At 63.8% G+C, this 57,671-nt stretch carries 43 protein-coding genes, 4 pseudogenes and 1 riboswitch (2 of these 48 only partly in view); of the genes and pseudogenes, 22 read left to right on the forward strand and 25 right to left on the reverse strand.

Annotated elements, in window-relative coordinates; translation table 11 throughout:
• Window positions 1-566 carry the 5' portion of an HDOD domain-containing protein gene (locus tag VSR68_RS18270; protein ID WP_342941176.1) on the reverse strand. The gene continues 892 nt to the left of window position 1, outside the view, so only the first 566 of its 1,458 coding nucleotides appear in the window; the start codon lies at window positions 564-566; its stop codon lies off the left edge, out of view.
• A gap of 85 nt (window positions 567-651) precedes the next feature.
• Window positions 652-2,526, reverse strand: a complete 1,875-nt coding sequence (locus tag VSR68_RS18275; protein ID WP_342941177.1) for a sensor domain-containing phosphodiesterase — start codon at window positions 2,524-2,526, stop codon at window positions 652-654.
• A gap of 336 nt (window positions 2,527-2,862) precedes the next feature.
• On the opposite strand from VSR68_RS18275, the gene VSR68_RS18280 reads away from it, so the two are divergent.
• From VSR68_RS18280 to VSR68_RS18290, 3 genes are all read left to right on the forward strand, one after another.
• Complete coding sequence (locus VSR68_RS18280; RefSeq protein ID WP_342941178.1) at window positions 2,863-4,233, forward strand: EAL and HDOD domain-containing protein; 1,371 nt, start codon at window positions 2,863-2,865, stop codon at window positions 4,231-4,233.
• A 239-nt stretch (window positions 4,234-4,472) separates the two neighbouring features.
• Window positions 4,473-5,036, forward strand: coding sequence for a redoxin domain-containing protein (locus tag VSR68_RS18285; RefSeq protein WP_342941179.1), 564 nt, complete (start codon window positions 4,473-4,475; stop codon window positions 5,034-5,036).
• 54 nt (window positions 5,037-5,090) lie between these two features.
• Window positions 5,091-5,555 (forward strand): hypothetical protein, encoded by a 465-nt coding sequence (locus tag VSR68_RS18290; protein ID WP_342941180.1) that lies wholly within the window; start codon window positions 5,091-5,093, stop codon window positions 5,553-5,555.
• A 141-nt stretch (window positions 5,556-5,696) separates the two neighbouring features.
• Here the strand turns inward: VSR68_RS18290 and VSR68_RS18295 are convergent, their stop codons facing one another.
• The 6 genes from VSR68_RS18295 to VSR68_RS18320 all read right to left on the reverse strand — a co-directional run bounded on the left by VSR68_RS18295 (window position 5,697) and on the right by VSR68_RS18320 (window position 16,732).
• On the reverse strand, window positions 5,697-9,011 hold the full coding sequence (locus VSR68_RS18295) for an efflux RND transporter permease subunit (protein WP_342941181.1): 3,315 nt from the start codon (window positions 9,009-9,011) through the stop codon (window positions 5,697-5,699).
• A 17-nt stretch (window positions 9,012-9,028) separates the two neighbouring features.
• A complete protein-coding gene (locus VSR68_RS18300; RefSeq protein ID WP_342941182.1) occupies window positions 9,029-12,154 on the reverse strand; it encodes an MdtB/MuxB family multidrug efflux RND transporter permease subunit in 3,126 nt (1,041 codons plus the stop codon).
• Between the two features lie 15 nt (window positions 12,155-12,169).
• Window positions 12,170-13,591, reverse strand: coding sequence for an MdtA/MuxA family multidrug efflux RND transporter periplasmic adaptor subunit (locus VSR68_RS18305; protein WP_342941183.1), 1,422 nt, complete (start codon window positions 13,589-13,591; stop codon window positions 12,170-12,172).
• Between the two features lie 630 nt (window positions 13,592-14,221).
• Entirely contained in the window at window positions 14,222-15,058 is an 837-nt protein-coding gene (locus tag VSR68_RS18310) for an IclR family transcriptional regulator (protein ID WP_342941184.1), read from the reverse strand.
• Between the two features lie 344 nt (window positions 15,059-15,402).
• Entirely contained in the window at window positions 15,403-16,053 is a 651-nt protein-coding gene (locus VSR68_RS18315; protein ID WP_342941185.1) for a hypothetical protein, read from the reverse strand.
• A gap of 184 nt (window positions 16,054-16,237) precedes the next feature.
• Entirely contained in the window at window positions 16,238-16,732 is a 495-nt protein-coding gene (locus VSR68_RS18320; protein ID WP_342941186.1) for a hypothetical protein, read from the reverse strand.
• 1,018 nt (window positions 16,733-17,750) lie between these two features.
• Here VSR68_RS18320 and VSR68_RS18325 point away from each other — a divergent pair.
• From VSR68_RS18325 to VSR68_RS18335, 3 genes and pseudogenes are all read left to right on the forward strand, one after another.
• Window positions 17,751-18,029 (forward strand): annotated as a pseudogene (locus VSR68_RS18325) (HU family DNA-binding protein).
• Window positions 18,030-18,276: 247 nt separating this feature from the next.
• Complete coding sequence (locus tag VSR68_RS18330; protein WP_428983529.1) at window positions 18,277-18,750, forward strand: MEKHLA domain-containing protein; 474 nt, start codon at window positions 18,277-18,279, stop codon at window positions 18,748-18,750.
• Between the two features lie 70 nt (window positions 18,751-18,820).
• Window positions 18,821-19,368, forward strand: a pseudogene (locus VSR68_RS18335) (IS6 family transposase); the annotation flags it as partial.
• Between the two features lie 93 nt (window positions 19,369-19,461).
• Here the strand turns inward: VSR68_RS18335 and VSR68_RS18340 are convergent.
• The 6 genes from VSR68_RS18340 to VSR68_RS18365 form a co-directional block, all read right to left on the reverse strand.
• On the reverse strand, window positions 19,462-19,806 hold the full coding sequence (locus VSR68_RS18340) for a copper-binding protein (RefSeq protein ID WP_342941187.1): 345 nt from the start codon (window positions 19,804-19,806) through the stop codon (window positions 19,462-19,464).
• Window positions 19,803-23,012, reverse strand: coding sequence for an efflux RND transporter permease subunit (locus VSR68_RS18345; protein WP_342941188.1), 3,210 nt, complete (start codon window positions 23,010-23,012; stop codon window positions 19,803-19,805). Before VSR68_RS18345 ends, VSR68_RS18340 begins: the two co-directional genes overlap by 4 nt.
• Window positions 23,009-24,568: an efflux RND transporter periplasmic adaptor subunit gene (locus tag VSR68_RS18350; protein ID WP_342941189.1), complete on the reverse strand. Its 1,560-nt coding sequence runs from the start codon at window positions 24,566-24,568 to the stop codon at window positions 23,009-23,011. Before VSR68_RS18350 ends, VSR68_RS18345 begins: the two co-directional genes overlap by 4 nt.
• 11 nt (window positions 24,569-24,579) lie before the next feature.
• On the reverse strand, window positions 24,580-25,878 hold the full coding sequence (locus VSR68_RS18355; protein ID WP_342941190.1) for a TolC family protein: 1,299 nt from the start codon (window positions 25,876-25,878) through the stop codon (window positions 24,580-24,582).
• Window positions 25,879-25,970: 92 nt separating this feature from the next.
• The gene (locus VSR68_RS18360) at window positions 25,971-26,324 is read right to left on the reverse strand and encodes a hypothetical protein (protein ID WP_342941191.1); all 354 of its coding nucleotides are present in this window, start codon (window positions 26,322-26,324) and stop codon (window positions 25,971-25,973) included.
• 244 nt (window positions 26,325-26,568) lie between these two features.
• Window positions 26,569-27,420, reverse strand: coding sequence for a class I SAM-dependent methyltransferase (locus VSR68_RS18365; protein WP_342941192.1), 852 nt, complete (start codon window positions 27,418-27,420; stop codon window positions 26,569-26,571).
• 270 nt (window positions 27,421-27,690) lie between these two features.
• Between VSR68_RS18365 and VSR68_RS18370 the strand changes: the two genes are divergently transcribed.
• The 4 genes and pseudogenes from VSR68_RS18370 to VSR68_RS18390 form a co-directional block, all read left to right on the forward strand.
• Window positions 27,691-28,704, forward strand: a complete 1,014-nt coding sequence (locus tag VSR68_RS18370; RefSeq protein WP_342941193.1) for an AraC family transcriptional regulator — start codon at window positions 27,691-27,693, stop codon at window positions 28,702-28,704.
• A 359-nt stretch (window positions 28,705-29,063) separates the two neighbouring features.
• On the forward strand, window positions 29,064-29,864 hold the full coding sequence (locus VSR68_RS18375; protein ID WP_428983530.1) for a PqiC family protein: 801 nt from the start codon (window positions 29,064-29,066) through the stop codon (window positions 29,862-29,864).
• 474 nt (window positions 29,865-30,338) lie between these two features.
• Window positions 30,339-30,623, forward strand: coding sequence for a hypothetical protein (locus VSR68_RS18385; RefSeq protein ID WP_342941194.1), 285 nt, complete (start codon window positions 30,339-30,341; stop codon window positions 30,621-30,623).
• Between the two features lie 177 nt (window positions 30,624-30,800).
• A pseudogene (locus tag VSR68_RS18390) lies at window positions 30,801-31,064 on the forward strand (porin); the annotation flags it as partial.
• A gap of 45 nt (window positions 31,065-31,109) precedes the next feature.
• Here VSR68_RS18390 and VSR68_RS18395 read toward each other — a convergent pair.
• Window positions 31,110-33,140: a Na/Pi symporter gene (locus tag VSR68_RS18395; RefSeq protein ID WP_342941195.1), complete on the reverse strand. Its 2,031-nt coding sequence runs from the start codon at window positions 33,138-33,140 to the stop codon at window positions 31,110-31,112.
• A 556-nt stretch (window positions 33,141-33,696) separates the two neighbouring features.
• Here VSR68_RS18395 and VSR68_RS18400 point away from each other — a divergent pair.
• Window positions 33,697-34,083 carry a hypothetical protein gene (locus VSR68_RS18400; RefSeq protein WP_342941196.1) on the forward strand — a complete coding sequence of 129 codons (387 nt, stop codon included), beginning with the start codon at window positions 33,697-33,699 and terminating at the stop codon, window positions 34,081-34,083.
• A 131-nt stretch (window positions 34,084-34,214) separates the two neighbouring features.
• On the opposite strand, the pseudogene phoU reads toward VSR68_RS18400, so the two are convergent.
• A pseudogene (phoU, locus tag VSR68_RS18405) lies at window positions 34,215-34,921 on the reverse strand (phosphate signaling complex protein PhoU).
• Between the two features lie 189 nt (window positions 34,922-35,110).
• Window positions 35,111-35,578, reverse strand: a complete 468-nt coding sequence (locus VSR68_RS18410; protein ID WP_342941197.1) for a PRC-barrel domain-containing protein — start codon at window positions 35,576-35,578, stop codon at window positions 35,111-35,113.
• Between the two features lie 454 nt (window positions 35,579-36,032).
• Here VSR68_RS18410 and VSR68_RS18415 point away from each other — a divergent pair, with 454 nt between their 5' ends.
• Together VSR68_RS18415 and VSR68_RS18420 are read left to right on the forward strand one after the other, a co-directional pair.
• Entirely contained in the window at window positions 36,033-36,890 is an 858-nt protein-coding gene (locus VSR68_RS18415) for a CHAD domain-containing protein (RefSeq protein WP_342941198.1), read from the forward strand.
• Window positions 36,891-36,981: 91 nt separating this feature from the next.
• Window positions 36,982-37,626 carry a hypothetical protein gene (locus VSR68_RS18420; RefSeq protein ID WP_342941199.1) on the forward strand — a complete coding sequence of 215 codons (645 nt, stop codon included), beginning with the start codon at window positions 36,982-36,984 and terminating at the stop codon, window positions 37,624-37,626.
• Window positions 37,627-37,652: 26 nt separating this feature from the next.
• Here VSR68_RS18420 and VSR68_RS18425 read toward each other — a convergent pair whose 3' ends face one another.
• The 4 genes from VSR68_RS18425 to VSR68_RS18440 all read right to left on the reverse strand — a co-directional run bounded on the left by VSR68_RS18425 (window position 37,653) and on the right by VSR68_RS18440 (window position 40,350).
• Window positions 37,653-37,919 (reverse strand): hypothetical protein, encoded by a 267-nt coding sequence (locus tag VSR68_RS18425; protein ID WP_342934782.1) that lies wholly within the window; start codon window positions 37,917-37,919, stop codon window positions 37,653-37,655.
• Between the two features lie 14 nt (window positions 37,920-37,933).
• Window positions 37,934-38,185 carry a hypothetical protein gene (locus tag VSR68_RS18430; RefSeq protein ID WP_090862466.1) on the reverse strand — a complete coding sequence of 84 codons (252 nt, stop codon included), beginning with the start codon at window positions 38,183-38,185 and terminating at the stop codon, window positions 37,934-37,936.
• A 207-nt stretch (window positions 38,186-38,392) separates the two neighbouring features.
• A complete protein-coding gene (gene crcB, locus VSR68_RS18435; RefSeq protein WP_342941200.1) occupies window positions 38,393-38,773 on the reverse strand; it encodes a fluoride efflux transporter CrcB in 381 nt (126 codons plus the stop codon).
• Window positions 38,774-38,847: 74 nt separating this feature from the next.
• Window positions 38,848-38,908, reverse strand: a riboswitch (Fluoride riboswitch).
• Between the two features lie 239 nt (window positions 38,909-39,147).
• Window positions 39,148-40,350 (reverse strand): ammonium transporter, encoded by a 1,203-nt coding sequence (locus VSR68_RS18440; protein WP_342934779.1) that lies wholly within the window; start codon window positions 40,348-40,350, stop codon window positions 39,148-39,150.
• A gap of 445 nt (window positions 40,351-40,795) precedes the next feature.
• Between VSR68_RS18440 and VSR68_RS18445 the strand changes: the two genes are divergently transcribed.
• Window positions 40,796-42,454 (forward strand): sensor histidine kinase, encoded by a 1,659-nt coding sequence (locus VSR68_RS18445; protein WP_342941201.1) that lies wholly within the window; start codon window positions 40,796-40,798, stop codon window positions 42,452-42,454.
• A gap of 24 nt (window positions 42,455-42,478) precedes the next feature.
• On the opposite strand, the gene VSR68_RS18450 is transcribed toward VSR68_RS18445, so the two are convergent.
• Both VSR68_RS18450 and VSR68_RS18455 read right to left on the reverse strand, forming a co-directional pair.
• On the reverse strand, window positions 42,479-42,802 hold the full coding sequence (locus tag VSR68_RS18450) for a hypothetical protein (RefSeq protein WP_087732708.1): 324 nt from the start codon (window positions 42,800-42,802) through the stop codon (window positions 42,479-42,481).
• A gap of 138 nt (window positions 42,803-42,940) precedes the next feature.
• Window positions 42,941-43,522 carry a DJ-1/PfpI family protein gene (locus VSR68_RS18455; RefSeq protein WP_087732709.1) on the reverse strand — a complete coding sequence of 194 codons (582 nt, stop codon included), beginning with the start codon at window positions 43,520-43,522 and terminating at the stop codon, window positions 42,941-42,943.
• A gap of 180 nt (window positions 43,523-43,702) precedes the next feature.
• On the opposite strand from VSR68_RS18455, the gene VSR68_RS18460 reads away from it, so the two are divergent.
• The 4 genes from VSR68_RS18460 (at window position 43,703) to VSR68_RS18475 (ending at window position 48,290) form a co-directional block, all read left to right on the forward strand.
• A complete protein-coding gene (locus VSR68_RS18460) occupies window positions 43,703-44,176 on the forward strand; it encodes a hypothetical protein (RefSeq protein WP_428983531.1) in 474 nt (157 codons plus the stop codon).
• 107 nt (window positions 44,177-44,283) lie between these two features.
• Window positions 44,284-44,742, forward strand: coding sequence for an Rrf2 family transcriptional regulator (locus VSR68_RS18465; protein WP_342941202.1), 459 nt, complete (start codon window positions 44,284-44,286; stop codon window positions 44,740-44,742).
• A 95-nt stretch (window positions 44,743-44,837) separates the two neighbouring features.
• Window positions 44,838-45,482: an NAD(P)-dependent oxidoreductase gene (locus VSR68_RS18470; protein ID WP_342941203.1), complete on the forward strand. Its 645-nt coding sequence runs from the start codon at window positions 44,838-44,840 to the stop codon at window positions 45,480-45,482.
• 165 nt (window positions 45,483-45,647) lie between these two features.
• Entirely contained in the window at window positions 45,648-48,290 is a 2,643-nt protein-coding gene (locus tag VSR68_RS18475; protein ID WP_342941204.1) for a mechanosensitive ion channel family protein, read from the forward strand.
• Between the two features lie 97 nt (window positions 48,291-48,387).
• Here the strand turns inward: VSR68_RS18475 and VSR68_RS18480 are convergent, their stop codons facing one another.
• Window positions 48,388-49,026 carry a cysteine dioxygenase gene (locus tag VSR68_RS18480; RefSeq protein WP_428983532.1) on the reverse strand — a complete coding sequence of 213 codons (639 nt, stop codon included), beginning with the start codon at window positions 49,024-49,026 and terminating at the stop codon, window positions 48,388-48,390.
• Window positions 49,027-49,158: 132 nt separating this feature from the next.
• On the opposite strand from VSR68_RS18480, the gene VSR68_RS18485 reads away from it, so the two are divergent.
• Together VSR68_RS18485 and VSR68_RS18490 are read left to right on the forward strand one after the other, a co-directional pair.
• Window positions 49,159-49,641 carry an Lrp/AsnC family transcriptional regulator gene (locus VSR68_RS18485; protein ID WP_087732714.1) on the forward strand — a complete coding sequence of 161 codons (483 nt, stop codon included), beginning with the start codon at window positions 49,159-49,161 and terminating at the stop codon, window positions 49,639-49,641.
• 132 nt (window positions 49,642-49,773) lie between these two features.
• Complete coding sequence (locus VSR68_RS18490; protein ID WP_342941205.1) at window positions 49,774-49,977, forward strand: hypothetical protein; 204 nt, start codon at window positions 49,774-49,776, stop codon at window positions 49,975-49,977.
• A 94-nt stretch (window positions 49,978-50,071) separates the two neighbouring features.
• Here the strand turns inward: VSR68_RS18490 and VSR68_RS18495 are convergent, their stop codons facing one another.
• Window positions 50,072-52,600, reverse strand: coding sequence for an FUSC family protein (locus VSR68_RS18495; protein WP_342941206.1), 2,529 nt, complete (start codon window positions 52,598-52,600; stop codon window positions 50,072-50,074).
• Between the two features lie 224 nt (window positions 52,601-52,824).
• Here VSR68_RS18495 and recC point away from each other — a divergent pair, with 224 nt between their 5' ends.
• Window positions 52,825-56,214, forward strand: a complete 3,390-nt coding sequence (gene recC, locus VSR68_RS18500) for an exodeoxyribonuclease V subunit gamma (protein ID WP_342941207.1) — start codon at window positions 52,825-52,827, stop codon at window positions 56,212-56,214.
• Window positions 56,211-57,671 carry the start of an exodeoxyribonuclease V subunit beta gene (gene recB / locus VSR68_RS18505; RefSeq protein ID WP_342941208.1) on the forward strand. It continues 2,268 nt past the right edge of the window, so the window shows 1,461 of its 3,729 coding nt (coding positions 1-1,461); the start codon lies at window positions 56,211-56,213; its stop codon lies beyond the right edge, outside the window. Before recC ends, recB begins: the two co-directional genes overlap by 4 nt.

Raw genomic sequence — 57,671 nt, forward strand, 5'->3', positions numbered from 1 at the left:
TGGAACGTCACGCCGAGCACGCTTTCGCAGGCTTCGTTTTCGCCCATGCCCGTATCGACCTGACGGCGAATCTGGTCCCACTCGGCATCGAGATAGAACACGACGAGCAGCTTGCCGACCTGGCGCATCAGCGTGCACACGACGGCCTCTTCGCCCTCGCGCAGATCGCCGCGTTCGGTGATCTTGCGCGCGACGCAGCCCGAGAGCATCGTGCGGTTCAGTTCGAGCTTCGCGTCGATGCGGCGCGGCACGCTGTGATGAAAGTGATCGACGATCTTCAGGCCGACGACGAGATGGCCGACCGCGTCCATGCCGAGCACCATCAGCGCGCGCGAGACGGTCGTGATGTTGCCGCCGAACGCCATGTACATCGCCGAGTTCGCGAGACGCAGCACTTTCTGCGTCAGCGCGAAGTCGGAGAGCACGATCTGCACGAGCGCGCTGAAGTCGAGGTCGTCGTTGCTCATCGCGGCCATCGTCGTGCGGAGCGACTGCTGCAGCATCGGAAAATCGCCGCGCTCGTTCATGCGAGCCCAGAGCCGGTCAAGCAGCGCAGCCTTTAGCATGAGAATCCCGCGAAAGCCATACAAGTTCCAGTTAGCGGCACGCCGATGCGTGGCCGATGCACAGTGCGAGCACGCGTCGTCTCAGTCACGCTTCACCATGCACGTGTAGCGCCCGCGATTCGAAGCGCTGTGCGAGCTCTTCCGACGGCAGTGCCTTGCAGACGAGCCAGCCCTGAATGTGATCGCAGCCCATCTCGGTGAGCAGATTGCGCTGTTCTTCCGTCTCGACACCTTCGGCGACGAGCTCGAGATCGAGCGTTTGCGCAAGGCCCACGACAGCGCTGACGATGGCCTGATCGTTGCGCGACGTTAGCAGGTTCTCCACAAAGCTCCGGTCGATTTTCAGTTTGGCCAGTGGAAAGCGTTGCAGATACGCAAGGCTCGAATAGCCGGTGCCGAAGTCGTCGACGGCGAAGCGGATGCCGAGTCCCGTCAGTTCTTCGAGCAACGTCGTCGCGTGCTGCGGGTCGTGCATCAGCAGGCTTTCCGTGATCTCGAACACGAGCCGGCTCGGATCGATGCCCGTCAGCGCGATCGCTTCGCGCACGCTCTCCTTGAAGCGCGGATCGCGGAACTGTTGCGGCGACACGTTGACGGCGACGTATTGCAGCCGGATGCCTTGCGCGTCCCAGCGGATCAGCTGCATGCACGCGGCCTTCAGCACCCAGTTGCCGAGGTAGTTGATGAGGCCGACCGATTCGGCTAGCGGAATGAACATCGACGGCGGCACGAGTCCGTGCACGGGATGCTGCCAGCGGATCAGCGCTTCCACGCCGACTACGCCGCGCGTCTGGCTGCTCGTGATCGGCTGGAAGTGCAGCGAGAACTCGCCGTTGCGCACGCCGTCGTACAGGTCCGATTCGAGCTTGAGGCGCTCGGCGTCGGCGGGGCTGTCGTCGGGCACGTAGAAGGCGAGCGTGTTGCCGCCCGCCGCCTTCGCGCGCAACAGCGCGTGATCGGCCCAGCGCAATAGCTGGCTGTCGCGCGGCGAGGCGTCGGGCGAATCGGGCGTGCGCTGCGTCTCAGCCATGTGCTGCGTGTCGGACATGTGCTGCATATCAGACATGTGCTGCGCGTCGGGATACAGCGCGATGCCGACGCTCGCCGACAGATGCACGGGCTGACGATTGAACGTGTACGGCTGTTGGATCGCCGTCAGCAGACGCCGCGCCAGCGCTTCGGCGGCGATCGCGGCATCGGCGCGCGCATGAACGGGCGGCAGCAGGATAGCAAACTCGTCGCTGGAGATGCGCGCGATCACTTCGCCTTGTGTCGCCATGTTGGTCAGGCGGCGCGCGGTGTCGCGCAGCATCTCGTCGCCCGCGTCGTAGCCGAGCGCGCGGTTCACGCGCTGATAGTCGTCGAGATCGAGCAGCAGCAGTGCGGCCGCCTTGCCCGTCGCATCGGCCTTTCGCTGTGCGTTGCGCATGTCCTCGATCAGCGCGGGCAACGTCGCGAGGCCCGTCAGATGATCGTGATGCAATCGATGCTTGAGGTTCGCCTCCGCCGTGCGCCAGCTCGATACGTCGAAGCCCGCGATCGCGTAGCCTTCGATGCCGTCGTGGCAGTTGCGCACGATGCGCAGTTCGACGGGCACGGGGTAGGTCAGCGACTTGATCAGATCGAGCGTGACCTTTTCGATGGCGCCCGTTTCGTCGGCGCGGCGCAATGCGGCGTCGAGCGACGCGACGTCGGCGGGCGCGACGAGCTCGTGCAGCGTGACGGTTTGCAGATATTCGCGGTGGTAGCCGATGAAGCGCAGGCTCGCTTCCGACACATACAGGAACGTGAGGTTGCGCGCCACGTGCGCGAGGAAGTCGACTGCGCCCGCGGCCTGCTCGAGCCCAGCCGCGAGATCTTGCGCGACCGTCGCGCGCGCGGGCTGACGGACCGCGCGGAATCGGTCGATAGCCGTGCGCAGCAAGCCCCGGCGGGCTGGGGTGATCCTGGTCGCTTCCATGTATGTCGGTGACTACCCGGGTTCGTCGTGAGGCGGGACGGCGCGCAATGCCCACGGGACGACGGGTCCGTGCGGGGCGTAAGGCCATCCATCAGAACGGGATAACGACCCTCGCGGCGGAATCTTTAGCGTTCGCACATAAAAAGCGCCGTAACGTGTGGTAGAGGCAGCCGACCCATGCATCCGCCTGTGAATTCCGCTAAAGTCGCGGCGACCGCGCACCGTTAACGCGTCTGATGCGGCGTCTGATGTGCCGCGTTGGCGAAGCACGCGCGTTGCCCGAAGGGCGCACGCCATCCCGTTCAACGGACTATGGAATTCAAACCGCCGAGAAAATTGTCCGATCCTTCCCAAGACAACGATCAAGCCGCGCGGCCCCAAACGTTTGCGCAAGCCCATGGCGAGCACGACGCGCTGTTGTCGTCGCAGTCCGCCTCTCAGTCCGCTTCACAGTCTTCCTCTCAGTTCGTCTACGTCGGACGTCAGCCGATCCTCGACCGCAACGGCGCGTTGCATGCATACGAACTGCTCTTTCGCGGCAGCGCGCGCAACTACGCGGAAGTCTCCGACGATGCGCAAGCGACCGCACAGGTCGTCGTGCGCACGATAGGCGGCATCGGCGTGCGGTCGGTGCTCGGCACGCATCGGGGCTACGTGAATATCAGCAGCAAGCTCCTGTTCGACGACATCGTGCATCTGATGCAGCCCGAGCGCTTCGTGCTCGAAATCCTTGAAACGGTCACGTTCGATGCACGGCTCATTGCGCGCATCGCCGAGTTGCGGCGCGCGGGCTTTCGCATCGCGCTCGACGACGTGTGCGAGCTGTCGCCGAATCTGCTCACCGTGTTGCCGCACGCGGACATCGTCAAGATCGACTTCCTGCAGACGGACCGCTCGCAGTTGCGCACGCTCACGCGGACGCTGCGCATGCACGGCAAGACGCTGATCGCCGAAAAGGTCGAAACGCGCAAGGACTTCGCGCTTGCACGCGAGTTGGGCTTTCATCTGTTCCAGGGTTATTTCTTTGCGCGGCCGCAAGTGCTGTCGACGCGCCATAACCGTTCATCGCGTGCATCGCTGATGCGGCTGCTTGCGCTGCTCGCGGGCGACGCGGGGATCGTCGAGCTCGAAGACGAATTGAAGCGAAATCCGAATGTCGTGATGCAACTGCTGCGCCTCGTCAATTCAAGTGCGTTCGGGCTTGGACGCAATATCTCGTCGCTGCGCGAAGCGATCATCGCAACGGGCACGCGGCAGATCGCGCGCTGGGCGCAACTGTTGCTGTACGCGGGCGGCGGCGACCTGCCGTGGCGCTCCGATCCCCTCGTGCAACTGGCCGGCACGCGCGCGCGCTTCATGGAGCTGGCCGCGCGCTGGATACGCCCGAACGACGAAAGCTTCGCCGATGCGGCGTTTCTGACGGGCGTGTTCTCGCTGGTGCACGTGCTCGTCGATTCGACGCCCGGCGAGACGCTCGATCCGCTGGACCTGTCGCCTATCATTCGCGATGCGATCGTCGCACGCGCGGGGCCGATGGGCGCGCTGCTGCGGATCGCGGAAGCGGCGGGCGAAGCGCAGGATGCGGCCGCGATCGCAGCGATCGCGAGCGCGCAATCGCTCGCGGAATTCGCGGCGCTGACGCCCGTCGTGCTCGCCGAGTTGAACCTGTCGGCGGCAGCGTGGTTTGGCGCGCATCTCGTGGATTAAAGTCTGCATCCCGTTCGTTTCATGCATTGGCGGGTGATGGCGCCGATCGTGCGCGTGGTCAGCGGACTGCACGGTTCGTGGACGGATCGACAGCGTTCATGCCGCGCGCCGACGCGCATTCGCCAAACGTGGTCCAATACCGAAGGGCAGGTTACGTTTGCGACGGCTCGCATGGTGATGCGCGCGGGCATCGCGCGGCATTGCACGGGCATCGTGCGTTCACGATTCGAGGACTCGACATGAAGCAGAAGATTGTGCCGTTCGCGCTGGCGGCTACGCTGTGCGCGAGTTTGTCGCTGTATGCGCTGACGGCTTCCGCCACGCTCAAGCCCGGCGACGACGCGCCGGACTTCACGACGCAGGCGTCGCTGGGAGGCAAGACCTACAAGTACCAACTCGCCGATGCGCTCAAGAAAGGGCCCGTCGTCCTGTACTTCTATCCCGCCGCCTTCACGAAGGGCTGCACGATCGAGGCGCACGAGTTCGCGGAAGCCGTCGACGAGTACAAGAAGTATGGCGCGACCGTGATCGGCGTGTCGCACGACAACATCGACACGCTGACGAAGTTCTCGGTCAGCGAATGCCGCAGCAAATTCCCCGTTGCGGCCGATCCCGATTCGAAGGTCATCGACGCGTATGACGCAGGCCTGCCGATGCACGCGTCGATGGCGAACCGCGTGTCGTATGTGATCGCGCCCGATGGCAAGGTTATCTACGAGTACACGAGCCTGTCGCCCGACAAGCACGTCGAAAACACGATGCAGGCGCTCAAGGCGTGGGCCGCGACCCACAAGCAGCCTTGACGATGCTTCGTTGCGCGCAGTCCGCGCCACTCCGCTACTGATCGTCGATACGCAATGCCCATTGTCGTCGGACTGCTCGTACTGGCCGCGCTGATCTATGGCGCCGTGCAGGCGTTTCATGCGCTGTCGGCGCGATTCGGGCTGGGCGTGGCGGTCGGCGTCGCGGCGCTCGTCGTCGCGCTGCTGCTCGCGGCGCTCGCATGGTGGTGGCGTCGGCGCAAGGAAGTCGCGGCCAATATCCGCGATGGCGACTGGACGCACGAACTCAAAGGCGAATGGGGCGACGTGCGGCTCGCGGCGGGCAAGCGGCTTTGCGACGTGCAGGTGAGCGGCACGCGCGGCTCGTACATTTTCGCGGACCTTCGACACGCGCAGCCGGTGCGCGATGGCGAGCGCTGGCAGGTCAAGCTCGATGTGAAGGATGCGGTGCATCCCGAATGGCGCTTGCCGATGACGTCGGAGCGCGAGGCGCGTCAATGGACGCGCATTTTCCTGCTGGCGATGGCGCAGAAGCTTTGAGGGGCGGGGGCTTGTGGTTAGCTCGAACGATTAGCCGACCGGTTCACTGAACGCTGGCCTCCGCATGATGCCTGGCGGAGGCCAGCGACCCCGCAATGCAAGCCGAAACACAAGCCGCCGCGCACAGCGAGCCGAACGGGCTCAGCTGCCCGACGCAGCCGCCTGCGTCCCCTTGTTCTTCCGCGCCTCCCAGCGCACGCGCAGGCGGTCCATATACAGATAGACGACGGGTGTCGTATAGAGCGTGAGCATCTGGCTCACGATCAGCCCGCCGACGATCGCAAGACCCAGCGGCGCGCGCAGCTCCGCGCCTTCGCCGCGCCCGAACGCGAGCGGCAGCGCGCCGAGCAGGGCCGCGCACGTCGTCATCATGATCGGACGGAAGCGCAACAGGCAGGCCTGCTCGATCGCGTCGCGCGACGACAGCCCTTGCCGCGACGCGTCGATTGCGAAGTCCACCATCATGATCGCGTTCTTCTTCACGATGCCGATCAGCAGGATCACCGCGATCAGCGCGATGATGCTGAACTCCGTGTTGAAGAGCAGCAGTGCGAGCAGCGCGCCGACTCCCGCCGACGGCAGCGTCGACAGAATGGTCAGCGGGTGGATGTAGCTCTCGTACAGGATGCCGAGCACGATGTAGACGGCCGCGAGCGCAGCGAGGATCAGGATCGGCTGGTCGGACATCGATTGCTGGAACGCCTGCGCGGTGCCCTGGAAACTGCCGTGGATCGTCGCCGGCATGCCGATCTCGGCCATCGTCTGGTAGATGATCTGCGTGGCCTGCGAGAGCGACTTGCCGGGCGGCAGGTTGAACGAGATCGTCGACGAGACGAACTGGCTCTGATGGTTCACCGCGAGCGGCGTATTGCCCGGGCCGAAGCGGGCGATCGCGGAAAGCGGAATCATCGTTTCCTTCGAGGTCGACACGGCCGCGCCCGTCGACGCGCTCGACTTGCCGCTCGCCGCAATCGAGTTGTTCGCCAGATTGCGCGCGGAGTCGGCGGCGATGGCGGCCGCGCTCGACGCGGCCGTGCCCGCCGTGCCGCCCGCCGACGAACGCGTCGTCGCCGTCGTGGCCGACGTGACCGTGCCCGCCGTCGCATTGGTGGACTGCGAGCCGCTCGCGCTGCCGCCCGACGTGCTGACCCACACCTGGTTCAGCATGTCGGGGCTCTGCCAATACTTCGGCGCGACTTCCATCACGACGTGATACTGATTCAGCGGGTTGTAGATCGTCGAGACCTGGCGCTGGCCGAATGCGTCGTACAGCGTGTTGTCGATCTGCGCGGGCTTGATGTTGAGGCGCGCCGCCGTCTGGCGGTCGATCGTCACCATCGATTCAAGACCGGCCTGCTGCTGGTCCGAGTTGACGTCGGTGAGCTCGGGACGCTTTTGCAGCGCTTCCGTCAGGCGCGGCGCCCATTTGTACAGGTCGGCCGTCGTATCGGAGAGCAGCGTGAATTGATACTGCGCATTCGACTGCCGGCCGCCGACGCGTATGTCCTGCACCGCCTGCAGGAACGTCCGCGCGCCCGCGACGCCCGACAGCGGCCCGCGCAACTGCTGGATCACCTGATCGGCGGAAATCTTGCGCTCCGTTTTCGGCTTGAGCGACACGAACATGAAGCCCGAGTTGGTCTGCCGTCCGCCCGTGAAGCCGACCACGCTGTCGACGGCGGGGTTCGCCTGCACGATGCGCATCATCTCGGAGAACTTCACCTTCATCGCCTGGAACGATGTCGCCTGATCGGCCTGGATGCCGCCGACCAGACGCCCCGTGTCCTGCTGCGGGAAAAAGCCCTTCGGCACGATGATGTAGAGCGCGATGTTCAGCGCGATCGTGACGAACAGCACCATCAGGATCAGCAGCGGATGACGCAGCGACCAGCCGAGCGTGCGTGCGTAGCCGTGCTGCATCCTGTCGAAGCCGCGTTCGAGCCAGCGCGCGAAACGGCCTTCTTCGCGCTTCTCATGTGGCTCGGAGAGCAGGCGCGAGCACATCATCGGCGTGAGCGTCAGCGATACGATCAGCGACACGCCGATCGCGAGCGACAGCGTGATCGCGAACTCGCGGAACAGCCGCCCGACGATGCCGCCCATCAGCAGGATCGGCAGGAACACGGCGACGAGCGAAATGCTGATCGACATCACCGTGAAGCCGACCTCGCGCGCGCCGACGAACGCCGCCTTCATGCGCGGCATGCCGCTCTCGATATGGCGCGTGATGTTTTCCAGCACGACGATCGCGTCGTCGACGACGAAGCCCGTCGCGATGGTCAGCGCCATCAGCGACAGATTGTCGATTGAAAACCCGAGCAGATACATCGCCGCGAACGTGCCGATGATCGAAATCGGCACGGCCACGCTCGGAATCAGCGTCGCGCGCCAGTTGCGCAGGAACAGGAACACGACCATCACGACGAGCGCGACGGCGACCATCAGCGTGTGCTCGGTGTCCTTCAACGACGCGCGGATCGTCGTCGAGCGGTCGGCCGTCGGCGTGATCTGCGCGGCGGCGGGCAGCGAAGCCTGCAACTGCGGAATCATCGCCTTCACGCGGTCGATCGTTTCAATGATGTTCGCGCCGGGTTGCCGGTACAGAATGACGAGCACCGAGCGCTCGTTGTTCATCAGGCCGAGGTTGCGCAGGTCCTCGACGGAATCGACGACTTCGGCGACATCGGACAGATGCACGGCCGCGCCGTCGCGATACGCGATCACGAGGTCCTTGTACTGCGAAGCCTGCTTCGCCTGGTCGTTCGTGTAGAGCTGCACGCGGTTCGGGCCGAATTCGATCGAGCCCTTCGGGCTGTTCGCATTCGCCGAAGCGAGCGCCGCGCGCACGTCTTCGAGACCGATGCCGTAGTGAAAGAGCGCTTGCGGCTCCAGCTCGACGCGCACGGCCGGGTTCGCCGAGCCGCTCACGTCCACTTCGCCGACGCCGTCCACTTGCGACAGCGACTGTTGCAGCACCGTCGCGGCCGAGTCGTACAGCTGGCCCGCCGTCATCGTCTTCGACGTGAGCGCGAGAATCAGGATGGGCGCGTCGGCGGGATTGACCTTGTGGTAGGTCGGGTTCTGCCTGAGACTCGTGGGCAGGTCGGCGCGCGCCGCGTTGATGGCGGCCTGCACGTCGCGCGCGGCGCCGTCGATGTTGCGGTTCAGGCCGAACTGCATCGTGATGCGCGCCGAGCCGACGGAACTCGTCGACGTCATTTCGGTGACGTCGGCAATCGACCCGAGATGCCGTTCGAGCGGACTCGCCACGCTCGTTGCGACCGTCTCGGGGCTCGCGCCCGGCAGGCTCGCCTGAATCGAGATGGTCGGGAAATCGACTTGCGGCAACGGCGCGACGGGCAGTCTTGCGAACGCGAACAGGCCCGACAGCGCAATGCCGATCGCGAGCAGCGTCGTGGCGACGGGACGCTTGATGAAAGGGCGCGACAGGTTCATCGGTTCGGCCTCTTCATTCAGGCGTCGGCGTCGGTGACGGGCGGCGTGGAATGGCCGTCACGATGAAAGCGCGCGCGCAGACGCCGCGCGATCGAATCGAAGCCGAGATAGATCACGGGCGTCGTGAAGAGCGTCAGCAACTGGCTGACGATCAGGCCGCCCGCAATCGCGATGCCGAGCGGCCGGCGCAGCTCCGAGCCCGCGCCCGTGCCTAGCATCAGCGGCAGCGCGCCGAGCAGCGCCGCCATCGTCGTCATCAGGATCGGGCGGAAGCGCAGCAGGCACGCCTGATAGATCGCCTCGCGCGGCGGCTTGCCGTGCACGCGCTCGGCCTCGAGCGCGAAGTCGATCATCATGATCGCGTTCTTCTTCACGATGCCGATCAGCAGCACGATGCCGATGATGCCGATGATGTCGAGATCGTGACCCGTCAGCAGCAGCGCGAGCAGCGCGCCGACGCCCGCCGACGGCAGCGTCGACAGGATCGTCACGGGATGCACGAAGCTCTCGTACAGCACGCCGAGCACGATGTACATCGTGACGACGGCGGCGAGAATCAGGAACAGCTCGTTCGAAAGCGACGCCTGGAACGCGAGTGCCGCGCCCTGGAAGCGCGTCTGGAACGACGCGGGCAGGCCGATGTCCTTCTCCGCCTGCTCGATCGCCTTGACGGCCGCGCCGAGCGACGCGCCGGGCGCGAGGTTGAACGATACGGTCGTGGCCGGGAACTGGCTCAGATGCGTGACGAGCAGCGGCGAGGGCTTCTCATGAAAGCTCGCAATGGACGCCAACGGCACCTGGCCGCCCGTCGACGTCGACGACGGCAGATAGATCGAGTTCAGCGAGTCCGTGTAGTGCTGCATCTGCGGCTGCGCTTCGAGAATCACGCGGTACTGGTTCGACTGCGTGAAGATCGTCGAGATGATGCGCTGGCCGAACGCGTCATAGAGCGCGTTGTCGACGGTCGCGGGCGTGATGCCGTAACGCGCCGCCGACGCGCGGTCGATTTCCACGTACACCGACTGGCCGTTGTTCTGCAGATCGGTGGCCACGTCGACGAGTTCGGGCGACTGCTGCAGGCGCTCCATCAGCTTCGGCACCCACGTCGAGAATTCCTCGATGTTCGGATCGGTCAGCATGAACTGATACTGCGTCGGGCTCACCGTCGAATCGATGGTCAGATCCTGCACCGGCTGCATGTAGAGCGTCGCGCCCGGAATGTGCGACGTGTCGCGCTGCAACTGACGGATCACTTCGCTCGCCGTCGCGTCGCGGTCGTCGCGCGGCTTCAGGTTGATCAGCATGCGGCCGCTGTTCAGCGTGATGTTGCTGCCGTCCACGCCGATAAACGACGTCAGGCTCTCGACGTTCGGATTTTTCAGGATCTCGGTGGCGAGTTGCTGCTGGCGCTCGGCCATCGACGCGTACGACACCGATTGCGGCGCCTGCGTGATCGCCTGGATCACGCCCGTGTCCTGCACCGGGAAGAAGCCCTTCGGGATGAACACATACAGCACGCCCGTGAGCACCAGCGTCAGCACGGCGACGACGAGCGTCGAGCGATGCCGGTTCAGCACCCATTCCAGCGCGACGGCATAGCGCGCGATGATCCAGTCGATCGCCGCGTGCGCCTTCGCTTCGAAGCGGTGGCTTTCCTTGGGCGGCGTGTGGCGCAGCAGCTTCGCGCACATCATGGGGACGAGCGTGAGCGACACCACGGCGGAAATCACGATCGTGACGGCGAGCGTGATCGCGAACTCGTGGAACAGGCGCCCAACCACGTCGCCCATGAAGAGCAGGGGGATCAGCACGGCGATCAGCGAGACCGTCAGCGAGATGATCGTGAAGCCGATCTGCTTCGAGCCTTTCAGCGCGGCTTCGAGAGGCGTGTCGCCTTCCTCGACGTAGCGCGCGATATTCTCGATCATCACGATCGCGTCGTCGACGACGAAGCCTGTCGCGATGGTCAGCGCCATCAGCGAGAGGTTGTCGAGCGAGAAGCCGCACAGGTACATCACGGCGAGCGTGCCGATCAGCGAAAGCGGCACCGACAGGCTCGGGATGATCGTCGCGTAGATGTTCGCGAGGAACAGGTACATGACCAGCACGACCAGCACGACCGACATCAGCAGCTCGAACTGCACGTCGCGCACGGACGCGCGGATGGTCGTGGTGCGGTCGGTGACGATCTGCACGTCGAGCGCGGCGGGCAGCGATTGCTGGAGCGTGGGCAGCAGCTTCTTGATGCTGTCGACCGTCTGGATCACGTTCGCGCCCGGCTGGCGCTGCACGTTCAGGATGATCGCGGGCGTGTTGTCCACCCATGCGCCGAGCTTCGTGTTCTCCGCGCCGGAGACGATGCTCGCGACGTCCGTCAGCATCACGGGGCGGCCGCTCTTGTACGCGACGACAGCGCTCTTGTACGCGTCGGCGTCCGTCAGCTGGTCGTTTGCGTTGATCGTGTACGCGCGCGTCGGGCCGTCGAAGTTGCCCTTCGGCGTGTTGACGTTGAGGTTCGAGATCGTCGTGCGCAAATCGTCGAGATTGAGGCCATACGACGCGAGTGCGCGCGGGTTCGCCTGGATGCGCACGGCAGGGCGCTGGCCGCCCGACAGGCTCACGAGGCCGACGCCCGCGACCTGCGAGATCTTCTGCGCGAGGCGCGTGTCGGCGATGTCCTGCACCTGCGTGAGGGGCAGCGACTTCGACGTGATCGCGAGCGTGATGATGGGCGCGTCGGCGGGATTGACCTTCGCGTAGATGGGGGGCGCGGGCAGGTCCGACGGCAGCAGATTGCCCGCTGCGTTGATCGCGGCCTGGACCTCCTGCTCGGCGACGTCGAGGGGCAGATCGAGACTGAACTGCAACGTGATGATCGACGAGCCCGCCGAGCTTTGCGACGACATCTGGTTCAGCGACGGCATCTGCCCGAACTGGCGCTCGAGCGGCGCCGTCACCGACGACGTCATCACGTCGGGGCTCGCGCCCGGATAGAACGTCTGCACCTGGATGGTCGGGTAATCGACTTCGGGCAGCGCGGAAAGCGGCAGAAAGCGCAGCGCGACGAGCCCGACCAGCATGATCGCCGCCATCAGAAGGGCGGTGCCGACCGGGCGCAGGATAAAGGCGCGGGATGGATTCATGCGAAAGCCAGTACCTTATTCCGCCGACGTCTGCGACGCGTGCCGGTGACGATGCGCGCCGGATGCGCCGGCCGCACCAGATGCAGGCGATGCAGGCGATGCGCCCGATCCGGCGCGTGCAGCCGACGCGCCCGAAGCACCCGACGCGCCACGGGGACGGTCGGCCGGAATGGTGATCTTCGCGCCTTCCTTCAGGCGATCCGAGCCGTCCGTCACGACGCGCTCGCCGACCTGCAGGCCCGACGCGATGCTGGTGCGCTCGCCGTCGACGGGGCCGACTTTCACGGGGCGCACCGTCACCGTGTTGTCCGGCTTCACGACATACACGAACGCCCCCATCGAGCCGTTGAGCACGGACGACGTCGGCACGATGACGGCGTTCTTCACGACGTTCACGAGCAGGCGCGTATTGACGAACTGATTTGGGAACAGCAGGCTTTCGTTGTTCTGGAACGTCGCACGCAGCTTCACGGTGCCCGTCGTCGTGTCGATCTGGTTGTCGACGGTTTCCAGATAGCCCGCTTCGAGCGACGTCGTATTGCTGCGGTCATACGCCGTCACCGACATCTTCGTGCCCGCGTGCAATTGCTTGAGGATGGCGGGCAGGTTGTCTTCCGAGGTCGTGAAGATCACGCTGATCGGCTGCAATTGCGTGATGACGACAACGCCGTTCGTATCGCCCGGCGTCACGTAGTTGCCAGGGTCGACCTGGCGCAGGCCGACGCGGCCCGACACGGGTGCCGTGATGCGCGCATAGACGAGATCGAGCCTGAAGGTATCGATGTTCGCCTGATCGGACTTGACCTGGCCTTCGTACTGCCTCACGAGCGACGCTTGCGTATCGACCTGCTGGCTCGCGATCGAGTCTTGCGACAACAGCGTCTGATAGCGCTTCAGATCGATGCGGGCGGTTTGCAGGAGCGCCATGTCCTTCGCAAGCGTGCCTTCGGCGTTGGCGAGACTGATCTGATACGGGCGCGGATCGATCTGTGCGAGCAGATCGCCTTTCTTCACCATCTGGCCTTCCTGGAACGCGACCGTCTGCAGCGTGCCCGTCAGTTGCGTGCGCACCGTGACGTTCGCGAGCGGCGTCACCGTGCCGAGCGCGTTCAGCACGACGGGCATTTCGCCTTGCGTGGCCGCGGCCACGTGGACGGGCTGCGGCTGGTTCATGCCGCCCGCGCCGCCGCCGCGCCGTCCGCCGCGCGCCGCCTGCGCGCCGCTTGCACCCGCTGCCGCGCTCGCGCCGGCGTCGCTCCTGTTCCACGGATGCCAGCGCACCAGCACGATCGCCGCGATGATCACGACGGCGACGATCAGCGCGATCGTGCGGCCGCGATGCCGCCTGACGGCGCCGGGTCCGGGCTCATGTCCGGGAGGAGGGCTGGACGGACCGGCGTTGCGTGAAGATTCTGGCTGATTTTTTTGTTCGTCCATCGGTTCGATCAAATGGCTGGCGTGAATTGAAGCAAACGTGCGATGCGCGGCGCGCGAACTGATGCCTGCCGCGCGCGGGTTGTCGTGCTCGCGCTTGTCTGCGCGCCTGTTTGCGCGTTCGTCCGCGCGATGCTACGCGATGCGCGGCTCATCGAGATGACCATGACGTGACGGTGACGGCGGCCGCGCTCGCGGCCTGTCGCGTTGTCGACATGAATGACGGCTCCTCCCTGATGGCCGTGCTTTTGCCCGCTGCGCATCCGACGTCGCGTTGCCGCGGCAGCGCTCGCGCTGCTGCAACGGATGACCGGTCCGAGGGCCGCTTCGACGGGGCTGGCCGTTGCCGATGCGCGTCGCGTTGCATATGACAGGTATGACAGGCATCGTGGCCGGCCGCGCCGAAACCGGTTGCGCCGGGCGTCGGCGCGCGGGAAAGCATGATGCTACGTCCCCGGCCGAGTTACAGTCCAGCGGCGTATTTTTCGGCGGATTACGACCGTTACATACGGGTGAGTAAATTGAAAGCCTGCTGCCTCGCCGAGCGTCCGCGCAAGGTGGCGCGGTGACGGATGTACCGGCGGGGAGAGCGGCGCGAGTCGACGCGCGTCGACACGTCTCGCCGCGCGAAGCTCAATCGTCGAGCCGGCGTCCCGGCGTTCCGCCGATCTCATGGACGATCTTTTCGATCGTTTCGAGCAGCACGGGCGCCGCGCGCGACACGAGCCAGTCGCGCGGGCACTGATGCGCGGAGCCGCCGCAATTGACCGCGTAGCGCTCGCCCGACGGTCCGATGAAGCCCGCCGCGATCGCGTTGAGCCCCTCGTACCATTCGCCCGTCGCGATCGCGAAGCCCTGCGCAGCCGTTTCCCGCAGCGCCGCGTCGAGGCGGCTGCTGATGTGCCCCCACTCGTCGCCTGCCGCGGCCTGCAGGCCCGTCAGCAGACTCTGGCGATCCGTTTCGGAGAGCGCGGCGAGATACGCGCGGCCGACGGCCGTGCGGCTCAGGTCCATCCGCGAGCCGACGTCGAGGCGCGACACCAGCACGGCCGAGCGCGGCTTGATCGCATCGATGACGACCATGTCGAGCCGGTCGCGCACGGCGAGATGCACCGATAGCGACGTGCGCTCGGCGAGTTCGATCAGGAAGGGCCTTGAACGCGCGCGGATGTCGAAGTTGCGCAGGAAACCATTGCTCAGTTCGAGCACCGACGACGTGAGCACGAAGCGCTCGCTGTCGGGCAGGCGAAACAGAAAGCCTGCGCTGACGAGCGTCGCGGTGATCCGCGAGACGGTCGGCTTCGGAATGCCCGTCAGTTCCGTCAGCTCGCGATTGGAGAGCGGCGCGTCGGCGGCGGCAATGCGCCGGAGCACAGTCAGGCCGCGCGCGAGCGCAGTGACCTCGTCGCCGGAGCCGTCTTTTTCCTTCAGCGGATCGGTGGCAGACGGACGCGTCGATGACTGGTTCATGTGGTTTTTATGAAACGTTATTTCACTATAGTTGAACGCGCGTCGAGAGGCAGACGCCTCCAGGCCGCGCTCGGCCTTCTCTCAGCAAGGCCTAAGTCCTTTTTTCGTACGACCATTCATTGTATCGGATTGTGAGATGGAGGCCCGTCGAACCGCTCAAATTTTGCTTGACTTAGTCAGCATTACCATAAAAAATGGAACTATATTTCGAAACCGGAAAAGGTGTGCCCGCGCGCACATCGCCCGCATATCATTGCGCGTGCAACCAGTCCGCGCGTCGGTGTTAGTCCGGTTCGGCTCGCTTCGAGTGAGCTTCGAAGGCAGGATTTCTTCAGTACCGTCTCTCAGGTTCTAGCACGGCCCTCGGAATGGCTAGAACTTTTTGAAGGCGCCACGGCAACGTGGCGCCTTTTTTTTGTCCGTATCGGCGCACAACAAAGTCTGCTGCAACGTAAGGGGAGCGTACAGAGCTTGCGCGTACTAACCATGCGGCGAACCGGGTCCGCATCGGCCGTACGTGGCCGTGGCGTCTCGCCGTCGGCCATCAATCGTTCCAGCTGTTCGAGCGGGCTGCGATAGCCCAGTCCTGAATGGGGCGTCGCATTGTAGTTCGCGATCAGCGCGTCAAGCAGCTCCTGCGCATACTCGAATTGAAACCGGGTAACGAACGCTGCAGCTTCAGGATCAGTGCCGCGTCTGGATGCTGGCGAACTACCTGTCGTCGTAGCCAGTCGATGAAATCCGCCGGTCGTCAGGTGCCCGAAGAACGACTCGACGAACGGCCTGTCGTCCTTGCTGCGCCGGCGGCTGTAGCTTGCTGGATCCTGTGGTTTGATGATCCTTGCGCCTACAACATCGCGCAATACGCTTTCGACACGTGCGCAGGTATTGGCGAGCGCTCCATCAACGCTGAATTCGTCCCAGCACGCCCCCAAAAGTTGTGAGAGACGATATGAAGGTAAGCCCGCGCCCGGCACGTACGCTTCATTGCTCAAATGGAGCTCGCGCGGTCCACGGTATGAGCGCGCATCGCACGGCGCGCAGTACGTCCTCGGCTTTACATTCGCGCCGTAAGCTGAGGTGGTAGCCGAGCACTGCGCACGAGGCGACTTCGATCAGGACCACAACCCACAGACGATGAATTATCCGCGGCTCGGCGCCGCCGTGCGGAGACGGGACTCACACCATCATCCGGGAATCGAGCTTGTGTGCGTCGCATTCGACGCGCTCGAAGGGGGCTATCAGTGGTCGGCGCGTACCGTCGCCAGTGCGTGCCTTGCGCACTGCTTCTTCGCCACCACTCAATTGACGCGCTCGAACGGGGTGCTCTGCGAGTACCCGATCGATGTAGCGGGTGAGGGTCACGTAACCGCGCTTTTCGACGTTGAACGGCCATTCTCCACGGCGCTCGAAGCCCCAGCGACGCAACTCGGCCAGAAACCACCGGAAGACCGACATACGTGGTCGCCGCGGAGCTTCGAGCTCACCGCGTTTGCCGAGGATCCGCTCGCGCAAGCTGGCTTCAAAACCGCGTCCTGTCGGCGATTCGAATACCCATTGCAGCGCACCGACGGCCCCTCCACTCCATGCATTGAGCTTGAGTGGCGATGTCCGCTCGTAAGATTTCACGCGCGCGTGCGGTAACAGGCCACGCCAGCCGGTAGACACGCCCATCGGGATGCTGCCTCAGGCAGCATTCCGTCAACAGGCGATACGCCTGTGCGCGACTCATGCTACAGCTCGAATTGATCTGCGCGTCCGTGGCGCCGTCGAGATACAGGCGGATAGCGTGCTCTCGCCGTCGATACAGGTCACGCCGGTCGCATGACAACGAGAACTCGTCGACCTTTGCCCACTGTTCAAGATCGACGATGTTCGCCAGCCCCTCATTCGGGCTACCAACAGCGCGCAGCCGTGAGCGTCGGGTCATGTCACGCCTCCGCGATCACATCGACCTTTACGGGACGGTGCGACGCGGCTCGCGGCGTTCAGTAACCACCGCCTGAGGAGTTTTCTGAACTACTAGACGCGCCGTCGGCGCTTCGATTCGTATCGCTGCCCGCGACGGCGGATCCAGAGACCACGGCAATCCCGCAGACGACCAGACACGCAACGATAATCCGAAACTGCTTCATGGTGATCTCCCGGTTGGGGCGCCTGAAGAAGGCTCTTTTGGAGAGATATCGGGCGAGGTATTCGCTTCACTCGACCGATTCCAGCTTTCCGCTACGCTGCGGACGCACCGTGCGGCCCATCGCTAACGCAGGCATCGACATAGGTATAAACGCGCCAAACCGCCGGCGTATTCCTGTTGTGCCGACGACCGCCGCGAAACATCAGTTGAGACCGCACATTGCGTTACAACTTTAGTTGACGTTGCCACCGGGAATAGACACAACTTTAGTTGAAACGGGCTTGGGGCTCGGTGCCATACAGGGCGGGGGAGTTCGGGAAGTGTTGCGATGCACACCGGAAGCTACAACCTTAGTTGTGTGAGCGATATGGGCACTCGCTTGCTTGTCCAGTCCTGTTGGGACAGAATCCCGCGGCCGCGTATATGGTCCGCCTGATAAAACTCATGCGTACGGCTGCGATGCCTTTCCGAAAGCCTTGTGGGTTGCCAGGCACTATACACATGCGTTAGGGTTGCGTCCTGTCCACGACGTGCGGACGTTTTTCAACAGCAACTCACATGAACAGGCAGGAACTCACTGATGCGGTCGCCGCTCGCACCTGCGAGAGCACAACCAGCACGGGTGAAACCGTTGATGCCATCCTCGCCGCCGTGACCGCTGCCGTGACGCGCGGCGAGACCTTGCAGCTTGTCGGCTTTGGATCGTTTTAGACGGGTGCACGTGCCGAATGTAGTGGCCGTAACCCGTCGACGGGCGAGACCATCACGATCCCGGCGGCGAAGACCGTCAGGTTTGCGGCTGGCAATGCCTTCAAGGCCGCGGTGAACGCTGCCTGACATATTGTCCATGCACGTGTCATCCCCCTTCTGGGGCGAGAGTGCTATGTGACTTCCGGGATAGTTACTGGACCGGACATGCTAGTTGCGTTCGCATGTCACGCGCTACCTGTTCAAGCAGATCCGGTGAGAGCAGCTGCGATTCGAGTGGTCCCGCCACAATCTGGACCGTTATGCTCGTCAAGCTGTAACCGAACGTCGTCCCAGGCCGCATGTCCGAACGATACATTCGCAGGAGCCTTTTCCGATGCTACTGAGCACCGACACCAACACCAACTTCTTCCTTCTCCTCTCCGACAGCTACCGCCGGCTACTCGGGAAGTCGCTCGCTCCCGATGGCATGACCGTGTCCGAAGGTGCGGCGTGGCTTTACCGGACCGCCCCGTTTGGCATTCTTGCGCACAATACCGCTACGGATCCCATCTTCGTCTATGGCAACAAGCGCGCGCAGGATATCTTCGGATACGACTGGAGCGAACTCACGGCACTGCCTTCGCGCCTCTCCGCGGAAGCTCCCGAGCAAAGCGAGCGTCAGGCGTTCCTCGATCAGGTCACGCGCGCTGGCTTCATCACCGGATATCGAGGTGTACGTATCACCAAATCCGGCGCGCGCTTTTGGATCGAACACGCCACCGTGTGGCAGCTCACAGATTCGTCGGGAAACCTTCGCGGCCAGGCGGCAATGATTCCGGAAGTGAAGCTAATCGACGACAACGGTTGAGTTCATTGGCTCATGGTGCAATTCGGAGGGGCGGGGCGCTACCCCGGTCATTTGCGAATGCGAACTCACCATGAGTGCGCTCCGAGACATCGATTCGTTGTTCAATGGCCGCCACTTCGACCGCGAAGTCATGGTCCTGTGTGCCCCCCGGTACCTGCGTTACAAGCTCAGCCTTCACGAACTCGTCGAAATGATGGCCGAACGCGGCTTGTCGCTCGCACACGTGACGATTAGGCGTTGGGGCAAGCGTTTCACTCCCGAGTTCATCAAGCGCTAGAATCGCTTCGCCGTGCGAGCCGGTCAGTCGCGGCGGGTCGATGAGACGTACGTGAAGATCCGGAGCAAATAGGTCTACCTCTACCGTGCGGTTGATCGATCCTGCAAAACGGTTGACTTTCGGCTCAACGCCAGGCGTGATGTCGCCAAGGCCCAAGCCTTCTTCGCGAGGGCCATCAAGAGTCAGGGGCGTGTTCCAAAAACGATCAAGCTGGACTGCTACGCGGCGTCTCACCAAGCGGTGCGTGGAAGACTGAGACGTTACTACCGGAAGACACGATATTGCGATCGTCAAAGTACCTGAACAACCTGATCGAGCAGGATCATCGTCACGTCAAATCCACGCCTCGGGGTGGACAAAGCTTGCATACTGGGAGCGCGGGCTTGCGGTTCACTGCAAGCCCGATATCTTTGCGTGCCAGTCCGATGTCAGGACTATTTTTCCATTTTCACGATGGTCAGCATCCCGTTGACGTTTTCGACGCGCACCTTCACCTTGTCACCTTCGTGAACCTGTTTGACCATCGCCGCATCCTTTGCCTTGAAGGCCATGGTCATCGGCGGCATGCCAACGTTTTCGAGTGCGCCGTGTTTCAGTGTGACCATGCCCGAGGCCGTATCGACGTTCTTGACCTCGGCATCCGTCAAGGCCGCGCTGGCTGATGCCTTCGTCGCCGAAGGCTTACCGGACATACTCATGCCGGCCATGTCGTCACCTGCGAACGCCGGTGCAGCCACAACGGCTGCGATAGCTGAAAACGCAACAATCATCTTCTTCATTGAATCTCTCCAGTTTCGGTTGATGGCACTTTCGTGCCGGAAGGTACTGCATGAGAAAACCGCGTGTCCTCGCTTCGCGCAACGCGACGGCGCTGCAACAGGAACCAGGCGGCGGGAATGACGAACATCGAGAGGATGGGCGCGGTCACCATCCCGCCAACCATGGGCGCGGCGATGCGCTGCATCACTTCGGAGCCGGCGCCATGGCCGACCATGATGGGAATGAGGCCGGCGAGCACGACTGCCACCGTCATCGCTTTCGGCCGCACGCGCAGCACGGCGCCTTCGCGAATCGCGTCGAGCAGCGTGGCCTCGTCAAGAGGCTCACCGAGTTCGAGTCGCCGGTTGAGAGCACCCTTCAGATAGAGCAGCATGACGACGCCGAACTCAGCTGCAACACCGGCGAGCGCGATGAATCCCACGGATGTCGCGACCGATACGGCATGACCCAGTATCCAGATGAACCAGAATCCGCCGACCAGCGCGAAAGGCACCGTCGACATCAGGAGGAGCGCGTCGGCAGCCGAGTTGAACGTCAGGAACAGCAGCACGAAGATGACGACGAGCGTCACGGGAATCACGGTGCGCAGCTTCGCCGATGCGCGCTCCAGGTACTCGAACTGACCAGACCACGCAATTGAGTAGCCAGGTGGCAATGCCACCTTCTGCGCAACGACCTGCTGCATCGCCTTCACCGCTGACTGCAGGTCAACATTCCGTATATCGATGTAGACGAAACCCGAAAGCCGCGCATTTTCGCTACGAATCATCGGCGGGCCGTCGGCAATACGGATGTCCGCGACATCGCCAAGCTGTATCTGCGCGCCACGCTCCGTGACAACCGGCAACTGGCGCAGCTTCTCCAGCGAGTCGCGGACCTCGCGCGGATAGCGGATGTTGAGGGGGAACCGCTCCCGGCCCGCAATGACCTCGCCCACATTTTCACCACCGACTGCCGACGAGACGACAGACTGAATGTCGCCTACGGAAAGTCCATAGCGAGCGGCCGCCTGCCGGTTGATGTCGACGTCGATGTAACGGCCGCCGTTCAGTCGTTCTGCCAGTGCAGAAGTCACACCGGGCACATCCTTTACCGCCGCTTCAACCTGCGTCGCAATCCGGTCAATCTCCGAAAGGTTGGCACCGGAAATCTTCACGCCGACCGGCGTCTTGATACCCGTCGACAGCATGTCCAGCCGGTTGCGAATGGGCGGAACCCAGAGATTTGACAGCCCTGGCACCTTCACGGTCCGGTCGAGTTCGTCCATGAGCTTCTCCGGCGTCATGCCGGGGCGCCACTGGCTCCGGGGCTTGAACTGAATCGTGGTTTCGAACATCTCGAGACCCGGCGCCGGGTCCGTGGCAGTCTCAGCGCGGCCCGACTTGCCGAACACCGTCGCCACTTCGGGTACCGTCTTGATGAGCCGGTCGGTCTGCTGCAACAGCTCGGCCGCTTTCTCGGTCGAAATGCTGGGGAGCGCCGTCGGCATGTAAAGCAGGTCACCCTCGTCGAGCGGCGGCAGGAACTCTCCCCCCAACTTCGTTAGGGGAATCGCGGTGAGTACGAGCGCGACGACAGCGAGTCCGATGGTGAACCAGGGACGCCGCAGCGTGACTTCGAGCAACGGCCGGTACAGGCGCACCAGCACACGATTGATGGGATTGGATGTTTCATGCGGGATGCGTCCGCGAATCAGGTATCCCATCAGCACGGGCACAAGCGTTACCGACAGACCGGCAGCAGCGGCAATCGTGTACGTCTTCGTGAACGCCAGTGGTGAGAAGAGCCTGCCTTCCTGTCCCTCCAGTGAAAACACCGGGATAAAGGACAAGGTGATGATGAGCAGCGAGAAGAAGAGTGCTGGACCGACTTCGGCGGCTGACGTTGCAATCAGCTCCCACCGCTGTGCAGCCGTTATCGGTTCATCAGGATGTCCATGCTCGAATGCCTCCAGATGCTTGTGGGCGTTTTCAATCATCACAATGGCCGCATCAATCATCGCGCCGATTGCAATCGCGATGCCGCCTAGCGACATGATGTTCGCATTGACGCCCTGATAACGCATCACGATGAAGGCAGCCAGCACACCAAGCGGCAGCGACAGGACGGCCACGAACGCGCTACGCAGATGGAACAGGAACACGGCACAGACAATCCCGACGACGATGAACTCCTCGATGAGCTTGTCCTTCAGGTTGTCCACCGCGTTTTTGATGAGCTGTGAGCGGTCGTAGGTCGTCACGACTTCGACGCCGGCCGGCAACGAACGCTTCAGGTCAGCGAGCTTTGACTTCACCGCCTCGATGGTCGTCAACGCATTCTTGCCGGAACGCATCACGACGACACCGCCGGCCACTTCGCCTTCACCGTTGAGTTCTGCAATGCCCCGACGCGGTTCGGGCCCAATCTGGATGCGCGCAACATCGCCGAGCAGCACCGGCGTCCCCGCATCATTGGTCCGGAGAACAACATTGCGGAAATCATCCAGCGAATGCAGATAGCCTGACGAGCGAACCACGTATTCCGATTCGGCGAGTTCGAGGACCGAGCCACCGGACTCCTGGTTGGCCTTGCCGAGCGCGTCGGCCACCATCGCCTGGGTGATGCCGTACGCGCGCAGCTTGTCCGGGTCCAGCACGACCTGATACTGACGCACCATCCCGCCGACGCTCGCCACTTCGGAAACGTCCGGGACGGCCTTGAGCTCGAACTTCAGGAACCAGTCGTTGAGCGCTCTGAGTTGCCCGAGGTCGTGCTTCCCGGTCTTGTCGACGAGCGCGTATTCGTACACCCAGCCCACCCCTGTTGCGTCAGGGCCGAGCGAAACGGTCGCTCCCTGAGGAAGGCGGCTTTGCACCTGGTTCAGATATTCGAGCACCCGCGAGCGGGCCCAGTACGGGTCAGTCTTGTCATCGAACAGCACGTAGACGAACGCATCGCCGAACGATGAATACGCACGGATGGTCTTCGCGCCGGGAACACCCAGGAGGGTCGTTGTGAGCGGATAGGTCACCTGGTCCTCGATGACCTGCGGCGCCTTGCCCGGATACGACGCCTTGATGATGACCTGCGTATCAGAGAGGTCCGGCAGCGCATCCAGTGGCGTATGCGACACCGAATACACGCCCCATGCGGTGACAAGCACTGTTGCAAGCAGCACGAGGAACCGGTTATGGACGGACCAGCGGATGAGGCGCGCAATCATTTCGTGCCTCCTGCCGGTTCAACCTTCGTGAGCTTGTAGCCGTCATCCGACTGTTTGAAGGCGAAATGGACGGTCTGGCCTGGCTTCACGTCCGGGAATGCATCGGATGCCGGCTTGCTGAACGTCATCGTCATCGCGGGCCAGCCGAGCGCCGGCACAGGCTGATGCGAGAAAGTGATGTCCTTGCCCGTGACGTGTTCGACCTTGCCGGTTGTCTCGTAGGTCGAGGCCGCACTCGCAGGCGCAGCTGCAGCGGGCGCAGACGCCGCTGCCTCAGGAGCTGCCCCTGCGCCCGTACTGCCTTCGAGCCGTGGCAGCACCGATTTCAGACTGGCTTCTGAATCGATGAGGAACTGGCCGGACGCGACGACCGTCTCGCCATCGTTCAGGCCGCTGAGCGCCTCGGTTTCATTGCCGACATCGTTGCCGACCGTAACCGCCACAGGTTGCAGGCGGCCATTCGCGTTCTTCACGATGACCACCGAGCGCTTGCCCGTCGTGATGACCGCCTCCGAGGGCACCAGCAGCCGCGAAACCGACTTCTCGCCGCCGACGCGCACACGCATCAACATGCCGGGCGTCAGCTTCAGCGCAGCGTTGTCGATTTCAAGACGCGCCTGAAGCGTACGGCTCGTGGTGCTGATGCCCGGCAGGATTTCACGTATCTGTCCGTTAAAGTGCTGGGTCGGGTCGCCAGAGAACGTGGCGTCGACCGTCATGCCGGGTTTCACGCTCAGCGCGAGCGCTTCCGGAATTTCGACGATGAGCCAGAGCTTCGAGAGACCAGCGACCTTCGCAAGCGTCTGACCGGGCGTCACCTGAGCACCGTCCCGCACGTTCAGTTCGCTCACCACGCCGGTTTCGGGCGACGAGAGAACGACGTGTGTCTGAACCTTCCCGGTCCGGTCGAGGCTGGCGATGAGCCCGTCCGGAATCGAGAGCGCACGCATTCGCGCGCGTGATGCTTCCAGCAATCCCATGTCCATCCCGCCGCGTTTGAGCGACAGATATTCTTCCTGCGGCGCGAGCCAGTCGGGCACGAACAGGGACGCTATCGGCGCACCCTTGCTTATCCGCTGCATCGGAGCGCTGGCGTACAGATGGTCGATATAGCCGGTCACGCGCGACTGCACGACGTCAGCCCGTGACTCATCGAACTGGGTGGTGCCCACCGCGTCGAATCCGTCCGAGGTGTCCTGCCGGTGCACGGTCGCATAGCGGATGCCGAGGTTTTGCTGCAAACCGGGGTCAATCTTGACGCCCGCCGCACCGCCGCCTTCGTCCGCGTAGACGGGCTCAAGCTGCATATCCATGAAGGGCGACTTGCCGGGCTTGTCAAAGTGCTGCGCAGGCACCATCGGGTCGTGCCAGTAGAGCACCTTCCGGCCTGTCTTCGCGTCGACCTTGTCGCCCGTTGAAGTTGTCGCCGCACCATTCACGGATGCGCCCGTTCCGTTTGTTGCGGCGTGACGTGTGCCCGCGAAGTAGCCTGCGCCAAGCAGGGCCGCGCCGGCGAATACCAGTAGAACCGCGCGGACCAGTGGTTTATTCATCATCGTTCTCTCCTTCACTGGCCAGCAGCCATCGTCGATGGCACAACCTGGTACTCGAGCTGGGCCCAGGTCTGGGAAACATCGCGTTTGAGGTCGAGCACCTGAAGCTGCGCATCAAGCTGCGCGCGACGTGCCGCGAATGTATCGGCAAGCGAGCCAGTCCCTGACCGATAGGCAGCGTTCGCAAGCTGCACGCGCTGGTCGGCTGCAGGCAGCAGCGACTGGCTGAGATTGGCGATGCGTTCGCGGCCGCTGGCGAGATTGGCTGACTGGGCCTGGATATCCGCTTCAACCTGACGCTGTGTGTCCTCGTAAAGCAGGCGCGCCTTGGTGGCGAGCTCTGCCTTCTCGGCGGCGTCGCGGTTCTGGCGGTTTTTGCGGTTGATGGGTAGCGGAATGCTCACGCCAACCGACACCATGTTCGAGTACGCACCACCGCGCTGCTGGTACGCAACCTCCCATGTCCAGTTGGGACTGCGCTCGCTGTTCGCGACTGCCGTGTCGGCGTCGGCGACAGCGATGTCGTCGGCTGCGGCTACCAGCGTGGGCTGGACCTGCTTCAGTTCGTCGGGGGGCAGCGACGACACGAACGACGCCGGCGCGGGCGGTTCACCTGTGACGTCGGAAACGGGCGTCGCGGTCCAGCGCGAAAGCGCGATGAGGGCAGTCTTGTACGTTTGCCCGGCCTTGAGCACCTGGTCCTGCGTCTGCGCGAGCATCGCCTGACCCTGCACGACATCTGTGGCCGTCGCCTTTGCGCCCCGGTACGAGGCTTTCGTCGCGGCGAGTTCGTGGTTCATGTGGTCCAGCAGTTCCTGCTGCAGCGACACGGCTTTCTTTGCATAGATGGCGTTCAGCCATGCACCTGCCGTCTGCTGCCGGACGTTGGCGAGTTGCAGCAGATAGCCATCGTGTTCACGACCGACCATCTGGTTGGCCAATGTCGACCGCAGACGCCGCTTTTCGCCCGAGACCCATTCCTGCTCGATGCCGATACGGCGCATCGTCATGAAGTCCTGGCCAATGGTGAATTTTTGTGGCCCGGTGACGGGCAGGTTGTCGATACCAGCCTTGAGCATCGGGTCCGGCAACTGGGCAGCCTTGACGGCGGCTTCCGAGCTGGCGCGTTCCGATGCCTGCGCTGCCTGCATCGCAGCCGAGCGGTCGGTCGCCGATTGCAAGGCGGCCTCAAGCGTGAAGGATGCGTTCTGGGCGTGCGCGGCGGCGCTCGCGAGTATCAGCGAGACGACGAGCAAGCGCGCGCGCAGTGGTGCACGCCAGCGCAGTGGCGTGCTGATAGGTTTTGGTTGCATGTTCTAACCCCAACGGCGGAGACCCATAGGGAATCCACGTCCTGGACGCAGGACGACCTCACCGCAGACGCGGTGAACCAGTCAGCAAGGGATTAGATTGCTCGAGGAGGTCGCCACAGCCCGCCCGGTTCCCGGACGGTGAGCGACTGTGCATAGTGGAAGACGACGCGACTTCCCACGGACGTGGGATGGCTGACGGTTGCGGTTACAGCGGGATAGTACAAACTGCCGAACTGGCACTGGGCCGTTACCTTGCAGAAACCACCTTTTGCCTTGTCGGTCGAGGCCGATTTCATGGAGTCGCAGCCGGACATGGCGGACGTGCCGTCCCCCATTGCCATTGACTGTTGCATCGGACATTCCCCGACCATGCCGCTCGCTGCCAGCCCACTGATGGGCAGCACCGTGCAAAGCAGCAGCATGAGGATGGTCCGGAGCAGTTTCATGATTGCGAGTGTAGCGCGGCTATTCTATCCGCGTTCCGGAAATGTTGTATGCGTGTATTTGCACAGATCCGTGCAGTCAACTATTCGCGAGGGACCTGCGACTTCTGAGATTTGATAGCAGCCGTTGAGTTTCCGATGAGGTGTCCGGCTGCTTCGGGTCCGCTTTTCGACCTTCAATACTCTGTGAAGTCTCTGTGAGCGCGTGAGTGAGTTTGCAAATACCCGTTCAAACTGATCTCGCGCCCTAACGTTTGCGGATCACAACTTCGAGGTATTCACCCGGCACCACAAGCGACGACGTTCCCGCGACGTTAAACCGATCCAGCAGGTCTGCGATGTCCTGCTCCAGTGCCGTCTGCATTGACGGGTCGAGCGCGGCGAAAGCCTTCAGCGTCGGTCCATAGAATTCGCGAAAGACCTGGATCCAATGCGCCACGGAGCGGTAGCGAAAATTGAACTGTTTCCGCTGACACAGTATGTCAGTGGCCTCGGAGCCGAACAGAGCGACGATGTGTGGCTCGGTTCCCCAGAGCGCGGGGGACTTGAGCCCGGCGGGCGGAGGAAGGTAGCCGCCGATCAGCTTGAACAACTGGCCAATGAATCCTTCGGGCGTCCAGTTTGCCAGTCCGATGCGTCCGCCGTCGCGAAGCACACGCAGCATTTCCCTGGCGGGACGCGTGTGATCCGGCGTGAACATCGCGCCGAAGGTGGACAGCACAACGTCGAAGCTGGCGTCCTCGAACGGAAGATCTTCTGCATCGGCGACCTTGAAATCAACCTCCAGACCTTCGGCGTCGGCCCGTGCCTTGCCCTTCTCGAGCAAGGCGGGGACGTAGTCTGTCGATGTCACGTGGGCGAACCGGCGGGCGGCGGCGAGGGTGGCATTGCCGTTACCCGCTGCGACATCGAGGACGCGTTCGCCGGCTCGCACATCGATAGCCTCGGCGAGGGACTCGCCGACGATCTGCAACGTCGTACCGATTACGGCAAAATCTCCGCTTGCCCAGGTCGCTTGCTGCTTTGACTTGATGGCAGCGAGGTCAGGCTGCACCGAGGGCAGCGTATCGGCGGCTGAGATAGTGTGCAGAGCTTGCATGGTCGTTCTCCGGGAAGTCTCGAGGATCGCCTTGACCGGCGAGCAAGTGCAGTATGTCCTGGCGGTTTTGGTCGCACCTTTCCGCAAGTCGCCATGAATTGCTCACGTGTCTTTCGTTACAGCGTGGCGACTTGCAAGGTATGCTGCGACTCCGGCAAACTTGATCGCATGCCCTTGGGCAATGGCGCACATTGAGGCCAGGGATGCCCGAGGTTGAACGCCGATGGCCGAAGGTATGGCGCGAGGCCACATGGTTCATGAGAGACCGATATGAGCCACGACACCCTTTCCGATGTGCTGCGCACCGTACGCCTGCGTGGGGCGCTCTTTTATCGCGTCAATGGCCGCCGGAACTGGGCCGCGGAAGCGCCTCCCGCTCGCGAGATCGCCGATGCCGTCATGCCGGAATCGGAGCACGTGATGGAATATCACGTCGTCACGCGGGGAAGGTGTTGGGGTGCGATAGTCGGCGAAGCACCCGTACGTCTCGAGTGCGGCGACATCATCCTTTTCCCGCATGGGGATGCGCACGTCATTTCAAGCGCGCCTGGCATGCGAGCGCAGGCAAATGTCGCTGGATTGTCTGAAAGAGTCGACCAGCTACCTTTCACGTTGAATCTCGACGCGATCGAGGGCAACGACGACATGCCTTGCGATGAACGCTACGAGATAGAGCTGGTGTGCGGATTCCTGGGCTGCGATCTACGGCCGTTCAATCCGTTGATCGATACGCTGCCGCGGCTATTGCACCTCACATCGACGGGCGGGCAGGACTGGATTACCCACTTCATGCATCAGGCCGTTGCGGAATCCCGGAGTAAGCGGCCGGGTGGCGAGGCGATGCTCGAACGCATGAGCGAAATGATGTTCGTCGATGCGGTGCGCCGATATATCGACTTGTTGCCGGAGGAGAGCAGGGGCTGGCCTGCGGGGCTTCGGGACCGCTTCGTTGGTCGCGCGCTTGCGCTTGTGCACGATGACCCGGCAAAGGAATGGACTGTAGAGCAGTTGGGCGACCGGGTCGGCTTGTCACGCTCGGCATTGCATGAGCGATTTCTGGAGATGATCGGGCTACCCCCGATGCAGTACTTGCTCAATTGGCGAATGCAGGTGGCCGCGACGCTTTTGCGAAACACAAATGCGACGGTTGGTTCAGTAGCACTGGAAGTCGGTTATGCCTCGGAAGCAGCATTCGTACGAGCGTTCAAGCGGGTTGTGGGCAAACCACCTGCCACATGGCGCCGGGAGAAGGCGCGCGGGGCGCATGCGACGCATGGGCGCTGAGAAGAAAGATTGAACTTCACATCACATACTCGTTCGCACATCTAATTTTAGATGCGCACGTCACCTTGTGCCCAACTGGAACAAAGTTCTGAAACGGCTGCTTCCAGATTTACGTGCTGCGGATCTCATAAAAAATAGTGCGAAACGTGATGGGCAGGTTGACACGGTTCAATGCAGTGGCAGCCACGGAATGACCTGTGCGTCGACAGTTTGCGTCGTGACGACAAGGAGTCGTGTCGTCTCCAATTTCAGGACCGGAATATGCTGGATGTTCGACGCAAGACCATATTCGTGGCGTACTGGAAAGTTATCCGAATCCGACATGGCTTTCGAAGGTCGGCGGAGGACGGAGTCGAGAAGTGAAGCGCTTCTGCCGGTTTCCTGCAGTAATACCGCTGCTGTTGTTAATAGGCGCGTGTGCAAGCACTCCTGCGGGAGGCGTCTATAGGCTGAGTTCCGGGGAACCAAACCAGGACCTGGACCCGGGTATCCCGCTTGCTATCGTCGTGGACTATGTAACCGTTCCAGAGGAAGTCGATCGGCCCCAACTGGTGGTTCGTATCAACCAGTCACAGCTTCGGATCGTGGAGGCTGCCCGGTGGAGCGAGCCTTTGAAAACCCAGATCGGGAACGTCATAGCAGTAGATCTGGCACAGCTTTTCCGCGATGCTCGTGTCTCCGCTACATCGCAGACGACTGACCGGGCGACAGTCCGGCTCGCCATCAACGTGCGGATTTTCGACGCTACGCCCGGGACGGGTGCGGTGCTTGCGATTGTCTGGTCAATACTTACACCGGATTCCACGCGGGTACTCAATGGAAAATCCGTCGTGCTTCAGCGGGTCGACGGCGATAGCTATGACGCAGTTGTTGATGCACAGAGCCAGGCGCTTGCGTCTGTCAGCGCGGACATGGCGGACGCAATAATGTCGGCAATCAAAAAGAAACCGCGTGCAGTCGGCCCGATTTTCGATGCGAAAGCGCGCACGACGGGCAAGTCGTTGTCAACCATCGAGGATGGCCTGCCCGACAGTTGTCTTCGACAGTGTCATTCAACGTCTCGCGCGCCTCAGCCAGATTTGAGCGGGTCGGCGTCGAGGAACCGCTGCGCTGCCTGCGCGTTGTCCAGTATCGCTGTGAGCGGCTGGCTGAGTTCATGAGCGAACTAGTGGCCGAGAACCGCAAGCGCTTCGCGCATCGGCGACAAGGATACGGTTACGCTCGTGACGGGAAACGACGGATCTCAACACATTGCCCGTCAGATATGCATTGCTAAGCGGCGACATTGGTCGCAACGGGAGACGCGCCGGGTAAGTTCCTGGTTCCAACTTCTGTGCAGCCGCGACGACTGCCGATTGCGGGACTCCGACGGCACATGGATGGCTTAAGCGCACGGATGGACGTAAGCCAGTGCATTGACCGTTGCCCCGGTCAGAAACGCACGGCGATGATCATCGGATCGCTCCATAGTGCGGATGCCCAAAATTTTGACCCGATGCGATGCCGAAGGCGATATAAGACCCACACTGATAGTCGGCGGTTCGTTCCGGCTGATTAACTGCTCAGACTTGGCATTTTGTCGTCACGAGCCGATTACCTTCACATTTTGGCACGCTCTTCACAAGGAGACAGTCATGAAGTTTTTGGTGATACTGGCGTGCTTGATGGCAACCCCGCACGCATTTGCGGAATGCGCGACGAACTCGCGCGGTGAAACCGTATGTGGAAATGGACAGACGGCGGGCGGCTATAACCGGAATTCCGGCACGGCCTGGACGTCCCAGGCGAATCAGAATGGAGTGCGCACTACCCAGACCAACCGGGGTGGCGAAGCCAAGACGATGAATGGCAAAGGCGTGGCTAAGGGGCCGGGCGGAACCACCTGTTACCGGACCGCGAACAGTCACGGCTGCAACTGACGACGCTTACGATGTCGCCAGCCGCATTACACGCATTGACAGGGGAAGTCCCGGATGACGACCCACTCGACAGGAACCGGATAACCCGGGAAACGCTTTATACTTTTTCTGAGGGAGGTGCGTACAGCCAGGTTGGTCAACGGCCACCTGTGTTAAGCATTCCAGAATTATCCAGGCGGCTCAGTGCAGTACAACCGCTGGGGGCTGCGCGGGGCCGAAGACCTGGGTGGCGGATTGAAGGCCATCTTCACCTTGGAAAGTGGATTCAACGTAGACAACGGGCAACTGTCGTCGAACAACCGTCTCTTTGATCGCCAGGCTTATGTTGGACTGACGACACGCGAATATGGCACGCTCACATTCGGTCGCAAGACCGATGACATGGTGGACTTCGTGGCACCGCTTTCACTGACCGGGACAGAATATGGCGGTGTGCACTTTATCCAGTTCGTCAGCAGCGAAGGCGCATCGAATGGCTGGCCGCTTTCATCGCCGTGCTGCTTGCTGCTTTCTCGTCATGTGCGTGAACCGTCCGGCTTCCTGAATGCCTCCGCCCCCGGGCAGCGCATCATCGTCACGTGAACGCACGCCATCAGGAGCACACAGTCTGATCCTCGCCAGCTCGAAGGCCATGTGGGTCACATATCCCGCCGCGACTTCGGGCAAACCGGTTGCGTTGACACTGTCGGGTCTGAGAAACACGCATGCCTCACCATGCGCATTCGCGACTTCCGGAGTGAGTGAATAAAGGTTCCTTAGGGACAGCGCGAGTTTGACGTCCGTGAGCCGCGCAGCTTCGATACCCTCGATGAGGCCCTGCATGCTGCCTGCCGGTACGTGGAGCGAGGCCCACCACTGACCGGGCTCCTGCATCTCGTGATCAGCGGCGTTGTAGCCAAGCCTGGCCGTACCCAGCGGGATGTCGGAAAACGTGATGCCCAGCGCATCCTGCCATTCGCGAAGGCCCCGATGATCACCATCGTTGATCTCCCGGGCCGCAAACGTGACGCTGACGATGTGCTGCCTGGTCCACGGTTCTCCAATCACACTCAGATAGCCGTCGTCCAGATGCGCGGTTCCCTGCAGGTACGTCGCCAGGATCGATTGTGTCTTTCCCGCTTCGGATTCCACCTGCCGCACTATCCGGAGGTCCTGGAGTGTCAGCCAGATCGATCGGGCCGCCTCGTACCGCAGATGGATACCGTCACTGGTTGTGCTTTCAAGCGTATGGCGTCCACATTCTCGAATAGTGGCGCTGTTGCCCGTTTTTCCCGCGTCGCAATTCGCAGGCCCTGCCTGAGCATCGGCTCGCCGTTCGTCCTCTGCGTGCTGGATCGCGTCACGCGGCGGCAAGTGCCTCCTGCCGTTGGAAGCGACGCTATCGAGAACGTCGTGACGCTGATGGACGACTCTCGGAATCTGGTCGCTTTCCCGCAGACGCTTGCGGACCTCGACCAGCAGTTCGCCTGGATCCGCCCTGAGGTGCAATGCCGGACGCATTGCACTTTCGTGGGCCTCCCGCGGCACTGGCGTTCCGTTCTGCTCGCCATGAAATGGGCCTGACGTGTCAGTGATCTTGATGAACGCCGGCATCAATTGACCGAGGAGATTGCCGTACGGGGTAAGCAGTGGCAGGAGCAACCCGGCGAGGACCACATTGAACAGTGTGTGGAAGTCCGCGACGACACGCCCGTTGTCGGGTTGCACTGTGACCATGAACCGTCCGATCGGCCCGAGTGCAGCAAGCACCAGCGTGACGCCCATCGTCAGGATGAGGAGGTTGCCAACCGGCAGTCTCCTCGATGCAGGATCGTCCGGAACGTTCCATTCGAGCACCGGTTTGATCGCGGTGCCCAGATTCGCACCCAGCACCAGAGCGAATGCGGTGTCGGGCGGCACAACGTTTCTGGCGCAGAGGGACGCGACCAGCAACACCGCAGCAACGTTTGAATTCGCGGCCCAGCACAGGCTCGCCGCGAGCAGCACGTCTACCAGCGGTACGGTCGACGCAGCACCGAGCAGCATGCGCAGGCTTGGCGCGTCTTCGTAGTCGGTCATCAGATCGAGCAGTTCATGCAACGCGAGCAGCATCAGGCCCAGCCCGATAAACGCGCGACCCAGATCATGAGCCCGCGCGTTCGATGTCTTGCGAAACATCAGCACGCCGACGAGTATCAGCGCCGGCGAGACCGCCGCCACATCGAACGACAGCACCTGCACGATCAGTGTCGCGCCGACGTTCGCCCCCAGCATGGCAGCCAGCGCAGGGACAAGGTCAACGCGCCCGGTTGCGGCAAGGCTTGCCGTCATCCAACCCGTCGCGCCACCGCTTTGCGTGACGGCCGATGCGCCCAGACCCGCGAGGAAAGCATGCATTCGATCGCGCAGCGAACGCGCCAGGAGTGCCTGCAACCCCGCGCCGAATGCCCGCTGCATGCCTGTCTGGGCCATCTGCGTGCCCAGCAGCAGAAGCGCGATGGAACCTGTCAGATCGATCAGCGTGAATGTCGTCGGCATGCCCGCGCTCCTGTTGTGCCGTCGTATTGCCGGTTTCCTCGACATTCTTCCGGGCCGGGTTCTTCCGGGTTCGGTCGCCGCCCTCCATATCCATGGGCGCTGCAGGTAGTCGGGATGAACACACACGCCATTGTCAGGAAAATGTGCGCAGGCATTGGTGCGCGAGCGCACAGCCAGTCTGCCAACATTGGGAGTGCGGATCACTCCCGCGATGCGGCTGGTGATGTGCAGACGCGACGCTAGCCGCGGTCGTTGTGTTTCGATTCGTCGATTAACCCCGCGCGAGCAGGAATTTGCGGCCTCCCAAGGCATTTGCAGCGCCGGGCGACACGTCAACGTGATGGGCCGCGCCATTTAGATGCGCACTTCGCACGCCATTTCGTCACAAAAATGTCACAATAACGATTTTCAGGCCTCGATATGTTATGGAGATCTGGATCGCAGTAGGTTTTCGCGTGACGTATAACGGTCGGCGGATTCTCCGGACTCCGCGTTCGACCGAAAGGCAGGGTCAGGCATGCGAGCCTGCAAGCACGGCAAGTTGATGGGGCATGCCATGAGACGGACGTACGAATACAACGGGTTCACTCTGCAGGTCGCAGTCGAATCCGACTTCCGCAACTGTGAGACAAAACGCACATCGGCGCATCCGGGCTATGTCGCAGTCGTTCGGATTTTCGAGGCAAGCGGCACAGTGCCCCGATTGTCGCAACTCAGACTGGGTGATGCAGGCGGCCATCCGTTCGATAGCGAGGCCGACGCGCTGAATGGCGGGTACATCGCGGCGCGCACGATCGTGGACGATCTTTTCGGCCAGGACATAGCAAACCCCTTCGTCATGCCATTGCGACAGTCGCCGGCTTCGCTACCTTCACCAGATGTATGGCTGACCTTCAACGAACGCGCGCATTGGCGCGAAAAAAGGCACGCCAGTCGGGCGTGACTCCGGGCGCCTGGTCCGGACGCGCCCCGTTCCGGCGGAATCGGGCGGCGTTCCTTGAATGTGCAGGGAAGCCCGGAGATCATCGAGCGCTTCGCACGTTTGTTGGGTCTTCGATCCCTGCCGTCCGGTCCTCAGTGATTCCCGGCTTCGTGCTCAAGCCGCTCGCGCGGAACGTGGCGCACATCGGTGCCCTTCACAACATAGATGACGAGTTCCGCCAGATTCTTCGCGTGATCCCCGATCCGCTCGATGGTCGATGCAATGGACAGATAGTCGAGCGCCGAAGCAATGATGCGGGGATTCTCGGCCATGTACGCTGGCAGCTTGCGCACAAAGTCGCGGTACCGGTCATCGATCGCCTCGTCCTCGCGCATGATCTGTGCTGCCGCAACCGTATCGAGACGGGCGAATGCCGCGAGCGCGTTATGGAGGATGGTGACCGCCATCTGACCGGATGACTGGATCTCGGCAATATTGACGTTCCTGCCCACACCGTCCGTCGCGATTCGCCGTGTGCGCTTCGCGATCTTGCGTGCCTCATCGCCGGCCCGTTCGAGATTGGTAATGCCTTTTGAGAAGGCCATCAGTCGACGCAGGTCAGATGCGGTGGGCTGCGCCGCGCGATGATGTTGCCGCACTCCGCGTCGATCTCGACTTCCATCGCATTGAGTCGATGCTCCTCCTCAACCACCTTCCCGACCAGGTCCATGTCAAAGTGGCTGAGTGCCTCCATCGCATTGGTCAGTTGTGACTCAACGACTCCCCCCATCTCGAAAAATCTCGACGACAGGTGTTCGAGGTCAGCATCGAACCCGCTGGAAATATGCCTGGCTGACATTGAAAACGCCTCTTGCTGTCCGTCCGGTCGGTTGTGGTTGGCTCGTCGTTTACGTTCGATGCGAGTTGCCATCATCGCGCGCATCCGCGAAGTGAACGACGCGGCGGCCGTCTGCACGACTGCCGCCGCGAGGGCGCCCAAAGGAAAGAGAGTCAGCGCCCGTCAAGCCGCGCGATGTGAGGGCGCCTGTCAGAGCCCGCGATCGCGCATCGCCGCCGGATCGACCGAAGTCGTGGTCCAGTACGGATCGCGGTTGTAGTACTTGTGCATCTGCGTGCCCCAGGTCTCGTCGGCCATCGACGGCCAATGGTCCTTGTCGAAGCCCGGTTCGTCCTTGATCCGCTGCGCGGTGATGTCGACGCGGAAAACTTTTTCATCCGTATCGAGCGTCAGCGCACTCCACGGGATTGCGTGCAGATTGCCGCCAATGCCGAGGAAACCGCCTTCCGACAGCACCGCGTACGCGATGCGTCCGCTGCGCACGTCGAGCATGATGTCCGAAATCTTGCCGACGTGTTCGCCATCCGACGAGACGACCTTGTTGCCATCCAGCGTGGCCGCGGCCATCACCTCAGGCCCCGGACCTTCGCCGACTCCACCGCCGACGATGCCTGCGCCGGCTTGCGCCGGGTTCATTTTCGGGTCTAGCGTGGTCATGATTTCCTCCCTGGAAAAGTCCACGGGATGCGATGTGCATCCGCCGTGCCCGCGAGTGCTTCTCACGCGAAGACGAGTGCTCGCGCGCGTGCATCGTTACCGACACGACGCACGCAAACTCGAACGGACTGCCGGCGACGCACAGCGGCGCGGCTCGAATGCGCGGCTGCAAAAACTTCAAGCATCGGTGTCAAGCTGACAGAGAGACGCAAGCTTCCTGGCGCGACCGCGGATGCAACGCTGTCGACGATGCCGTGCGGCGAGCGACGCCACGCTCTGCGCGGTTTGGCGGCGCGACGCGTCGAGGGCTCACGAAGCGCGAACTGTCGCGGCGCGCTTAGTTGCGGCTCTCGGTAGCGCCTGGCTTTTGAACCGATATGGAAAGCGTATGATGTTGTTTGCATCGGTCGATGCATCACAAGTCATCTTGTCGTCGCTCCCGATACGAGGCCACATGAAACACGACGATCGCGTCCACGACGTCGCGGTGCCGGGCGTTGAGCCGCATGCCGAGTCGATGTTCTCTGCGCTGGCGACACCCCTCGTCGACGAAGCGCTCGCGCGCGTCGCCGCGATCCACGCCGACGCTTCTCCCGAATCCCTGCATCAGCTGCGCGTCGCGCTGCGGCGCCTGCGCTCGCTGTGGTGGGCGTACCGGCCGCTGGTCGACAAGGCAGAAAACGCACGGCAGCGCACGCTGTATCGCGATCTGGCCGATGCCGCTGGCAGGACGCGCGACTGGGACATCCTCCTCGAACTGCTCGCCGGCGACGAACATACGCCCCGCGACGTGCCCGCATGCCTGCGCGAAGCGCGCGAGCAGGCGCTGGCGGCGAGCCGCGAGACGCTCGTCAACGCCGATATCCACGACGTGCTGCACGGCGCGCTTGCGAGCACGTCGAAGGAACTGAACGACGCGCCCGAACGACATGCGCTGCAGAAGTTCGCCGCGAAGCGCGTGCGCGCCGCCGAACGCTCGCTGCGCAAGACGCTGCGCGGCGCATCGCATGCGAAGCGCTTCGACTACGAGGCGCTTCATGATGTGCGCAAGGCGGGGAAGAAGGTCCGCTATCTGCTGGAGTTTTTCGGGCCGATGCTCGACGACGACGGACCCGGGCACACGCTCGCGCACCTGAAGAAACTGCAGCAGTGCTTCGGCGAACTCAACGACGTGATCGCAAGCGTCGCGCTGTTGCGCGACAACGTGAGCCTTTTCGCCGACGAGCAGGACGCGAGCGCGGCGCTCGCGTATCTGAAGGAGCGGCGCAGGCATCGTCAGCGCGAAGCCGTGCGGCTGCTGCGCAAATCGTAGCGTCCGTTGCTTCTGCGCATCGGGCGCGCGAGGGCGGAAGTTGCGCCTTTGAAACCGTATATACTGTTTATACCGTTAACGAGGAATCGACATGAGCACGCCACGAATCAAGGAACCGACGAAGAAAGCCTTCCACTTCCCGAAGAGCGCGAAGGAACCGTCCGCTGAAGCGAAGAAGCCGTCTGCGAAGGCATCGCGCGCATCGGACGCGAAGAAGGCATCGCCGGATGCACAGGCGGCCGCGAGCGCGCCGGAAGCGGCATCGACGCAAGCGCAGGCACCGAAGGCCGCTCCCAGGAGCAAGACCGCGAAGGCCACGAACGCGACGAACGCGACTAAGGCGACGAATCCGACGAGTGCAACGAAAAAGGCGACGAAGCCTGCAAAGTCCGCCAAGCCCACGCAGACAGCCGAGGCCGCTGCGACAACAGCGAAAGCGCCGAAGGCAGCGAAGTCGTCGAAGGCGAAAGCGGCGCCCGCTGCCGCTGCGGACAAGAAGCCGCGCGTGAAGAAGGAAAAGGAAAAGGTCGTCCGCGACAGCTTCACGATGCCGAAGTCGGACTACGCGAAGATCGCCGAACTCAAGCAGCGCTGCCTCGACGCGGGGCTTCCGGTGAAGAAGAGCGAGTTGCTGCGCGCGGGTCTGAACCTGCTCGCCGTCTCGCCTGCGAAGCGGCTGATCGCGGCCGTGCAGGAGCTGGAAGCGGTCAAGACGGGACGTCCCGCCAAATCGTGATCGTGCGGCGGCCGCCCGCGCCGCCGTTATCCCGCATCGCGCGGATAGTGCCCGGCGAAAGCCGAGTGCATGCGCTTGAGCAGCGCAATATACGGACGCCCTCGATCCGTCATCATCCATGACGCGGCCAGGGCGTTCGTCTCGTCCCATAGGCGCTCGAACTTGTCGCGCGCGATGTCCGCGGGAATGCCGGACATCATCAGATCCAGAAAGTCTTTTTCGATCGCTTCGGCTGAGCGGGGCGCCCGCGCGGGCGGGCTCGTCTGCATGTCGCCGGACTGATCGGAGGACACGATCGCCTCGCCTGCTAGTTCATCGATGGCAGGAATCGCCAGCGCCTGTCCATCCTGTGCAGCAGCGCGATATACGAAAACGCGGCATCGCTGTCGACGCACGACTGTGCCGCATCGTTGACTTCGTTCCACAGCGTTTCGAACCGCACCGCCGCTTCGGGACGGCTGAGCGGCTGCGTGAGCAGCACCGAAAAGGCAAACGACAGTTCCTCCGCGCTGCGCCGCAGCGGGTAGCACGATCGACGCGATAAATATCTGTACTTCATGGTCTCCGGCTGACGTTTAGGTCTGTGCGCGTTCGAAAGCGGCGGCGATGTCGCTGACGTCACGGTGTCCGGTATCACATTGCCCGCCGCATATGACGCCGATGATACAGCCGCGCGAAACGTGCGCGGCAGCGATCGTCGGTGATCTTTTGGTGAAGGGTGGATGTCTGTCATCGCCGTGAGCGGCGATGCGGCGACGTGTTCCGCTCAGCGCGCGACGACCGACACCGTCGCGATGCCGAGCACAGTCGCGATCACGGAAGCCGTCACGTGAATCGCGATCTCGCCCGCGGCCCAGTTCAGCCGTCCTTGTTGCAAGTGCTGGACCACTTCCGCGGAGAAGGTCGAGAACGTCGACAGTCCGCCCATCAGGCCGGTGATGATGAAGAGGCGCCATTCGGGCGCGATCTGCGGATTGCGGCCGAAGTAGGCGACCGCGACGCCGATGATGTAGCCGGCGATCACGTTCGCCGCGAGCGTGCCGAGCGGCAGCGCGGGAAAGAGCGCGTTGAGACGCAGACCGAGCAACCAGCGAAACAGCGAACCGAGTGCGCCGCCGATGCCGACGGCAAGAATGGACAGATACATGGGAAGCCTGGAAAGCCGAACGTCGACAAACCGGCTGCGGCGGGGCGTGAGGCTGCAACGTCCGCAGTGATCCGGGCGAAGCAGGCATCATCAGCCACGAGGGCGGTTCAGGAGAATGCCATCTCCGGCGCGCGCAAGTCTAACACCGGCGCGCGCGTTGTAATGAAAGGTGAGCGGCTCGACAGGGCGGGCCGCGCGCCAGCATCGCGAGGTTACACCAGAAGCGCGGGCACTGTCAGCGGACGCATGCAGCCGCGCCGCGCTTCCGCGCGATGCGATGCGGCGCGCGCCGTCGCGCTTTCCGCGTGTCCTTCTGTTGCGGAACGTATGGACCGATGAACCGATGGACCAATGTCGGCCCGATATCGCGCCGTTCAGCCGACCGTCTCGCGTTCCGGCGTCGACGTGATCTTGTGGATCGACAGGTCGGCGCCGTTGAACTCGTTCTCCTGGTCGATCCGCAGTCCGACGCTCATGCGGATCGCGCCATAGACGATCGTGCCGCCCAGCGTCGCGAACACGACGCCGCCGAGCGTGCCGATCACCTGCGCGACGAGCGACACGCCGCCCAGGCCACCCAGCGCATGCTGACCGAAGATGCCCGCCGCGATGCCACCCCACGCGCCGCACAGACCATGCAGCGGCCAGACGCCGAGCACGTCGTCGATGCGCCAGCGGTTCTGGACGATCGTGAACATCTGGACGAACAGCACGCCTGCGACGGCGCCCGTCACCAGCGCGCCGAGAGGATGCATCACGTCCGAGCCGGCGCACACGGCGACCAGCCCCGCGAGCGGGCCGTTATACGTGAAGCCAGGGTCGTTGCGGCCCGCGAGCCACGCGGTGAGCGTGCCGCCGACCATCGCCATCAGCGAGTTGACGGCGACGAGGCCGCTGATCTTGTCGATGGTCTGCGCGCTCATCACGTTGAAGCCGAACCAGCCGACGGCCAGCACCCACGCGCCGAGCGCGAGAAACGGAATGTTCGACGGCGGATGCGCGGCGATGCGTCCGTCGCGCGTGTAGCGGCCATGCCGCGCGCCGAGCAGCATCACGGCGGGCAGCGCGACCCAGCCGCCGAACGCGTGGACCACCACCGAGCCCGCGAAGTCGTGGAACGGTGCGCCGAGCGCATGCGTGAGCCATGACTGGATGCCGAAGCGGTCGTTCCACACGATCCCTTCGAAGAACGGATAGATGAATCCCACCAGCACGAAGGTCGCGAACAGTTGCGGGTTGAACTTCGAGCGCTCGGCGATGCCGCCCGAGACGATCGCGGGGATCGCCGCCGCGAACGTCAGCAGGAAGAAGAAGCGCACGAGCGCGTAGCCGTTGTGCGCGGCGAGCGTCTCGGCGCTGCCGTAGAACTGGACGCCGTAGGCGATCGTGTAGCCGATGAAGAAGTACGCGATGGTCGACACCGAGAAGTCGACGAGGATCTTCACGAGCGCGTTGACCTGATTTTTCTTGCGGACCGTGCCCAATTCCAGGAACGCGAAGCCCGCGTGCATCGCGAGCACCATGGCCGCGCCGAGCAGCAGGAAGAGGGTATCGGTGCCGGTTTTCAGACTGTCCATCGGTAGGAATCCTGCGATGCGCAAAAAGCGGGCATCGAACGCAAGAAGCGGGCCAAAGCGAGGCGCGCACGCGTTCTGCCGGTGCGAAGCCGCACCGGAATGGGACGCGACGATTCCGCGACGCTATTCGTCGGAACTGGTTACGCAGTGATTCGAACGGTGTGAGCACCGTCTGTGTGCACTTGATCCGAAACAGGGCATCGGGTGAACCCAAAAATGTGCGAATTCCTATGATTTGCTTGATAAAGCCCTACGATTTCATGACAGGCGCGACCCCGGCAAGCCAAACGAAACATGCGCCGCCGGCGTGCGCCCATGCCGCCCGCATTTGCACCAGACTGACGACCCATGCTCGCTGGATGGCGTTTTGTCATCAGAACCGATCGCCGACATAATGTGCCGTCCCCGGCGCAACCCGCCGGCTTCCGATTCTTCCGGCGCGCGCATGAGACTCACCACCAAAGGGCTGCTGCTGATCGCGATACCCGCCGTATTCGAACTCGCGCTGCTGCCGGGGCTGCTGAAGGCGCAGTCGGACGCCGATCAGGCCGAACGGTGGAGCGTGCACAGCCAGGACGTGCTGCATCAGACGGCGAACATTCTGGCGCCCGTGCTGCTGGAATCGGTGCGGCTGCGCGGGGTCGTCGTGAGCGGCGCGCGCGATATCGCCACGCCCGTCACGCTGTGGATGGACGTCGACCGGCGCATCGACCGGCTCGCCGAACTCGTCTCCGATAACCCGGCGCAGGTCGAGCGCGCGGTGCAGATACGCCAGTCCGTGCAGGCGTACCGGCAATGGTCGGATCGCGTGCAGGACCTGATCCGCTCGGGGCGCCGGCGTGACGTGCTGCAACGCTTTCGCGACCTCGCCGTGACCGACGTGCTCGACCGCTTCCGTTCGCAGGTCGCCGAGTTCCAGGCGGAGGAGCGGCGTCTCGATTCGGTGCGCTCGGCGGCGGCCGCGGAGGCGCGCTCGCGGCAGCAGTCGCTGATCGTCGCGGCGGTGGTCAGTTCGCTCGTGTTCGTCGCAATCGCGTTCTGGATGTTCGCGCGCGGCGTGCGCGCCCGGCTCGCGCTGCTGTCGGACAATGCGAGTCGCCTCGCGAGCAACGAGCCGCTTGCGCCGCTCGCGCCGGGCAGCGACGAGATCGCGCGGCTCGATCTGATGCTGCACGAGACCAGCCGACGCTTGCTCGAATCGGAGCGCCAGCAGGCGCGTTTCCGGTCGGATCTGCGCCGCCACGCCGCCGAGCAGGCGCACACCAACGAAACGCTGCACCAGCAGACGCAGGAGAACGAGACGTTCATCTACAGCGTGTCGCACGATCTGCGTGCGCCGCTCGTGAATCTACAGGGCTTCTCGAAGGAACTGATCCATGCATGCGATGATCTGCGCGCGGCCGTGCGGCAGTCGTCGCTGACGCGGCAGCAGCGCGAGCATGTCGAGCAACTGATTGACGAAGACATCGGCGAAGCGCTGCATTTCCTCCAGACGGCCGTGCTGCGCGCATCGCACATCATCGACGCGCTGCTGCGGCTGTCGCGGGTCGGCCGCGTCGAGTACCGGCGGCAGCAGGTCGACGTGCGCGACATCGTGCAGCGCGTGATCGACGCCATGCAGGCGACGATCCGCGATCGCGGCGCGCGCATCGTCGTGCAGACGCTGCCGCCCGTGTGGGGCGACCCGACCGCGCTCGAACAGGTCTTCGCGAACCTGATCGGCAATGCGATCAACTATCTGAGCCCGGCGCGCTCGGGCGTCGTCGAGATCGGCGCGACGACCGCACCGCCCGGCGTGCAGACGCTGCGAATCTTCTACGTGAAGGACAACGGGCGCGGCATTCCCGACATCGCGATGCCGCGTCTCTTCAACGCGTTTCAGCGGCTGCACGGCAACGTCGCGGCGGGTGAGGGAATCGGTCTTGCGCTCGTGCGTCGGATGGTCGAGCGGCACGGCGGGCGCGTGTGGGTGGAGTCGAAGGAGGACGTCGGAACGACGTTTTATGTGGCGTTGCCGGACGCCGCGCCGGCGACGTCGGGCGAAGAGCAGCAAGACGTCGCGCTCACGAACGCCGCGCAGGTGCTGCGAGCCGAAGCGCGCTAGCGCGGAGCGCGCAGGGAGTGAACGTCAGGTCGCCGAAAACAGCCGGCGCGGCCTGAGCAGCTTGCTGCCGCGAATCGACCAGTAGCAGCTGGCCGCGATCAGGAGCAGCGCGCCCGCCAGAATGAACGAGGGTGAGACGCGGAGGGCCCCGGCGCCCAGCGCGAACAGCCCGCGCACGACGACGAGCAGCGCGGCCCAGAACGACAATACGGCCTGTGCGAGCAGCCGTGTGCCCGTGAAGCGCCGCGCGCGGTTTTCAATCGACCAGCTGGCGGGCGCGCGCGAGCAGAAGAACGTCAGCGAAATCAGCGCGACTGCAAGAATGATTACCCAATTAGTGAGATCCATGGTAGAGCCCTTCAAAAAGTCAACCTGCGACTTTAGGGGGCGCTACGCATGGCAGATATCGGAGAAGTCTCAATCTGGACTGTGAGCGGCAGCGTGCCGCACGACCAGGCCGGGCGCGAACCCGGCCATCGACACGCATCAAAGTTCGATGCGCGTGCCGAGCAGGACGAGGAATTGCCGCAGCCATTCCGGATGCGCGGGCCACGCGGGCGCGGTGACGAAATTCGCATCGGTGACGGCTGCGTCGATGGGGATATCCGCGTAGTCGCCGCCCGCCAGTTTCACTTCCGGCGCGCACGCCGGATAGGCCGAGATGCGCCTGCCGCGAATCACGTCGGCGGCGGCCAGCAGCTGAGCCGCGTGGCAGATCGCCGCGATCGGCTTGTTGCCTTGCGCGAAGTGGCGCACGAGATCGATCACTTTCGCGTCGAGGCGCAAATATTCCGGCGCGCGTCCGCCCGCGATCGCGAGCGCATCGTATTGCGACGCGTCGATGTCGTCGAATGCGGCGTTCAGCGTGAACTGGTGGCCGGGCTTCTCGGAGTACGTCTGGTCGCCCTCGAAATCGTGGATCGCCGTCTTCACGCGTTCGCCTGCGCGCTTGCCGGGGCAGACGGCGTCGACGGTATGGCCGACTGCCTGCAGCGCCTGAAACGGCACCATCGTTTCGTAATCCTCGGCGAAGTCGCCCGTGAGGAACAGAATCTTCTTTGCTGCCATCGCATGCCTCCAGTCGTTGAGGGGAAGACGTCGAACGTCGGCCAGTCTACCCCAGCACATTTGACAACACCGCGAACGATCGCCTGATGGCCCGTCTCGAACGGAGTCGGTGACAGGCAACGGCGTATCATTGAGGCGTTTTAGCATCACGAGGCCGCTCGACGCGGCTCATACGCAACGATGACACCGATCAAACCCATCTCGCGCCGTCCGCTCGTCCGCTCGACGCTGTTCGCCGCCATGCTGCTCGCGGGCCTTACTGCGTGCCAGAAGAACGATGCGTCCGCAGGCCAGACGCCGTCGGGCCTCAACAATATCGGGCAGCAGGCCGGCCAGAAACTCGATCAGGCGGCGAGCTACGTCGGCCAGCAGGTCGATGCCGCGAAGGCGACGGCGCAGCAGAACCTGGACGCGGCCGCATCCGGCCCGTCGATCAAGCTCGATCCGGGCGATCTCGCGTCGCAGGCGCAAGCCAATCTGCAGGGCGCGGCGAGCGCGACGAACGCGGCCGTCGCCAAGGCGATGAGCTCGACGGGCGCCGGGCTCGAGACGGCGGGACGCAAGCTCCAGCAATGGTCGAGCGAAACGTCGGCGAACTCGCAGTCGTCGTCCACCGACAGCGGCAGCGACGCGCAGAAACAGATGGACAAATGAGCCCGCGCTTGACCGGAACCGGTAAGTGTAACTATCATGGTTTCATATCGTCGATCGAGACGGTGCGTAAGTGCGCGTGCGTAACGCGCATCGGATGATCTACCGCTGTGAATACGAGTAGCCGGTTTGCCTTTGCGGTTCATGTGCTCGCGTTGCTGTCGTTGCAGCAGGGCGTGCCGTTGTCGTCGGAGATGATCGCGGGCAGCGTGAACACGAACCCCGTGCTGATCCGTCGGCTGCTCGCGATGCTGGCCGAAGCGGGGCTCACCACGTCGCAACTGGGCGCGGGCGGCGGCGCGCTGCTTGCGCGCGAGCCGCGCGACATTACGCTGCGCGACGTTTATCGCGCCGTCGACGATGCGCAACTGTTCGCGATGCATCGCGAGACGCCGAACCCGGCATGCATGGTCGGCCGCAACATTCAGACGGTGCTGACGGGCGTCATCGACGATGCGCAGCAGGCGCTCGAGTCGTCGCTCGCGTCGCGCACGCTGGCGGACGCGACAGCCGACGTCGTGCGCGCCGAACGTACGCGCGAACGCAAGCGAAAAGCCGCGAGCGGCTGAACAAAAGCCGAGCGCTGCAAACAAGGGGCCGAGCCCCGATTTTTTTAACGATATATGTAATCAACAAGGTTACATTTAAAGAAAGGACTATCGACATGAGCAAGACAGTGAAGATCGCGCTGTTCGGCGCAACGGGCATGATCGGCTCGCGCATTGCGGCGGAGGCGGCGCGTCGCGGGCATCAGGTGACGGCGTTTGCGCGCAATCCGGCGCGCGTGCCGGCGGACGTCGCGAACCTGAAGGCGGCGCAGGCCGACGTCACGGATGCGGCGAGCGTGGCGGCAGCGGCGCGTGGGCACGATGTCGTCGCGAGCGCGTATGCGCCGCCGATGGACGACGTTGCGCTGATCGGCAAGGCGACGCGCGCGCTGGTCGACGGCACGCGCGAAGCGGGCATCAGGCGTCTCGTCGTGGTGGGCGGCGCGGGCTCGCTGGAAGTCGCGCCCGGCAAGCAGCTCGTCGATAGCGAAGGCTTTCCGGAGGCCTACAAGGCAATCGCGCTCGCGCACCGCGACGCGCTGCCGATCCTGCGCGCGAGCGCTCTCGACTGGACCTTCTTCGCGCCCGCCGCGCTGATCGCGCCGGGTGAGCGTAAGGGCACGTTCCGCACGGGCGCGGGTTCGCTGATCGTCGACACGCAGGGCAACAGCAGCATTTCGGCGGAAGACTACGCGATCGCGTTCGTCGACGAACTGGAGCAGGGCCGTTTCGTTCATCAGCTCGCGACGGTCGGGTACTGAGGGCTTCGAAACATCCGCCGGCACGCGCGCGAACTGCACGCGGCGTGCCGGAGCGCGTCTGACGGCGTCGCGCAAGTGCACTAACATTCGGTTACGCATCTGGAAGGTTTCCCTCGACGACACCCGCTAAACTTGGCGTCTTTCCCGTTCCTGTCACGGATTGCCATGAAGTCATGCCTTGCGCGGCGTGAATCGCGGGCTGCGCCGTTATGCGGCGGGCTTCTGGCGATTGACGCCGTTTTTCGCTTTGTTTTCCGTATTTTGTCGCGCGAGCGCCTATCCGGCCTCATGTGCGATTTCACGCGCGATTTCACCCGCGATCGCCTTCGCTTGCGCTCGCTCGTGTATGCCGTCTGCGTATGGCTTGCGATCGCGAGCGCCGGCGTCGCGTTGCCGGGCGTAGCGCACGCTGCGGGCCCGGCCAGCGGCACGCCGATGATCCCCGCGCTGCAAAGCCTGATCAACAGTGCGACGGTGTCGTCGGCGGCGCCCGCGTCGAGCGCTTCGGCGGCGGATGCAGCGTCGGCGCCGTCGCCTGCGAGCCAGGCCGAGATGGCGAAATCGCTCGACAGCGTAATCACGACGCTCGACAACGACCGCCAGCGCACCGCACTCGTCGCACAACTGAAGAAACTGCGCGATGCAACGAAAAACGTCGCGCCCGCAGCGGCCGCACAACCGAGTCCCGGGTTGCTCGGCGCAATCGCGGCGGGCATCGCGTCGTTCGAATCGGACGTGCATCAGGGCCGCTCGCCGCTCAACTACTGGTCGGGCCGCTTCAACGCGGCGGCCAACGAAATCTATACGATCGTCACGAGCCAGGGGCGCGAGCACTTCGGCCGCCTGCTGCTGAACATGTTCGCGGTGCTGGCCGGCTGGGGCGCGTGCGCGGCGGGTCTCATCTACATTCAGCGCAGGGTGCATGAGCGGTTCGGCATCGTGGTGCGGCTCGATGCCAATCCGACCACGCGCGATCTGCTGATCTTCGCGCTGCGTCGCGTCGGACCGTGGATCATCGCATTCGTCGCCGCGCTGATGTTCGTGCGCGCGATGCCCAATTCGCTGGGCCGCACGATCGCGATGGTGATCGCGTATGCGATCGTCGCGGGCGCGGTGTTCTCGGCGATCTGCCTGATCATGTTTTCGCTGTTCGGTTCGGGCCATCGACGCGCGGCCGTGCGCCTGCTGATCGAACAGGCGCGCCGGCTGCTGTTCGTGATCGGCATCTGCAGCGCGCTCGGCGATGCCGCCGTCAACTACGACGTCGCGCATGAACTCGGCACGAATCTCGCCGCGCTGGTGTCGACGGTATCGAACATGACGGCGGCCGTGCTGACCGCGTATTTCGCGCTCGCGTTTCGCCGGCCCGTCGCGCATCTGATCCGCAACCGCGCGTACGAACAGCGGCACGACCACAAGGCAGCGACCGACGCATTCGACGTGCTCGCGTCGCTGTGGCACGTGCCGATGCTCGTGCTCGCGACGGCATCGGTGATCGCGACGATCGGCGGCATCGGCAGCGGCGAGAACGTGCTGCAGATTTCCGTCGTGACGGCGCTGCTGCTCGTGCTGGCGTTTTTCCTGTCGGCGATCGTGCTGCGCGTGACGCGGCCGCGCAGTGCGCGCCGCCGTCGGCGCTCGCCGTATCTGACGCGGCTGTTGCGCTTCGTCGGCACGTTGCTGACGCTCTTCGTCTGGCTCGCGTATTTCGAGTTCGCGTCGCGCCTGTGGGACGTATCGCTCGCGCAGATCGTCGAGGAGAGCGTGACCGCGCGCGGCATCGCGCACGCGCTGACGGCGATCCTGATCACGCTGTTCGTGTCGTGGCTCGTGTGGATTCTGATCGACACGGCGATTCAGGAAGCCGTCAATCCGAGCAGTCCGCGAAACAGGTCGAAAAATCCGAGCATGCGCGCGCGAACGATGCTGCCGCTCGTGCGCAACGTGCTGTTCGTGACGATCCTGACGATCGCGGGCATCGTCACGGCGGCCAATCTCGGCATCAACGTGACGCCGCTGCTCGCGGGCGCGGGCGTGATCGGTCTCGCGATCGGCTTCGGCGCACAGTCGCTGGTGAGCGATCTGATTACGGGCCTCTTCATCATCATCGAGGACACGATTTCGGTCGGCGACTGGATCGACATCGACGGCGGCCATGCGGGCACCGTCGAGTATCTGTCGATCCGCACGGTGCGGCTGCGCGACGGCCAGGGCGCGATTCACGCGATTCCGTTTTCACAGATCAAGATCGTGAAGAACCTGTCGCGCGATTTCGCGTATGCGGTGTTCGAGGTGCGCGTGCCGTTCTCGGCGGACGTCGATCAGGTGACGCAGCTGATACGCGCGGTCGGCGCGGATCTGATGGCCGATTTCCGCTACCGGCGCGAGATGCTCGGGCCCGTCGAAGTGTGGGGCCTGGACCGTTTCGATCCGAACTGGATGGTGGTCAAAGGGCAGATCAAGACGCGGCCGCTGCAGCAATGGAGCGTCGCGCGCGCGTTCAATCTGCGCGTCAAGCGCAAGATGGACGAGGCGGGTATCGAGATTCCCGTGCCGCAGATGCGCATTCATTCGTCGCGCGACGATGCCGAAGGCGAGGCGCTGATGAACGAAGAGGCCGTGCGGCATGCGGCTCGCGAGCGCGAAGCCGCGACGGGCACGACGACGCCGTTCAGACCGAAGCAGACGGGCGCGATGGCACCCGCGCGCGACGTGTCGCATGAGCCACGGCCGGCGCCGCCGTCGACGGGACAAACGGAGGTCGTGCCGCCGCAGATTCCGACAGCGGGCGACGGCGGTAAGACTTGAGCGGAGAGTCGAGGCTGACGAACGAAGGAAGGAAAGGCGTCACGCGTGACGCCTTTCTTTTCGACAGTGTATGGACGGGAGAAGCAGCGCGCGGACTTCAGGCGGGAAGAGCCTGTGCGCTGTCGGCGATGCGCACGATGTCGTTCACGTGGCTCGCGATCCGTTCGCCGGGCACGCCATAGATGTGCAGCGAGACGGCGGCTGTGCCGCTGCGATTGCCGAGCCGATGGATGCCCGTGCGTCCCGCGCGCGTGAACGATACCGCGCCCGGCTTGCGCGACTGGTCGCGCAATGGCGTCGCGCACTCGCTGGCCGGGTTCCATTCGTAGACGGTCTCCGTCAACGTGCCGTCGATCACCGCATATCCGCACCACGTGTGATGCGCGTGAATCGGGCTTGCCTGGCCGGGCATCCAGACGAGCGCCGCTATCGCATAGCGGCCGAGCGGGTCGGCGGCGAGCAGATGCCGCCGATAACCATTGGCTGCGCCTTCGCGCTGCGCATCGGTGAGCAGCGCGGGATCGGCGGCGGCTTCCGCGAGGGCCGCGCGCACGCCGCGTGCGAAACTTGCGCGCAGCGACGGATCTTGCGCGTCGTCGCACGTGTCGAAGGCTGCATCGACGGCCGCGCACAGACGCGCGATCGCGCAATCGGGCAATGCCGCCTGAGCGAACGATGCGGGCATGGATTGTGTCAGCGAGCGGTCGAGCGTGCTCAAGCCGGTTGTGTGGTTCATGAAAGGCTCCGCGGACGTTGTTTTTAGAGAACGCTACTGCCCACATTTATACCGATTTGCGCGGAGAAAGAGTTTTCATATAATTCCCTCGTTTTGACGAGAAATAGAATAATTTTCTATCCAGGTGCAAAGATGGGAATGGACATCATTGATCGGCGGCTGCTCGAACTGCTCCAGGAAGATGCGACGATGCCGATCGCGGAACTCGCGGCCCGGGTGAACCTGTCCCAGACGCCGTGCTGGAAGCGGGTGCAGCGACTCAAGGAAGCAGGGGTGATCCGCGCACAGGTCGCGCTGTGCGATCCGCGCAAGCTGGGGGTCGGCACGACGGTGTTCGTCGCGGTGCGCACGAACCAGCACACCGAGGCCTGGGCGCAAACCTTCACGCGCGCGGTGCAGGATATTCCCGAAGTGGTCGAGGTCTATCGGATGAGCGGCGAGACCGACTACCTGCTGCGCGTCGTCGTCTCGGATATCGACGATTACGACCGCGTCTATAAACAGTTGATCCGCGCGGTGCCGCTCTACGACGTGAGTTCGAGCTTCGCGATGGAGCAGATCAAGTATTCGACGGCGCTGCCGGTGCGTGCTGCCGTGGTCGCCGATGGGCGTTGATTCATCGGGCATCACGCTTGCGCATCGGTCGGTGGCGCAGTGGGCGCGCGCGGCGGACCGCAAGCCGCGCGCAAGGTGCTTCGTCGTAGAATGCCCGCTTCGTCGAATCAACCAGCAAGCAGAGCCAGACTCATGAACGATCCGCGCAAGAAAAACTCGACGCTTGGCATTGCCGTGTTCATCGTCGTCGTCGTGTTGCTCGTGATCGCGACGATTCTTTACAACGCGATCTCCGAAAAGCACGAGTACGAGCGCGACAATCACTCCAGTTCGTCGACGTCCGCGCTGTCGGCGGCGGCGTCCGCCGTGGATGCCGCCAAGGGCGCATCGCAGTAAAGGTCGCGCCCCGGGCTTGCTACCCCGGGGCTTGCAACCGGAATCGCAACCCGCCTCGCAACAAGCGACGCAACAAGCAACGATGCAAACGGCGTCAGTTTTCGGGCAACCGGATCACGCTCGCGTCCTTGCGGATCAGAAACGACGCCGCCAGCATCTGCTTGCACTGATGCGCGAGCAGTTTCAGTTCGTGTATGGCATCGCCGGAATAGTCGGGCGCGCGCTCCGCTTCGACGACCATCGTATCGAGCTCACGCGTCAACTGCTTCGAGATGTCGGCCTGATCGGCGGGCGGCGCGCTGCCTTCTTCCGCTTGCGTGAGGTTATCGCGGATCACCGTCAGCGCGCGTTGCAGCGGCTGATGCGACGTGCCGCCCATCTGCTGCGACGACGTTCGCAGCAACGGCGCGGCCGCCGTGATCTGCGATGCGAGCACGTGTGAGCGCACGAGCAGATCGTTCAGTTCCGGCACGAACTTCTGCGCCGATTTGGGCTCCAGCATCATCCGCTGGAACGCCTGGCCGAGATTGGCGAAGGCGACGTGTACGTTCTTGCGCGCGAGCCGATAACGATAGTCGCGATCGAGTGCGCTCGCTGCCGCTGCGGCCGCTGGCGTCGGCGCCGACGATTTTGCTGCTGTCGCCGAAGTCGCGCTTGCCGGTGCGGCGTTGGGTCCCGCGCTTGGCGTCGGCATGGGCGATTGAGCCGTCGCTGCCGCCGCTGCCGCCGCTGCCGTCGATATTGCATCGGCTTGCGCTGCATTCACCGGCGCCTCATTCAGCGGCCCACCACTCACCGACGCACCACTCACCGGCGCACCACCTGCCGCGACTTCCGCCATCGCCACAGCGGGCGCGAGCGCTGCCGCTTCCGTCAGCGCGGCGGGCGCGGCGACGGCGGCGGCCGGCTTGCCGCTCCACCACCAGCTCGCTTCCAGATAGCTGCGCATCGCCGCGATCATGTTGTTCACGAGCTTGCCCATCAGCCGGTACTCCCAATACGGGAACAGATGGCTTGCCGCGATTGCGATCGCGCAGCCGACGACGGTATCGATCGCCCGCTCGCCGATGATGTGCAGGCTGCCCGGCGCGAGGAGATGGAACATCAAGAGCACATACGACGACGTGAACACGACGCTCGCCGTGTAGTTGAAGAGCAGCAGGCTGTAGCTCATCACCATCGACGCGAACATCACGACGAGCAGGATATGCGGCTCCTTTACGCTGAAGATGAGCGCGATGCTCGCCGCGCAGCCGATCAGCGTGCCGACGATACGCTGCCCGTTGCGCTGCTTGGTGAGTGAGTAGCCCGGCTTCAGGATGATGACGGTTGTCATCACGATCCAGTACGCGTTCGTGAGCGGCAAAAGGCGCCCGAGCCAGAAGCCGATGGCCACGGCGATCGTCACGCGTAGCGCGTGCCGGAAGCTGGGCGACGCCATCGTCAGATTCGAGAAGATCGAGCCGAATGGCACGCGCCGGCTCGACACGAAACGCGTGAGCGCCTGGTCGATGCGCAGCTCGGTTTCCGTCGCGCTTTCCTCGTTCGCGAGGTTCTTGCGCATCTTGTCGATCAGACGCGTCGCGCTCCAGATGCGCCGGAACGTAGCGGAGACAGCCGAATAGGCCTCCGGGTTCTTCGCGGGCAGATCCTGCTTGCGCATCAGCTCGATTTCATATTCGATCGCGCGCAGTTCCGCCTTTACGCTGATCCGCGCGCGCGGCGGCTCGTTCTGCAGCACGGCGAGGCCGATGTCCTCGAGATCGGACGCGGCCTTGCGAATCAGATCGCGATAGAAGATCAGCAGATCCGAGCCGCCGAACGTATTGCGCACGAGCGGGTAGTCGGTATGCGCGCCGACAAACTGCTCGTGCAGATCGACGATATGGATGAACAGATTGAAGAGCGTCGCGCGGCGCGGCTCGAGCCGGCCGCTCCTGAGCTTGGGCAGATTGCGCAGCACGATGTCGCGCGCGGCGTCCTGCATCGCGACGGCATCGATCTGCTTCGCGACGAGGTTGCGATAGCACTCGTCGAGGTCGTTGTCGAGATCGTAGAAGTTCGCGCGGGCGAGCAGATAGTCGGCGAGCGCGAACACGCTTTCGGCGAGCGCCTGCTGCTCGATCCGGTACATCATCCAGTGGCTCACGAGCGTCGACCAGTACGTGAACCACAGGCCGCCCACGAGTATCCACGACGCGTTGACGAGCGCCTGCAACGGCGTGAAATGCTCTTCGAGCGTCATGATCATCATGAAGAGCGTCGCGAAGCTGATCTGCGGCCAACGGTTGCCATAGACGACGATCAGCGACAGCACGAACGTGAGCGGCACGACGGTGCACCACAGCGCGATCGAACTGACGGTGGCGAGCCCCGTGGCGAGCGCGGCCAGAAAGCCGATCACGCTGCACGCGAGCATCTCGTTGTGCTTGTACTTGAGCGGACCGGGCATGTCGACGACACATGCGCCGAGCGCGCCCGTCGCGATCGTGAAGCCGAGTTCCCGGTTGTGAAAGACAATCAGGCAAAGGACGGCCGGCAGCGAAACGCCGACCGCAATGCGCAAGCCGCCGTAGAAGTACTGGCTATACAGAAACTTTTTGATTTCGACTGAATAGCGCATCGACTGCCTGATGTCTCGTGTCCGAATGTTGATTGAGGCAGATGAGGACGAGCCTCACGGGCTTCATCCGAGCCCGAACTGCCGTCGAGTCTAACTGATTTGCCCACGCCCGGACCATCGTCCGAACGGCCAGGTTTCGTTGCGTCCGATGCCTTTGCTATGCTGTCGGCTCTTCCATACATGGGCTGCACGCGAGCGCGCAGCCGCTTCTTCGCACAGGCTTTATGCTCCAGCTTTTCTATTCGAACCGGTACGATGTGCTCGTCGATGCGCTGCTCGACGGACTCGCCCAGGCGCCGTCGAGTCCGTGGACCGCGCAGCCTGTGATCGTGCCGAGCGCGGCCGTGCGGCGGCGGCTCGAACTGGACATTGCCGCGCGTCAGGGCGTGTGCGCGAACATCGATTTCGGCTATCTCGCGCAATGGCTGTGGACGCAGATCGGCGGCGTGATCAAGAAGGTGCCGGAGCGTTCGCCTTTTGCACCTGACCGGCTCGTGTGGCGCTGCTATCGCTTGCTCGGCGACGCGGATGAAGCGCGTCCGTGGAACGCGTCGCCGCGTCTGCGCAGCTATCTCGACGCCGCCGATGCGCCAATGCGTTACGAGCTCGCGCGCCGCGTCGCGACGGTGCTCGATCACTATCTGACCTATCGCCCCGAGTGGCTGCTGCAATGGCAGAAGGGCGGCTCGATCTTCGCGAGCGGCGCGGCCGACGATACGGGCCCGCGCCTCGTCGGCGCGAGTGCCGCTGCACGCGAAGACGAGCGCTGGCAGGCCGCGCTGTGGCGCTCGCTGCTCGGCGAAGTGTCGGACGGCGCGCCTTCCGCCGATGCCGCCACGCCGCCCGCGTATCGCTTCCTCGACGAAGTGCGCTCGCTCGATCTCGAAGCGATTGCGAACGCCGACTGGCCCGAGTCCGTCAGCGTGTTCGCGCTGCCGACCATGCCGCCGCTGCACATCGCGTTGCTGCGCGAGCTGTCGCGCTGGATCGACGTGCGGCTGTACGCGATGAATCCATGCCGCGAGTTCTGGTTCGATATCGTCAGCGAAGGTCGCATGCAGGCGCTCGACGTTGCGGGCGAGCTCGACTATCAGGAGGTCGGTCATCCGCTGCTCGCGGAATGGGGACGGCAGACGCAGGCGCAACTGCACATGCTGCACGAGCTGACCGAGAGCGCGGCATCGGGTGAGGCTTCGTATTTCGCGGAAAACGCGGCGCCCACGTGGCTCGCCGCCGTGCAGAACGGCATGCTCGATCTGCGCGGTGAGCGCGATCTCGATCTGAAGCCGCAGGAGCGCGGCATCGAAGTGCATGTGTGCCATAGCCTCGCGCGGCAGCTCGAGGTACTGCACGACCGGCTGCTTGGCTGGTTCGACGAGTTCGACGACCTGCAGCCGTCGGACGTGCTCGTCACGTTCCCCGATCTCGGCGCAGCCGGGCCGCTGATCGATGCCGTATTCGGCACGGCGCCCACGGGAGACACACGGCGCATTCCGTATCGCGTCACCGGCTTGCCGCCTTCGCAGGCGAACCCCGTTGCGCGCGTGCTGCTCGACTGGCTCGCGCTGCCCGAACGCAATGTCGGCGCGCCGGAGCTGATCGAATGGCTGCGCGTCGATGCGATCGCCGCGCGCTACGGCATCGACGCGGCGGCGCTCGAAGACGTTCAGGAATGGCTCGCGGCAGCAGGCGCGCGGCGCGGCCTCGCGCCCGTTACGCCCGCCGACAGCGCCGTGCCCGTCGCGCGCCACACGTTTGCCGACGCGCTCACGCGGCTCTTTCTCGGCTACGCGATGCCCGAAGGCGGCGAGCCGGTGGATGCATGGCTGCCCGTCGAAGGCGCGGATGGCTCCGATGCGGAACTCCTCGGGCGTCTCGCGAGCTTCGTCGACGACGTCGACGCGTTCGCGCGCCGTTGCGCCGACGACATGACGCCCGCCGAGTGGACGCAGCTTTTGCTCGAATTGCTCGGCCGCTGCTTCGATGGCGGCGTCGACTTTGCGGATACCCTGGCCACCGTCCGCGACGCAATCGACAAGATGAGCGAAGCGATGCGCGCGGGTGCCGGTGGCATCGCGCTGCCAGCGGCCGTCGTGCGCACCGCGCTGTCCGAAGCGCTCGACGACCCGGCGCGCGGCGGCGTTCCGTGGGGCAGCGTGACGTTCTCGTCGTTGACGAGTCTGCGCGGCTTGCCGTTCAGGATCGTCTGCATGCTGGGCATGGACGACGGCGTGTTGCCGAGTCTCGCGCGCGCCGATGAATTCGACCTGATGGCCGAGTTCGGCAAGGCGGGCGACCGGCAGCGCCGCGACGACGAGCGCAATCTGTTTCTCGATCTGCTGCTCGCCGCGCAAGACCGTTTGCTGATCGCGTACACGGGGCGAAGCATTCGCGACAACGCGCCGCTGCCGCCCGCTGCGCTCGTCGATGAACTGCTCGATCACCTCGCGCGCGTTTCGTGCGAAGAGGATGCATCGCCTGCCGACCTCGACGCGGCGCGCCGTGCGTTCATCGTCGATCATCCGTTGCAGCCGTTCGCATCCGAGTACTTCGATGCGAAGAACAGTGCGGAGAGCGGCTTGTTCACGTACGACCCCGACCGCGCGGAACTGGCCGCGTTGCTGGCCGCGCCGGCACGTGATGCGACGCCGCCGTTCTTCGCTGCGCCGCTGCCCGCCGAGCCGGACGAACGCAACCAGACTGTCGCGTTCGACGATTTTCAGCGCTTCTGGCGGCATCCGGCGCGCGCGCTGTTGCGCGACCGGCTTGGCATTGTGCTCTCCAATGCGCAAGGCGAACTGCTCGACATGGAGCCGTTCGAACTCGACTTCGCGGGCCGCGATGCGCTCGCCGAACGGCTGCTGCCCGCGCTGCTCGACGCGACTGCCGGCGACGATGCATTGGCGCGCGTGCGCCGGGTCGCCGAAGCGAGTCCCGAACTGCCCGGCGGTGCGACGGGCGCCGTATGGCGCGCGCGCGAGCTGTCAGGGTTGCGGGGGCTCGCGGAGCGCGTGCGGCGCGAAGTGGCGTCGGGTGTCACGCGCTTGCCGTTCGCGCTCGACATCGACGCGCGCTGGCCCGACACGGGCGACGTCGCGCTCTTCAGCGCATTCGACGCGCCGCTGCGCGAACGCTCGGAAGGTCCTCTGCAGCTGCAAGGCACGCTCAATCTGTTGACTGAAACGGGGCAAGTCATTTTCCGTTACGCAAGACCCAGCGCACGCGACTATCTGGCCGCGTGGCTCTCTCATCTCGTCTATTGCGCGGCGTTGCCCGAGGGCCCGCGGCGCACCGTGTGGCACGCGAGCGGCGAGTCGTTCGAACTCGCGCCCGTCGAGAAGCCGCTCGATCAGCTTGCGCCGCTCGCCGCGCTATACCGGGCAGGGCGCGCGTTTCCGCTGCGCTTCTTTCCGAAGAGCGCGTGGGCGAAGATCAGCGACAGCGACTCCGTCGCGCAGAACGCGTGGGCGAGCGACCGGGTACGCGCCGAATCCGACGATGCCGCGTTGCGCATCGCGTTTCGGGGCACGCCGCTGACGCTCGACGAACCGTTCGGCACGCTGGCGTCGGTCGTCTTCAAGCCGCTGGTCGCGCATCTGAGGAGCGCATCATGAGCGGCGCAGCCTGGATGCATGCGCCTGCGGCGCAAGAGCTCGATGTATTCGCTTGCGATCTCGACGGCGTCAACCAGATCGAGGCGTCGGCGGGCACGGGTAAGACATGGAACATTTGCGCGCTCTACGTGCGGTTGTTGCTGGAGAAGAACCTGAGCGCCGATCAGATTCTCGTCGTGACCTTTACGAAGGCCGCAACGGCGGAACTGCACGAGCGCATTCGAGGCCGTCTCGCCGAAGTGCAGCGCGCGATCGAAACAGGCGACGACGGCGGCGACCCGTTCATCGCGCGGCTTTTCGAAACGACGCTTTCCGAAGCGCGCGGCGTCGATCTCGAAGCGGCCGCAAAGGTCGTGCGCCGCGCGCTGCGCACCTTCGATCAGGCCGCGATTCACACGATTCACGCGTTCTGCCAGCGCGCGTTGCAGGAAGCGCCGTTTGCCGCCGCGATGCCGTTTGCGTTCGAGATGGAAGCCGACGATGCCGCGTTGCGTTTCGAACTCGCTGCCGATTTCTGGCGCGAGCAGGTCGAACCCGTCGCTGCGGCGCATCCTTCGTTCGCGGCCTGGCTCGTCGAGCGGCGCGCGGGCCCCGCGTCGTTCGATGAACAGCTTGCGCGGCGTCTGAAGAAGCCGCTCGCGCAACTGCGCTGGGGCCAGACAGACGATATCGACGAGCCCGAAACGGACGCGTCGGATGGTGCGCGCGAGCGCTTCGACGCAGCGTGGGCGATGTGGCGCGACGAGCGTGACAACGTCGTGCGTCTGCTCGATGGGGCGCAGGCGCGTCTGAAACAGACGTCGCACAAGCCCGACGCCATCGCCGCTGCGATTGGCGCGTGGAACGACTACTTCGCGCAGGACGACTGTCACGCCGCGCCGCCGAAAGCCGCGCTGAAGCTGACGGCCAGCGCGCTGGCGAAGGGCACGAAGAAAGATTTCGAGCCGCCCGCGCATCCGTTCTTCGCCACCGCCGACGAACTCGAGGCCGCCGCCGTCGCAGCCGAAGCGGCGCAGCATGCGCGCTGGCTTCGCCTCGTGCAGAAGTGGCTCGACTACGCGCCGCACGAGCTGGCGGCTCGAAAGCGCACGCGGCGGGTGGTGTCATTCGACGATCTGCTGTCGAACCTGCATCGCGCGCTTGCCACGCACGTCTGGCTCGCGGACGCGTTGCGCTCGCGCTATCCCGCTGCGTTGATCGACGAGTTCCAGGATACCGACCCGTTGCAGTTCGCGATCTTCAATCGCATCTTTGCGCCTGCGGGACCGCTCTTTCTCGTCGGCGATCCGAAGCAGGCGATCTACAGTTTTCGCGCGGCCGACCTGCACACGTATCTCGCGGCGCGCGCCGAGGCATCGGCGCGCTATACGCTCGCCGTCAACCAGCGTTCGACGGCGCCCATCGTCGACGCGTGCAATCGCTTCTTCGAAGCGAACCCGCAGGCTTTCGTGCTCGAA

The organism is Paraburkholderia phymatum, from assembly GCF_038900715.1.
Classification (GTDB): domain Bacteria; phylum Pseudomonadota; class Gammaproteobacteria; order Burkholderiales; family Burkholderiaceae; genus Paraburkholderia; species Paraburkholderia phymatum_A.

Bases quoted from the DNA above. Each gene is read 5' to 3' on its own strand.
- VSR68_RS18275 (WP_342941177.1), bottom strand. From the start codon at position 2,526: ATGGAAGCGACCAGGATCACCCCAGCCCGCCGGGGCTTGCTGCGCACG.
- VSR68_RS18285 (WP_342941179.1), top strand. From the start codon at position 4,473: ATGAAGCAGAAGATTGTGCCGTTCGCGCTGGCGGCTACGCTGTGCGCG.
- VSR68_RS18290 (WP_342941180.1), top strand. From the start codon at position 5,091: ATGCCCATTGTCGTCGGACTGCTCGTACTGGCCGCGCTGATCTATGGC.
- VSR68_RS18295 (WP_342941181.1), bottom strand. From the start codon at position 9,011: ATGAACCTGTCGCGCCCTTTCATCAAGCGTCCCGTCGCCACGACGCTG.
- VSR68_RS18300 (WP_342941182.1), bottom strand. From the start codon at position 12,154: ATGAATCCATCCCGCGCCTTTATCCTGCGCCCGGTCGGCACCGCCCTT.
- VSR68_RS18305 (WP_342941183.1), bottom strand. From the start codon at position 13,591: ATGGACGAACAAAAAAATCAGCCAGAATCTTCACGCAACGCCGGTCCG.
- VSR68_RS18310 (WP_342941184.1), bottom strand. From the start codon at position 15,058: ATGAACCAGTCATCGACGCGTCCGTCTGCCACCGATCCGCTGAAGGAA.
- VSR68_RS18320 (WP_342941186.1), bottom strand. From the start codon at position 16,732: ATGGGCGTGTCTACCGGCTGGCGTGGCCTGTTACCGCACGCGCGCGTG.
- VSR68_RS18330 (WP_428983529.1), top strand. From the start codon at position 18,277: ATGCTACTGAGCACCGACACCAACACCAACTTCTTCCTTCTCCTCTCC.
- VSR68_RS18340 (WP_342941187.1), bottom strand. From the start codon at position 19,806: ATGAAGAAGATGATTGTTGCGTTTTCAGCTATCGCAGCCGTTGTGGCT.
- VSR68_RS18345 (WP_342941188.1), bottom strand. From the start codon at position 23,012: ATGATTGCGCGCCTCATCCGCTGGTCCGTCCATAACCGGTTCCTCGTG.
- VSR68_RS18350 (WP_342941189.1), bottom strand. From the start codon at position 24,568: ATGATGAATAAACCACTGGTCCGCGCGGTTCTACTGGTATTCGCCGGC.
- VSR68_RS18355 (WP_342941190.1), bottom strand. From the start codon at position 25,878: ATGCAACCAAAACCTATCAGCACGCCACTGCGCTGGCGTGCACCACTG.
- VSR68_RS18360 (WP_342941191.1), bottom strand. From the start codon at position 26,324: ATGAAACTGCTCCGGACCATCCTCATGCTGCTGCTTTGCACGGTGCTG.
- VSR68_RS18365 (WP_342941192.1), bottom strand. From the start codon at position 27,420: ATGCAAGCTCTGCACACTATCTCAGCCGCCGATACGCTGCCCTCGGTG.
- VSR68_RS18370 (WP_342941193.1), top strand. From the start codon at position 27,691: ATGAGCCACGACACCCTTTCCGATGTGCTGCGCACCGTACGCCTGCGT.
- VSR68_RS18385 (WP_342941194.1), top strand. From the start codon at position 30,339: ATGAAGTTTTTGGTGATACTGGCGTGCTTGATGGCAACCCCGCACGCA.
- VSR68_RS18395 (WP_342941195.1), bottom strand. From the start codon at position 33,140: ATGCCGACGACATTCACGCTGATCGATCTGACAGGTTCCATCGCGCTT.
- VSR68_RS18400 (WP_342941196.1), top strand. From the start codon at position 33,697: ATGAGACGGACGTACGAATACAACGGGTTCACTCTGCAGGTCGCAGTC.
- VSR68_RS18410 (WP_342941197.1), bottom strand. From the start codon at position 35,578: ATGACCACGCTAGACCCGAAAATGAACCCGGCGCAAGCCGGCGCAGGC.
- VSR68_RS18415 (WP_342941198.1), top strand. From the start codon at position 36,033: ATGAAACACGACGATCGCGTCCACGACGTCGCGGTGCCGGGCGTTGAG.
- VSR68_RS18420 (WP_342941199.1), top strand. From the start codon at position 36,982: ATGAGCACGCCACGAATCAAGGAACCGACGAAGAAAGCCTTCCACTTC.
- VSR68_RS18430 (WP_090862466.1), bottom strand. From the start codon at position 38,185: ATGAAGTACAGATATTTATCGCGTCGATCGTGCTACCCGCTGCGGCGC.
- crcB (WP_342941200.1), bottom strand. From the start codon at position 38,773: ATGTATCTGTCCATTCTTGCCGTCGGCATCGGCGGCGCACTCGGTTCG.
- VSR68_RS18440 (WP_342934779.1), bottom strand. From the start codon at position 40,350: ATGGACAGTCTGAAAACCGGCACCGATACCCTCTTCCTGCTGCTCGGC.
- VSR68_RS18445 (WP_342941201.1), top strand. From the start codon at position 40,796: ATGAGACTCACCACCAAAGGGCTGCTGCTGATCGCGATACCCGCCGTA.
- VSR68_RS18450 (WP_087732708.1), bottom strand. From the start codon at position 42,802: ATGGATCTCACTAATTGGGTAATCATTCTTGCAGTCGCGCTGATTTCG.
- VSR68_RS18455 (WP_087732709.1), bottom strand. From the start codon at position 43,522: ATGGCAGCAAAGAAGATTCTGTTCCTCACGGGCGACTTCGCCGAGGAT.
- VSR68_RS18460 (WP_428983531.1), top strand. From the start codon at position 43,703: ATGACACCGATCAAACCCATCTCGCGCCGTCCGCTCGTCCGCTCGACG.
- VSR68_RS18470 (WP_342941203.1), top strand. From the start codon at position 44,838: ATGAGCAAGACAGTGAAGATCGCGCTGTTCGGCGCAACGGGCATGATC.
- VSR68_RS18475 (WP_342941204.1), top strand. From the start codon at position 45,648: ATGAAGTCATGCCTTGCGCGGCGTGAATCGCGGGCTGCGCCGTTATGC.
- VSR68_RS18480 (WP_428983532.1), bottom strand. From the start codon at position 49,026: ATGAACCACACAACCGGCTTGAGCACGCTCGACCGCTCGCTGACACAA.
- VSR68_RS18485 (WP_087732714.1), top strand. From the start codon at position 49,159: ATGGGAATGGACATCATTGATCGGCGGCTGCTCGAACTGCTCCAGGAA.
- VSR68_RS18490 (WP_342941205.1), top strand. From the start codon at position 49,774: ATGAACGATCCGCGCAAGAAAAACTCGACGCTTGGCATTGCCGTGTTC.
- VSR68_RS18495 (WP_342941206.1), bottom strand. From the start codon at position 52,600: ATGCGCTATTCAGTCGAAATCAAAAAGTTTCTGTATAGCCAGTACTTC.
- recC (WP_342941207.1), top strand. From the start codon at position 52,825: ATGCTCCAGCTTTTCTATTCGAACCGGTACGATGTGCTCGTCGATGCG.